The following is a 51308-nucleotide window of genomic DNA, read 5'->3' as shown; positions in this document are numbered from 1 at the left end:
AGCCAAGTGGTAAGGCACGGGTCTGCAAAACCCTCACCCCCGGTTCAAATCCGGGTACTCCCTCCATAGTTGTCCCAGTAGCTCAGCAGGATAGAGCAATGTCTTCTAAGTGTAGGTACTCGTATGGAAACCACCTGCTGGAACATTCTTTTAATGTGTCCTGATAGCTCAGCAGGATAGAGCATGCGCCTTCTAAGCGCACGGTCGGGGGTTCGAATCCCTCTCAGGACGTTAGTTTTAAAGTATTTGAAGTCGCTATAGCTGGCGGCTTTTTTGTTGTATGAAGGTACATAGCTTGGCATGGAGCAAGGCGCTGGCTACAGATCAAGCTCTCATTTCACCGGTAAAAGCAGGAAAATACCACTGGCACATAGCTAGTGGTGTTTTCGAATAAAAAGCAAGTAGGTGGGGACGTACGATGTGCTGCGAGCATTGCCTTGATGGATACATATCTGCCTTTTAGCGCGTGAGTCAACGTTATAGACAGGCGTTATAGCAAGCTTGGCTGCACGCATGAAAAGGAGAGAAACTGCGTATTTCAGTCCAACTGCAGTATGACTCAGCATGGAGGGCGCTGAGCGACTATCCCTTACACTCATACCAGGTTTGGTTTGCGCCGATACGGTCATAGCTGTTTTCTTGCAACGAATATAATCAGTTCATTCTTGCCAGTAAACGGTGATCGATTCCAGTTGCTATATTCACTTTGAATATCAAATCCATGTTCGCTTAACAATTTGCGAATCGATTCAGGCTCAGTAAACAAACATAAAATCTCTGATTCCCGCTCATAGCCTTGGAATTTACGAATCGTCGTCCATTTCATTATATTCGTATCAGGGTTATATTTCTGTTTCCCGCCCACTTCTACAGGATTCCCCTCATAATCCTGAAATGTATGCCAATATTCATAATCACAGTCTGTAAGATCATGGCCACTTGGGTTGCGCGTCTCAAAAATAGATTTCCCGCCTGCCTTGAGTAGCTTGTTCACATTTTCCAGCAGCGAATTTTGAGCGTCACGAGTTAAAAACGCTTGGAACGCATTACCCGTCAAATATACAAAATCATAGGCAATCGCCGAGGGAAAGGTCATGGCATCCCCAACATAAAACCGGGCATTTTCGTTTGTGTTTTTCTGTTTGGCATACTGTATCATATTCGGTAAAATGTCTACCCCGTCAATATGTACACCTCGTTCAGCGAGGTACAACGTCGTTAATCCCGTTCCACAGGCAAGCTCAAGCACATGTTGACACGGCTTTGCTTCCTGCAGAAACAACTCGTATTTCTCCCACTCTTTACCAAATTCAGCGTCGTAGTTTTTCGGATCAACATACTCTTCAGCGTTATGAAATGCCATCTATTTCTCCTCTCATGACGTTACATGTTGACGAATGCAAGATAATGCTTGTCTGATTTGTTCTGAAGGAATAATAAAAATGCATAAGCTGGCGGTCGAGAGTACAATTTCTCCCGAGACGTCACTTATTGAAAATACCTGCTACAGACTCAAACTGATTAGTTAAGTTTGTATGAGGTACTTGTTTGTTCAGCAGATATTTTTGAGCTTCTAAAACTCACGACTGCAAAAACAGGATAGAACAGAACAGCATTCACAGATGCGAAAACGGTTCTAGGTTAGGGAGTAAAAGGCTGTGAAGGGATCGACACCGGCCCGGCAGTGTGTCTTGTGCACCGCATGGATGCGAGAACCGGGGGAGGGCGTTCCTGTTGGTCATGCAGCGTTTATGGCTTTGCAAAGGCTAAGAATGATTGCTTGCAAGTCAAATAAAGTCCTGCTTTTTTACAGCAGAGATCACAGGAGCAGGAAGGGCGTTACAAGAGCAACAAAAACAAGAGCCATTTTATCGACAAAAAATGACTAAAATTGACGTACATATAATAAGGAAGCTTTTCGATAACGAGCATATTCTTTGCAAGGAGTTTCCTGTTAATTTCACTCTCCACTCTATGTAACGTTTAGGGGAGAAAAAAGATACTCATTTTTACAAGAATGTTTTCACGGGATGTTCTTTTCTTGAGGGGCAAATTTGAGGACAGGACAGTTAGCAATGGTTTGTTTGCAAAAAGACAGGTGCGAACACGAGGCTGACGAAAAGGGGCACAGCAGCACGTGGTCAAATAAGATACCTTGCTGCAACGCCGATACGTGATCTATCGGAAGAGAACGCAGGACGAGTACAGAAGAGAGCAGGCAGAGAACGCAGGACAGAGCACAGAAGAGAGCAGGCAGAGAACGCAGGACGAGTACAGAAGAGAGCAGGCAGAGAACGCAGGACAGAGCACAGAAGAGAGCAGGCAGAGAACGCAAGACAGAGGACAGAAAAGAGAGCAGGCAGAGAATGCAGGACAGAGGACAGAAAAGAGAGCAGGCAGAGAACGCCGGACAGAGCACAGAAGAGAGAGCAGGAAGAGAACGCCGGACAGAGTACAGAAGAGAGAGCAGGACGGAGCACAAAAGAGACAGCAGGAAGAGAACGGCTAGAACAGAGAGCAGAAGAAAGAACAGAACAGGGCGCAGAACTGATCAGAGCGCGACACGGAAGACAAAGACGAGCGCAAGCAGAGCACAAACAAAGCACGAAGAAAGGAAGACCACGAACTGCTCGTGGTCAAATAAAAGGATTGTAGTAGTAGAGACCGTGGAAGTAGCGCCGCTCAGCTTTTTCTAATGCAATCGCTTTCTCGTTCTCCAGTGAGGCATGAAGCTTTTCCCAATAGTCTGGGGTGGCATCGCTCAAATCAACTTCCAGCTGCTCGCCAACCAGATTGCGGATCAGCTGCCAATCATCGGGATGCTCGTACTGCTTCATACCGCCACCAATTAGCCGAATATCGTGGAGCAACTGTTTGATATTTTCGGGAATCATCGGTTTCCCCCAATAACGAAAAATTTTTTTGAGAACGATGGGTTTCTACTACTGGTAATAATTTGTCTGATTCGCCATGAAATATGTAAGAAAACCAAAAAATATGGAGTCGCAGTTGATCGGTTATGGTGACGAAACCTTGAAATTTTCCATCAACACGATCGCCGCATTTTCTAGAAGAAGAGACAAAACACGCTTTCAACCGACAATGGCTTAAAGCAGAAACATGCCACAAAAATATTCCAATGATTAGCAACGAAAATAGGCGCTCTGGATGGAGAAAAACGCTATTGACTTCTAAATTTCGATTGTGTATACTCAAAAACATGATTTCGCGGCAGGAATTTTGGCAAGGAAGTCCGCGATTATCAAGGAAACAGGCGGTCGTGGTGGAATTGGCAGACACACCATCTTGAGGGGGTGGCGGGGCGACCCGTGCGAGTTCGAGTCTCGCCGACCGCACCATCGTGATACCAGACTGAGGCTATTTTCGAGCTGAAATGAGCCGTTGCGTTTTCGAAATATATCAAGCCTTTTCGACAAGGGCTTTTTTTTCTGCTCATGTCCAAGGCTTGTCGAATAGAAAGAGAAAAAGGTGGGAAAGGTGATAGCAGTGCCTTCGTTTTTCCCACTTTTGGGTCATTGATCTTGAAACGCTTTTGATGTACACTCCCAATTGGGAGAATTACAATAGAGAAATGTTGGAAAAACAACACTACCTAAATCGGATCAGACCCAATTTGATTTAGGTCGAGGAGAAGAACCCATGAGTGTAATTAGAGAGATCATTGAGGGATTATTCATCGGATTCACTTCAACGGTAGGTGTGATCAGCACGTACCAAACACTGGTTTCTTGCGCAGGTCTGTTCCGCAAAAAGGAGCAGGTGACAAGCGAGCCACAAAAGACTTTTGCTGTACTGGTTGCGGCGCATAACGAAAGTGCCGTAATCGCGCCACTGATTGAAAACCTGAAAAAGCTCGACTACCCGCGTGAAATGTACGACATCTTCGTCATTTGCGACAACTGTTCGGACAACACAGCTGAGATCAGTCGGGCACACGGAGCCATCGCGTGCGAGCGTTTTGACACGTCCAAGCGCGGAAAAGGCTACGGGATTGAGTGGATGCTGGAAAACCTCTGGGCTAGACCGAAGCAGTATGATGCAGTCGTCATGTTTGACGCCGACAACCTGGTTGAAAAGAACTTCCTGCGCGTGATGAACGACCGTCTGGTCAAAGGCGCACGCGTGATCCAGGGCTATCTCGATTCGAAAAACCCGTTTGACTCCTGGATTACCCTGTCTTATGCGGTGACGTACTGGTTTACGAACCGCATGTGGCAACTGGCCCGTCACAACCTCGGTCTGCCAAACACATTGGGCGGAACAGGCTTGTGCATCGAGAGCAACTTGCTCAAAGAAATGGGCTGGGGTGCGACAAGTCTCACGGAAGACCTGGAGTTTGCTACCCGCTGTATTGAACGCGGCATTTATCCAACCTGGGCTCACGACACGAAGGTATGGGATGAAAAACCGATTGATTTGAAAGCTTCCATGCGCCAACGTTTGCGCTGGATGCAAGGTCACTATGATGTAGCAGGGCGTTACATCGGAAGCGTACTGAAGAATGGCTTGAAGTCGAGAAAGCTGGGAATGCTCGACGCAGCGTTCTACCTGTTCCAGCCGATGTACGTGTTGATGGTGACCATGATGTCCTTGCTGTTCCTGGGCAGATTTTTTGACATTGCGGCTCTGACGCCGGCTGCGACGATCCTGCCAACTTGGCTGGTGTACGGCTCTACCGCTGTGTTTTATTTGCTGCCAGTGCTGGCGCTCTATCTGGAAAAGGTGCCGCTCAAAGGATATTTGGGACTGCTGTTGTTGCCGTTCTTTTTCCTGACCTGGCTTCCGATCATGTTTTACGCGTTTTTCACCAAGAAAAATCAAGTGTGGAGCCATACGTCCCACACGCGCGCCATTCGCATCGAGGAGATCCAGCAATAGGATTGTCAAACAAACCACAGGGACATCGGACCTGTGGTTTTCTTATGGGAAAGTAGCGAAAAAGGGCGCTGATCTGGTATAATGACGCGATCACGCGTATGAGAGCAAGAGCCGTGGGAGCAGGGCACAGGGCTTTTGGCTGTGCCACGAGGAGGAAAAGCGGTGATGAAGCTGGCACTACAACCACAACAATGCGAACAAACTACTCCCGTGTTTTGGGGAGATAAGCGTTACCATACATGGAACTATCATTTGCGCTCGACGTTTCACGAAAAGATTTTCAAGGTGCCGCTGGACGGGGGATTCAGTTGTCCAAACCGGGATGGCAAGGTGGCGACAGGCGGCTGTACGTTTTGCAGCGCTCGTGGCTCGGGGGATTTCGCTGGCGATCGGCGGATGGATCTGGAGCGGCAGTTTCACGACGTGAAAGGCCGGATGCACGAAAAGTGGCCGCAGGCAAAATACCTCGGCTTTTTCCAGGCGTACACGAACACGTACGCACCTGTTCACGAGCTGCGCGAGATGTACGAAGTCATTCTCAGGCAGGAAGGCGTAGTCGGCTTGTCCGTCGCCACGCGTCCCGACTGCCTCCCGGACGATGTCGTCGAATACCTGGCTGAGCTGAACGAGCGGACGTACTTGTGGGTCGAGCTTGGGCTGCAAACGGTTCACGAGCATACGGCGCAGCTCATCAACCGGGCGCACGACTACGCCTGCTATGTCGATGCGGTGGAAAGACTGCGCAAGCACAATATTCGCGTCTGTTCTCATATCATTTACGGGTTGCCAGGCGAAACGCACGAGCAGATGATGCAGACGGCCGATGCGGTTGCCCACCTGGATGTGCAGGGGATCAAAATTCACCTGCTGCACCTTTTGCGCAAGACGCCGATGGTCAAACAGTACGAGGCAGGGCTGCTTGAGTTTCTTTCCCTGGAAGAGTACATCAAGCTTGTCGTAGATACGCTGGAAATTTTACCGCCCGAGATGATCGTGCACCGGGTCACCGGAGACGGGCCAAAAGACTTGTTGATCGGGCCGATGTGGAGCCGCAAAAAGTGGGAAGTGCTCAACGGCATCCATGCCGAGTTGCAAAACAGAAACAGCTGGCAAGGGAAGTTTTATGTTCCGCGCGCCTGAAAAGCCGCTCAAACGGCTCGATCAACTGTATAAAAAGAGGGAGCCGGAAAAAGGCTCCCTTTTTGACGTTACGCATCCGCCTCGATGATTTTTCTTGCGCGGCCAGGGTAATTCGTAATGATTCCGTCCACGCCGTATTCGATGGCATTCTGGATTTGCCGACTGCTGTTCACTGTCCAGCCGTAGACGGTCAGATTGCGCTGCTTGGCTTGCCGCACCAGCTCGGGTGTCAGCTGATCGTACGGCACATGCAGCTGCTCGCAGCGATACTGGCTGGCGACTGCCCACGGTTTTGCAATCGGGCCGACATAGAGCAGTCCGGTTGTCTGGGCAGGGTCCAGTTCTTTGATGCGCAGCAAGCTGTCGAAGTTGAAGGTGGAGATGATCGTCCGCTCTGTGAGCTGGTAGCGCCTGATCAGCTCGATGACCTTTTCCTCAAGCTGGGGCTGGGCCAAAAAGAAATTTTTCAACTCGATGATGAAGTGCAACGATGTATCGGAAAAGGTTTGAAATACCTCGCGCAGGACTGGAATCCGGGCTTTGGGAACACGCATGGAGCTGTCCTTGTCGGCGCGCAGCTGACGAAGCTCGCGCATCGTGTAGCCGCGCACCAGACCGGAGCCGTTCGTGGTCCGTTCGAGTCGATGGTCGTGAATGACGACGAGCTTGTCGTCGCGGCTTAGCTGAACGTCCAGCTCGATTCCGTCCGCGCGCTTGCGGACAGCAGCGTGGAACGCTTCCATCGTGTTTTCCGGATGCAGGCCGGAAGCGCCGCGATGCGCGAACACAAGTGTGGACACGGGGGCTTCCTCCCTTCTCAGACGTTACATAGCTTATTACATGCATATGTAAGTGGCCCCTCGATACTGCCTATCAAGAGGGGCACATACGAGTACCTATGAGATGGCGACGAGAACAATCACGAGAAGAACGAACAAAACCAAAACAAGGGCGAAATCGTTGTTTCCGCTGCTGCAGCTCATGAATACCCCCTCCTTCCCAGATGGAGCAACTCCTTCATCTTATGAACGTATAGGGAAAATGGCGCTCATCGAATGCCTACTCGCCTGAGATTTGTGCTTGGCAGCCCACTTTTTATACAGATTGGCAGATGACGGGAAGGTGCATTTTGCTACAATGGAGTCACAAGGCAAACAGGGGAGGGAAGGCTTCATGATACAGATCGAGGAAATGCTCGCCACGGGTGATTTGGTGGACGATCAGCAAAATCGCAGGGTCAAACTGCACGAGTACGATCGGACGCGCATCAGCGAGTATGACGAACTGCTCAAGCAGGTTGGAACAAAGTCTGCGGCGACCAAGCTGATCGTCTATGGAAAAAAGCAGGACGTTGGGGAATGGCTTGCGCGGGGATATCGCCAGGAGGGAATCATCGACGGTTTTTTCCAGGGGCAAAACGCTTACATGCTCACGGCTTATCTCACGGAGGAACGGGCGACATCTGCTGCTCCCGAGCTGGCCGAGGAAATTTTGGCGCTGAGTCTGGCGAAAGCGGGACCAGGCGAAGAAAAGCCGCTCCCGGAAGGATATCGCATGCGCCCGGCAACAGAAGCGGACGCAGAGGAGCTGGCGAAGCTGTACGGCCTCGTTTTCGCGACGTATCCTACGCCGATGGATGATCCCGCGTACATTCAAAAAACGATGCAGGAGGGCACCGTGTACTTCGTAGTCGAGCGGGACGGGCAAATCGCCTGTGCGGCGTCTGCGGAGGTGTCAGAGCGCATGGGATCGGCAGAGATGACCGATTGTGCCACTCATCCGGATCACGCCGGAAAAGGGCTCCTCCAGCCGTTGTTCCACGCGTTGGAACACAAGATGGAGGAAGCAGGGATTTACTATTTGTACACGTTGACGCGGGCCCAATCGGCGGGCATGAACGTAACAGCCGCCAAAATGGGCTACGAATACCGGGGGCGGCTGATCAACAACTGTACGATTTTTTCCGGATTCGAAGACATGAACATCTGGGTGAAGCCACTTCGGCCCACGCGCGATGAATAAGGCTACTCTTGTGAGGAAAGCTGCTGTTGCAGTCGGCGGGCCATAAGTGCCAGCTGAAGCTGCCAGCGCTGATGCGCGTCCTCCAGGCGGTAGCCTGTTTTTTCTTCAATCTGGGTCAAGCGGTATTTCAGCGTATGCCGATGAATATATAACGCTTGGGAGGTTTGCAGGCCGTTTCCGTTTTGGGCCAGGTACACTTCCAATGTTTCGAGCAGCTGTTGATTGTACTTGCTGTCGTAGCGGATCAGCGGTTCCAGAATCGGCTTCCACAATGCCGTCATGCTGTGCTCGTCCCGGTGGTAAGGAAACAGAAACTGATAGCCCTGCATGTCCCGGTAACGCAGCAAATCGGGAGCGGTAGCGAGCAAAGGATACGCTTGCAGCGCGAACATCGCTTCTTCTGCGGCCGAGGAAACATTTGTCAGCAAATCGCGGGGATTGCTGATCGCCACTTGCAGGGTGGTGGCAGAGTGCAGCCCTTCCCACCTGGCTGCAAATTGTTCGAGCAACTGCAAGCTCGTCCGGTCGTCGGGCAAAATGAACAAAAGACAGTGCGGGCGCTCCCGCAAAAGGTACGAACGTTGATGGCGGTCGCACAGTCTGCGCATTAGAGTAATGACGCTTTGATGCAGCTCCGCGAGCCTGTTGTGCTCGACCGTCTCGACTTTGACCGCGACCACGAGGTGCTTGCCGGAGAGCGGATAGCCGAGCATGCGACAGCGGCTTTCCAGGTCTTGCGGACTCATTGGCTTTCCGTTCAGCAGCTCCTCGACGAAATCCCCTTTCAACCGCCACTCCGTCGCTGAAACAGCGCGTTCTTTTACATATTCCAGCGCACACAAGGTGGCTGCGTGCTGGAGCGCTACGTCGTCAAGCTCTTTCCACGATTCCCGCGGCTTGCTCAGGCTGAGCGTGCCAAAATGCTCGCGGCTGGCCCGGATCGGCACCGAATGCACATGCTCCTTGCCTTCTTCCGTGTACGGCTCCGCCTTGCAGCCGTGCTGGGTCACTTCAAACCCGAGGGCGTCGAGAAGCGTCACCGCACCGCCCGTAAGCTCAGCAAGCTCGCCTGCGATCGCTGGCAGCCCGCCTTTGGACAGGGCTGCTTCAATCATCCGGTTGTGAATGGCTTGCGAGTAGGCCAATGTCTCAAACTGCCGATTGACGATCGGCTGCAAAATCGCTTTGGTAATCGTCGAGAAGTTGATTTCGGTCGGGATTTCGATGAGCGGCAACTGATGGCGGTCCGCCAGTTCGAGAAAGCTTCCGGGAATTTCCCGCATGTAAAATCCGGTATGAATAGCGACTCCGCTGAGCTTTTGCCTGGCTAACATCGGGATGAATGAACTGAGCCGCTCGACATTTTCCATCAGCCCAAATCCGGTTGTAATCAAAAATTCCCCTTCTTGCAGACGGCTGGCATCCTCCAGCACTTCCACGATCGTCACCCAGCGGATCGGATTGTCCAGCCCGCCAGCACCTGCGATCAGACGCGTCTGAACCATGTCGGGCAGTTGCAGAGCCTCTCTGATCGTAATTGTCATGAGGTACACCTCCGTGTTGCGAAGTTCTTTATACAAAATGTACAAAAGATTTTGTCTCTTTGCCACGTTTTTTTTGCCAGCGCGTCGGATGGATGAAACGGGCTGGTCAGCTAGGATAGAGGTAGAGAATAAGCGAGGTGGCGACGATTATGAGCAGAAGCTATGTAATTAAACCGGAACTGGGCAAGACATATCCGTTCATTTCTCATGGAAAAGGCATTTATTTATACGATAAAGACGGCAAGCGTTATATCGATGGCTGCGGTGGCGCTGTCACGGCGAGCATCGGTCACGGCGTGGAGGAAATAGCCGACGCGATGTATCAGCAGGCAAAAGAAGTATCTTTTGCGTACCGCTCGCATTTCAGCAGCGATGCCGTAGAGGAGCTGGGAGCCAAGCTGGCTGAGTGGGCGCCTGGTTCGCTGAACTGGACGTTTTTCGTCAGCAGCGGCTCGGAAGCGACCGAAACAGCGCAAAAGATCGCGATCCAGTACTGGCAGGAAAAAGGCAAGCCGACGAAAAATCGGATCATTTCCCGCTGGATGAGCTATCACGGCATCACGATGGGCGCGCTGTCCATGTCGGGTCACGTATTGCGCCGCAAACGTTTTGCCCCGCTTTTGGAGGACTATCCGACGATCACTGGCCCGTATCCGTACCGCAGACCTGAAGGAATGTCGCTTGAGACATACGCCTTGGAATGTGCGAACGAGCTGGAACGCGCCATTTTGCGAATCGGTGCGGAGCAAGTCGCGGCCTTCATCGCTGAGCCAGTCATTGGCGCATCCGGCGGTGCAGTCGTGCCGCCAGATGGCTACTTCCAGCGCATTCGGGAAATTTGCGACAAGTATGAAGTGCTGTTCATCGCCGACGAGGTGATGACGGGAGTAGGGCGCACAGGGAAAGCGTTCGGGATCGATCACTGGGGCGTCGTGCCTGACCTGATGACTTTGGGCAAAGGCATGAGCGCAGGCTACACGCCGATGGCAGCGACGATGGTGTCGGATGAGATCATCGAGACGATTAGCCAAGGAAGCGGTCTGATCATGGCTGGACACACGTACAGTGCAAATCCGCAGTCCGCCGCTGTCTCCCTGGCTGTTTTGCGATATGTCGAAAAAAATCAGTTGTTTGACAAAGCAGCCGAGCAAGGCGCTTACTTGCTGGCACGTCTGCAGGAGTTGGCGGATGAACTGCCGCTGATCGGCGAGGCGCGCGGTCTGGGATTGCTGTGCGGTCTGGAATTTGTCAAAGACAAGCAAACAAAAGAACCGTTCCCGCTCTCCCAAGGGGTGGCAAGCAAGGTAATTGCAAAAGGGTTCGAAAAAGGGCTGCTCATTTATCCGGCCATGGGTGGAATCGACGGGGTGGCAGGTGACTCCATCATTGTCTCTCCTCCACTGACGATTACAAAAGCAGAGATCGACGAACTGATCGGCCTCCTGAAAGAGGCGATTGTCAGCGTATCGCAGGAGCTGAAAGACAAGGCGCTGATCAACTAGAGTGGAGGGGCTATCGATGACGAACCGTTTTGATAAAGTAGTGACCATGCAGGAGGCGCTGTCCCATTTCCGCGACGGGATGACGCTTCTGGCAGGAGGCTTTGGAGGTGTGGGCAATCCGCCCACACTGATCCAGGGCATTTTGGATTTGGGTGTGCGCGATTTGACGCTGATCAGCAACGATACCGCGTTTCCACACATCGGGATCGGCAAGCTCGTGACGGAAAAGCGGGTCAAAAAAGTCATCGCGTCCCACATCGGCTCCAATCCGAACGCAGGGGCGCAAATGACGGCCGGAGAGCTTGAGGTCGAGTTTTGCCCTCAAGGCATTCTCGCGGAGCGTGTACGGGCAGGCGGCGTCGGTTTGGGAGGCATTTTGTCCGACGTTGGCATCGGCACGATTGCAGAAAAAGGCAAGCAAAAGGTCGTGCTCGATGGCAAGGAATTTTTGCTGGAGACGCCTTTGACAGCGGAAGTGGCGATCGTCCATGCCAAAAAAGCGGATCGCTTCGGCAATCTGGTTTACGATACGAGCGCGCGCAACTTCAATCCGCTTGTGGCGATGGCAGGAGACATCACCATTGTCGAAGCGGACGAGATCGTCGAGGTTGGCGAGCTGAACCCGGAAGAAATCGTGACGCCGGGCGTGTTCGTCAATTACATCGTGCAAAGTGAAGGGGTGAACTGGCAATGGGCGTGGGAGAAGTAAAAGAGACCGAGAGCTACCGTGAGCGAATCGCACGCAGGGCGGCCCTGGAAGTCGAGGACGGAATGATTATCAACTTGGGAATCGGCATCCCTACGCTGGTGGCCGATTTCATTCCCGCGGACAAACGGGTGATGTTCCACGCCGAGAACGGCATCCTCGGAACCGGGCCAAGTCCGGCAAAAGGGGAAGAAAACGCGATGCTGTGCAATGCAGGCGGCTTTCCCGTCACCTTGGCGACAGGGGCGTCCTTTTTCGACAGCGCAACGGCATTTGCGATCATCCGCCGGGGCTTGTTGGATATGACCATCCTCGGAGTGCTGGAGGTCAGCCAAAACGGCGATATTGCCAACTGGATTGTGCCGGGCAAGCGCGTGCCGGGTATGGGCGGGGCGATGGAGCTGGCTCAAAAAGCGAAGAAAGTGATGGTCGTGACTACGCATCTCGATAAAAATGGCCGTTCCAAAATCGTCCGAGAATGCTCGCTTCCGCTCACTGCCACTCAGGCGGCAGACTGGATCATCACGGACATGGCTGTCATGGAAGTTACGCCAGATGGCTTGTATTTGCGCGAGGTCATGTATCCGTACAGTGTGGCGGATGTCATCGGCGCCACCGAAGCGGAACTGAAGATAGAGGGCGAAGTAGGCGTATTCCGCTAGGCAATAAGCAAAAGACAAAAGGCAAAGGACGAACCCAAGAAACGGAGGAAGAACATGGCTAACTGGCAAGCGCTGATACGAGAGCAGTTGGAAAAGGATCGGGAAGCTTCTGTCAAGCTGCTGCAAGAGTGGGTGCAAAGCCCGAGCGTGCAAGGAGCAGAGGAAGCGATTCAGAAAAGCATCGCCGATCATTTGGCGGAGATGGGCCTGAGTGTCGACTTGTGGGTCATGGAAGGGGAAGAGCTGGTTTCGCATCCGTACTTCGTCTCCCCCCGGCAAACGTTTGAAGGCAGTCCGAACGTCGTCGGCGTCTGGAAAGGCGCGGGGAATGGCCGCTCGCTCATTTTGAACGGGCACGTCGATGTCGTTCCCGCTGGCGATTACGCCCAGTGGAGCGATGATCCGTTCAGCGGAAAAGTGGAGGACGGCAAACTGTACGGCAGGGGCGCAACCGACATGAAGGGCGGAAACCTGTCGTCGCTCTTGGCTATTTCCGTCCTGCAAAAGCTCGGTGTCAGCCTGAAGGGAGACGTCATTTTCCAAAGCGTGGTGGAGGAAGAAAGCGGCGGAGCCGGAACGCTTGCCACCATCCTGCGCGGCTACAAGGCAGATGCTGCGCTGATCCCTGAGCCGACCAACATGAAAATTTTTCCGAAACAGCAAGGCTCGATGTGGTTCCGTCTGACGGTCAAGGGACGCTCTGCCCATGGCGGCACCCGCTACGAAGGAGTCAGTGCCATCGAGAAAAGCATGCTCGTCGTGCAAGCGATTGGCCGTCTGGAAAAAGAGCGCAACGACCGTCTCGATGATCCGCTGTACGCCAAGCTGCCGATTCCGATACCGATCAACATCGGGGTCATCGAAGGCGGAAAATGGCCGTCGTCTGTCGCGGATCTCGTCAAGCTGGAAGGCAGGATGGGAGTCGCTCCCGGCGAGCAGATGGAGGATGCCAAGGCAGAAATGGAAGCGGCTTTGCAGCGTCTGGCAGAAGTCGATCCGTGGTTTGCGGAGCAGCCAGTCGAGCTGGAATGGTACGGCGCGCGCTGGGTGCCGGGGGATGTCGCACAGGATCATCCGCTCATGGACATTTTGCAGGACAAGTTTGCGGCCGTGACGGGCGAGCGTGCCATTGTGGAAGCATCTCCGTGGGGAACAGACGGCGGCTTGTTGACGGCTTTGGCCGATACGCCTGCTATCGTCGTGGGACCTGGCGTTACACAAGTAGCGCACTATCGGGACGAGTACATCGTTTTGGATGACGTCTTCCGCTGCGCGGAAATTTTTGCTTTGACTCTGCTCGACTGGTGCGGGGTAGCCGAAGGGCCAGCGCAGTAAGGAAGCCGCAGCGTCTTTTTCTAGGGCGCTTTTAAGCTACTTGAGACGGTAATTGTGAAAAAAAGGAAAAAGTTTGAGCGCAGGACAAGGAAGCGCCGTCTGCTCTGGAGAATGATTGGGAGAGGCTTTGAGAGATCCAATCGTGTCAGGGACGGAGGAGACGGCGATGAGAAGAGCGTGTTTTATCGGGGGAAAGTGGATACCTATGGCAGACCATGCCCCGTTGTATTCGCCTTGTACAGGTCAGGTGATCGCACACATTCCCCAGGCGGATGCTGTGGCAGTAGAGCGGGCGATTGCAGCGGCCGAAGAAGCTACAACCCCCATGCGCCGCATGCCAGCTTACCAGCGTGCAGCCATTCTGGAGAAAATCGCCATCCTGTTGGATGAGCGAATGGAGGAAGCTGCCCGGATCGTCGCGCTGGAAGCGGGAAAACCGATTCGGACAGCGCGCGGCGAAATCATCCGCACGGTGCAGACGTACAGGTTTGCAGCGGAAGAAGCCAAGCGGCTGCACGGGGAAACGATTCCGCTGGACGCTGCTATCGGTGGCGAAGGCCGTCTCGCTTACACGGTGCGCGAGCCTTTGGGAGTCGTGGGCGCGATCACGCCGTTTCCTTTTCCGTTCAATTCCATAGCGCACAAGGTCGGGCCTGCGCTCGCTGCTGGCAATACAGTCGTATTGAAGCCAGCTTCGCAGACCCCGATCAGTGCGCTTTTTCTCGCTGAGCTGGCAGAGCAGGCTGGACTCCCGGCAGGAGCGTTAAACGTCGTCACAGGCAGCGCAGAGGTCGTGGGCCACAAGCTGGTTACCGACCCGCGAGTTCGCGCCGTGACCTTTTCCGGAAGCCCTGAAGTGGGAGTCGAGGTGCGCAATCGGGCGGGCTTGAAAAAAGTGATTTTGGAGCTAGGCGCCAATTCTGCGGTCATCGTCGACCGCGATACGCCGCTGGACGAGGTCGTTCTGCGCTGCTTGTTCGGGGCTTTTGCTTATTCCGGTCAAGTGTGTGTGTCTGTGCAACGAATTTATGTCGTGACGGACATCTACGACGAATTTGTCCGCCGCTTTGTGGAACAGACGGTGGCGTTGCGCGGGGGAGATTCGCTGGAAGAAGAAGCAGACTTTTCCGCCATGGTCCATCCGAAGCAGACAGAGCGCGTGCTTGCCTGGATCGGGGAAGCGCTCGACCAAGGGGCGAAGCTCGCCTGCGGCGGCGAACTGATGGGGCGGATGCTTTTGCCGACCGTCCTGACGCATGTGCCGCGGGAGGCAAAGATTGCCCGCGAGGAAGTATTCGGGCCTGTCGTCATGATCAATCCGGTACAGTCGGTCCAGCAGGCGATCAGGCTGGTCAATGATTCGCGGTACGGCTTGCAGGCGGGGGTTTACACGAACAATTTGTCACTGGCGTTGGAAGCGGCGGACGAGCTTAGAGTGGGCGGGGTTATCATCAATGACATCCCGACGTTCCGGGTGGATCACATGCCGTTTGGCGGCGTGAAGGAGAGCGGGCTGGGACGGGAAGGTGTCGCGTGCGCCGTCGAGGAACTGAGCGAGTTGAAGCTCGTCGTCGTCAAGCGGTAAAGCGGTAGGTTCGCTTCTGCCGACGCTTGCAAGCGGTCTTGCAGCTGTGCTATAGTTAAACCAGCTATTGATGCGGAGGGATACCGAAGTGGTCATAACGGGGCGGTCTTGAAAACCGTTAGAGTGCAAGCTCACGCGGGTTCGAATCCTGCTCCCTCCGCCACCATGTTTTCATTACCCGAATAGGACACGAAGATCTCTTTCGTTTAAAGAGGTCTTTTTTATATCAGCAAAATGCAAGCGTGTGCTCCGACGCCGAAGCTGCCCATTCCAGCACACACCGTTTTTTTCCTCAAAATCCAGAAGAACCAATATCGAAGAGCGGCCCGTTTTAAGATATGCTGTACACAAGGACTCGAATGTTTCTTGGGGCCTGCGGCAGCTTCAATAATGCAGAGGGAGCTGCCGTCTTTTTTTGCTATTAAAAGTCAGAAAATAAACATAACACAGAAAATTGAGATATAATAAGGGGGAATACGGTGAGGGAGGGTTTGTGATGATGGAAGCCCAACGAGTAAGAAGAAATACGCTTGGCGATATTTTGCGACGAAGCAGGCTGCGCTACCCCGAGAAGATTGCCTTGCAATTTGAGGAAGAGGTACTTACATACACGAAGTTGGATCAACTTGTCAATCAGGCTGCGCACACCTTCCTCGCCAAAGGATTGCAAAAAGGGGAGCGAGTGGCGGTTCTGTCCAGAAACTCCATGGACTTTGTCATCCTCAACTTTGCGCTGGCCAAAGCGGGGCTGATTATGGTGCCGATCAACTTCATGCTGCATACAAACGATGTGGCTTTTATTTTCGGACATGCAGAGGTGAGCGCCTGCTTTGTGGCTCCGGAATTTCTCACGGTCGCCAAGGAAGCGCTCGAATCGGCAAACTTATCGCCCAAGCTTTTGTCGCTGATCTCCAGGCCAGCGGTGCAGGAAGGAGAGTGGGTGCCGTTTCGCCCGCTGATTGAGGGCGCCAGTACGGAAGAGCCGGAGCTGGAGCTGGCCGACGAGGATGTCGCCCACATTTTGTACACGAGCGGCACGGAATCGAGGCCAAAAGGAGTCATGCTGACGCACAGCAGCATTCTTTCGGAATACGTCAGCACGATTATAGAAGGAAATATGTCGCACGATGATGTAGCTGTGCACGCGCTTCCTTTGTTCCATAGCGCGCAGCTGCACTGCTTCCTCGGGCCGTATGTATATCTGGGTGGCACCGGCATTATTTTGGAGCAAGCGACGCCAGGCTTGATGCTTCAGGTCGTAGAGAGCCACCAGGCGACACAGCTTTTTTGCCCGCCGACTGTTTGGATTGCCTTGCTCCGCTCTCCCGAGTTTTCGTCGCGGAACTTGTCTTCGCTGCAAAAATGTTACTACGGCGCGGCGATCATGCCTGTAGAAGTGTTGAAGGAGCTGGGAACACGTCTGCCCAATGCGCAATTTTACAACTTCTACGGACAGACCGAGGTAGCTCCGCTGGCGACGGTATTGCAGCCGAAGGACCAGATTCGCAAAGCCGGATCGGCTGGCAAACCTGCGCTCAATGTAGAGACAAAAATTGTCGATGACGATGGCGTCGAGGTGCCCAGGGGCTGCGTTGGCGAGATTGTTCATCGAACGAGCCATGCGATGATCGGTTATTTCCGCGACGAAGAAAAGACGCAGGCAGCTTTTCTCGGCGGCTGGTTCCACAGCGGCGACTTGGGGATTATGGATGAAGAAGGCTATATTACTGTCGTCGACCGGAAAAAGGACATGATCAAATCAGGCGGGGAAAACGTAGCGAGCAGGGAAGTCGAGGAGCTGATCTACCAGCACCCGAAAGTATCGGAAGTAGCTGTAATCGGCATTCCCCATCCGTATTGGATCGAGGCTGTGGCGGCAGTCGTGGTGCCAAAGGCAGGCGAGACTGTGTCGGAAGAAGAAATGCTCGCCTTTTGCAAAGAGCGCCTCGCCTCGTTCAAGGCACCGAAGTATGTCTTTATCACGGACACGCTCCCGCGCAACCCGAGCGGGAAAATATTAAAGCGTGAACTGCGTCTGCGCTACGACACGCTGCCGACTTCGTAAGTCGTTTGGGGGCAGTAGGGGCTGGTTCGCCACTGCGGACAAAAGCCCGGCTCGATACATGGCTGGTTCGCCGCTGCGAACAAAAGCCTAGCTCGATGCAAGGGCTAGTCCGCCCCTGTGAACAAAAGCCTAGCTCGATGCAAGGGCTAGTCCCCCCTGCGAACAAAAGCCTAGCTCGATGCAAGGGCTAGTCCGCCCCTGTGGACAAAAGCCTAACTCGATGCAAGGGCTGGTTCGCCCCTGTGAACAAAAGCCTAACTCGATGCATGAGCTGGTCTGGTGCTACAAACAAAAGCCCGTCCCGATGCAAGGGCAGGGGCTGACCCACCCTCCAAACAAAAAACCCGCTCGATCACCGGATGTTTCGGCTGTCGGGCGGGTTTTTTTGCCTGTATCCTATTTCACATGAGACACAGTCGGCTGGTCAGGGTGGATTGCTTCAAAGCGGTAGCCTTTTGCTTTCAAAAAGGCGATTACTTCAGGCAGTGCCTGGGCCGTAGGTGTTTTCGTGCTCGCATCGTGCATGAGCACGACAATTTCTTTTTGGGCCTTTACTTGCGCCTTGACGTTGGCGAGAGCTTGCTGGGCTGTATATTTATTGCTGCGGGCGTCGCCGTTGGTCACATTCCAGTCGATGAACGTATAGCCTCTTTTGTTCGCTTCGGCTTTAATGGCGTTCATGACAGGCGCTTGCTTGCTGTATCGTTTCGTATCCTGGTATTTGAGGCTGACGGTGTTGGTGCTGCCGCCCGGATAGCGGAACAGGACGGGCTTGACTCCCGTTGCTTTTTCGATCAGCTGGTTGCCTTTTTCCAGATCGGCAAAAAAGGCTTCCATGCTTTTGTACACAATCTTGTAGTCATGCGAGTACGTATGACCACCGATAGCATGGCCTTCTGCCACAATTCGTTTCAGAATCGCTTCGTGGCCGGGCACATTTCTTCCGACGATGAAGAAAGTAGCTTTGACCTGATTTTTTTTCAGCGTATCCAAAATTTGCGGTGTTACCGGAGAAGGGCCATCGTCAAAAGTCAAATACGCGATCTTGTCGCCAGGCTTTGGTGCAGGGACTGCTGGCGGCTTCTGCGCTGGTGCAGGCGGCTTGGGAGCCGGAGTGTTCGTACCAGGCGGCTTGGCAGGCTCTGGCGTGCTTGGAGCCGGAGTGTTCGTACCAGGCGGCTTGGCAGGCTCTGGCGTGCTTGGAGCCGGAGTGTTCGTACCAGGTGGCTTGGCAGGCTCTGGAATGCTTGGAGCTGGTGGCGTAACGGTTCCAGGCTTGCCAGCAGGCGGTGCAGGTGGAACAGGTGGTTTGGCCGGGACCGGAGCAGCGTACGGACTATGAATCGCTCCAGACGGCACGAACGGCGTCTCCCCATAGATTAAAAAGCTTTTGCGCAGCTCGACGAATTTGCCCAGCGCTTCTGCATAGGAAGCGACGATTTCTTGCGGGCTTTTGCCTTGGGCAAGCAATTGGGCGATTTTGCTGGTGCCCATGACTTGATCGAACATCGTGATTTCTTTCTCGGTGCTCTGTGGAACCGCAAACGGCTGAAGCTGTCGCGCGTAGGCAAGCGCGTACAGACCTGTGCGAACCGGATTGAAAACGCGCGAATCGTGGATGTGCAGGCGCACGCCGCCAGCGTTTTCCTTCTTCTCAGGGAGAAAAAGCACGCCAGGCAGCAAGCTGCCGTTCAACAAGTCGGCGAACTGGACGGAATCGATGCCTTCCGCGCCGATCCAGGCAAAGTTGTCCGCTTGCTTGACCGGTGTGCCTTCGCCGAGTCCGGTAGCCATGTACCCGTAGACGGACCTCAGGTCAGGAAGGTGCGGGGAGCTTGGCACCCATTTCAGCCCCGTATCGGGGTAGGTCATGCCGCGCGTGTAGCCTTCCATCGGAACGACATACAAATCAGCGCCGATCGAGCGGTTGAAGAACAGGGCAAGCTCGCCGATGGTCATCCCGTGAGCGAGAGGCAGCTCGTCGATGCCGATGAACGATTGATAAGGTTTTTCCAGGACTGGTCCCTCCACGATTGTGCCGCCAAGCGGATTCGGGCGATCGAGCACGACGATTCGTTTGCCTTGTTCCTTCGCCGCAGCCATGGCGTAGTGGAGTGTCGATATGTACGTATACGTTCGGGAGCCTGTATCTTGCAAGTCGACGAGCAAAGTGTCAAAATGCCCCATCATCTCCGGCGTCGGCTGGCGAGTCGAGCCGTACAAGCTGTAGACAGGAATCCCGTAAACCGGATGGGTGTAGCTCTTCGCCTGAGTGCCGACCTGCTCTTTGCCGTCCAGGCCATACTCCGGGGCGAAAAGAGCCGTGAGTTTGACAGAGCGGTCGCGCCGCAACAGGTCGATCGTGCTCGCTCCCTGACTGTTGATTCCGGTTTGATTCGTGATCAGCCCGACGTTTTTCCCCTCAATCAGCTGATGAAAGCGGTCAAACAACAAATCGCTTCCCAGTTGAACCGCAGTCGTATTGGCAGAACTGCCGCCGGGAGGGATCATGGTCAAGATCAATGCGAGGATAAGAAAAGGAATAAACTTTTTCATCATCATTGCCTCTTTCGAAAAAATACTGTCGTTTCTTGCTTCATTGTAACGCGTTTTGGGAGGAATATGGTTGTATTTTTGTAACAATTTGAAATTAGGTCAAAAGATAGAGGAATATCGTCGTTTTTTACCGTTTCCAGCGCTATCCTGCTTGTCCATTCAGTCCCTTCCTTCTACAATTAACAGTACGATCTTGGTGGGCTGATTCGAGGAATGCCTTGAAACGGTTGCTATCCTATAGTAGATTAAGAATCGTGTGAATCTTATTGGAAACGGAGTGGACATTTTGCTGAAAAAAATTACGTCATTCATGTTGGCTGTTGCCCTGGTGCCTATGGCGGCCTTTTCTGCTGCGGCAGCGCCTGCGCAAGCTGCCATCAAAGTCGAGTACAATAAAAAAGAGATTGTATTCCCGGATCAAAAGCCTGTGATCCGTGATAGCCGTACACTTGTACCGATTCGTCCCATTGCAGAGTCCCTCGGATTCAAAGTCGATTGGAATGAAAAAACAAGAACCGTGACCATCGATAAAGGCAACGATAACATTCGCCTCGTCGTAACGCAAAAAATTGCGAAGAAAAATGGACAAACCATCAATCTCGATGTGCCTGCGCAAATTGTCAACCAGCGCACGGTCGTGCCTGTTCGCTTTATCGCTGAAGCGCTGAGCTACAAAGTGGACTGGGACCCGGCTTCCCAAACAGTGCTCATTGCCGATCAGCAAACGACACAGCCAGGCCAGCCGCAAACTCCGCAACCGACAAAACCGACGACTGGCGAAGAGAAAAAGCCTGATCAGGTTGTCTTGATCAACGATGAAAGTGTTGTCGGAAAGACAAGCTCCCTTTTCCAGATCGGTCTGTACCAAGTAACCGGAAAAGTGGACCCGAAATCTGAGGTTATTGTAGTCATCGGCGATGAGTCGTATGAAGCGGAAGTAAAAGCAGATGGCACGTTCGAATTTATTGGCGACGCTGAAGACGGCATCCGTCAATTTACGGTCAAAGCCGAGAAGGACGGCAAGAAAGATACTTATGAAGGGGAATTTGTCTCCGTTGATTAAGGGAGCCACTTCCTGAGTAAGAACACCTCCTGCACACCACACTATGTGCAAGGAGGTGTTTTTTGTTGAAGCGATTTTGTGTAAGCATCTGTGCGTCTCTTCTGATCGCGGGCTTGGTGACAGGATGTTCGCCAAACAAAGAACAAGGCACCGAAGATCGGGGCGGGAATCAGGCAAAATTCGAATCGTATGGCATCAACTATCGCAATGACAACGCAGGGATGGACAAAGGTCCGGCAGCGATGATCAGCCAAAAAATGGTCCATAACCGGGAGCCTCATCTCGTCTCGTATCTGGAGCGGCATGCGGAAAAAATACCGGGAGTCGTCGATATTAAAGTGTTGGCTTACAAAGACAACCTGCTCGTCGGTGTGTTGCCAGTAGATACGCCAAAGCCAGACGAGGTCAACCCGCGTCCGACCATCCCTTATACGCCAGGCAAGATCGTCCGCAACGACAACGGACATACCGATGCGCTGCAAAAGCGGGTAGTGGACCGGATGAGGGGCAGGCTACAGACTGAATCCCGGTTCAATCTGATGTACGTGTCCACCAACCGGGCGATTTACGATCGCATTGCCGATTTGCATGAACGAATCTTGCGCGGCGAGGAAATCAACAATGAAGAATTTCAACTGCTGCTCAATGATATCGGTTATAGCGTCAAAGGTTACAATCTCGTTGACTGACAGAAGAACCACCTGGCTGCCCGGGTGGGCTTTTTGTCGATCGGCGCACGATGGCAGGAGTTTTGCAAGAAATGGGGAAATAGTCTGGAAGAGTAGGAGAACGGCAAGGAGTGCAACGCATGAGTCAATTCCAGGTACCCATTTCCAAAATTACTCTCCCCGGGCAAAAGCCATACGTGCTCAGACGCCCAGCCCTGGCGAGGAAGCTGCGGCTTCTTGCGCATGCGCAGCTCTGTCTGATTCACGCGGGAGCAGGCTACGGCAAAACAACATCGTTCGCCACGTTTTTGCACGATGAGTCCCGCAACGCTTCTTGGTATTTCATCGCAGAAGAGGATACGGCGTTAGCTGACTTTTTGTGGTGTCTGGTGGAAAGTGTCCGGCGGGTCGCACCTGATTTTGGACAGACGCTTCGCGAGTTGCTGGAAAAGGAAAAGGAAGCGAAGTCCGCTGCTGCTTTCGCGAAAGCAGCGCAGGGGGAAAACGGGAAGCGCTTCGCTGATTGGTTTGCCAGGGAATGCGCACGGCTGCCGGATCAGTTTGTGATTGTGCTCGATCGTTACGAGCGAGTGGCTGGCGACAGCGAAATCGACCGTTTCGTGTCTGAGCTGGTTCAGCATGTGCCGCACAAGGTCAAGCTGGCGATTTTGACACGCATCCGCCCTGTGTGGAAAAATTTAGAATTACTCACAGCGCGAGGCGAGTGTCTGGAGCTTACGACCGATGATTTGGCGTTTACGATCGAAGAAAGCGAAGCCTTTTACTCGGATCAGTATGATATCGCACTGACCGAGGACGAATGGCAGCAAGTTGCGGAAGTGACGCGCGGCTGGGTCATGGCGCTTCGGTCCATCGGTGAAAAAATTGCCAGAGGCTTCAAGCTGTCGGATAGCTTGCATGAGCTGTCCCGCCTGCTGCACCTGCTGGAAGCGGATGTCTGGGTCGGGCTGAAAGAAGACATGCAGCATTTCTTGATGGAGGCAGCGGCGCTTGAAACGTTCACCGAGGAAGATGGCAGGCAAGTTTTAGGGGCAAAAGCAGGGGAGATGCTGCAAGAGGCAAAGCGAAGCAATCTCTTTTTGCATGTCGACGAACGGGAACGCTATTTTTTTCATCCGTTATTTCAGCGGCTGTTATCCGGTAAACTCGCTTCGCATCAGGACATTTACACGCGGGTGAATCAGGCGGCAGCCCTCTGGTTTCGGCGAAAAGGCGAGGAAGAACAGGCATTTGAGCGTTTGCGGCTGCTGGAGCGCTGGGACTTGCTCGGCTCTTGGGTTCGCCAGGCCGCAGAGCGGTTTTTGAGCGCGGGTGTGCTGGACGGTTTGTACAAATGGCTGGCTTTATTGCCCGACTCGGTGAAAGCAGAGGAGCATTGGCTCTGGTTTTATCAGGGGGAAGTGGAGCGGTACCGCTGTCTGTACGCCAAGGCGTTTGCCTCGTATGAGCAGTTTCTAGTGTTTTGCGAGCAAAAGCAGGACAGGATCGGGTTATGCCGCGGGCTGGAAGGCAAAGCGAGAGTACACCTGGACAGCGTTCAGGGGGTGCAGGCAGAGGCGCTGCTGATGCGCGCGATCGAACAGTTGCCTGTGCAGGAGCAGGAAAGCGAACTGGCGCCGAGGCTGTACAGGCTGTTGGCAGAAATTTATACGAACAGAGGCGATTCCAGGCAGGCAGCGGCCTGGTATGAAAAGAGCCAGGAGCTGGAGCAGCAGACAGAAGTTGAGCTGGAATCGCGGCTGTTGTTCCGGACGGGGCGGCTGCAATCGTCCATCCAGCTGCTGGAAACGAAGTGGCAGCTGGAGCAGACTAGACACCCGACCTTGACGCGCTCGTACCGGGAGACGTCCTTATTGCTTTCTTTTGTCTACGCGTTGGACGGAGAGTGGGAGCGGGGCTTCGAGGCCGCAGAGACGGCGATCCAGCTCGGACGGGCGGCGCATTCTCCGTTCGTCGAGGCCAACGGCTACGTGAGAAAAGCGCATGCCGCTCTAATCAGTCAAGGACTGCCTGCGGACGAGATTCGCAAGCTGTACGAAAAAGGTTTGCATATGATGGAAGAGTTGCAGTCGACGCGCGGCAAATCGGAGACGCTGCTCGGTCTGACGCTGTATCACGCCAGTCAAAAGGCGCTTGATCAGGCGCTTTTGTACGGCAAGCGCGGGATTGCGGAGACAGAAGCGATGCGTGACGACTGGCTGGGCAGCCTGGTTCGGATGGCGATTGGAATAGCCTACGCCAAATACGGCAAAGATGCAGAAGCATTGGAAACGTTTCGCGATTGTTCCGAGCGGTTGAGCCATTGCGGCGACAGCTATCATGTGGCGATCTGCCAGTTATGGCTCAGCTTTTTGGCATACCGGAGCAAGCGCTGGGAGTTGTTTGTCCCGGCTGTGACGCAGGCGTTGTCGTTGATGCAGACGGGAGAATACGCCTTTTTGCTGCAACGCCCTACCTTGCTCACGCCGTATGATGTGCAGCAGCTGATGCCGATATTGCTGGAAGCGGAGCGGCGCAAAGTATCGCCGGATTACATCTCACAGCTTTTGAACGACCTCGGGCTGCAAAACGTGACGTTCCACCCCGGGTATACGCTGCGCATCCAGACTTTGGGGGCGTTTCGCGTCTGGCTGGGAGAGCGGGAGCTGAGCGAAAAGGCGTGGCAGCGCGGGACGGCCAAGCTGTTGTTTCAGCTTTTGCTGACGAAACGTCACCACTTGTTGGCTCGCGAGGAAATCATGCATCGGCTGTGGCCTGACAGTATCGAGGAAGCGGCGATTCGCGACTTCAAAGTGGCGCTGAATGCGCTGAACAAAGCGTTGGAGCCGGACCGCGCCGCGCGATCGGACACGTTTTTTATCCAGCGTCACGGCAGCTCTTACGGCTTCAACCTCGCTTCCGGCTACCTTTTGGATGTAGAGGAATTTGAAAAGCTGGTCGCGCTCGGGCTGTCCGAGCAGGACGTGCGCCAAGCCACTCTTTTGCTCGAAAAAGGCTTGGGTTACTACCTCGGTGAGTATTTGCCGGAGTGCCGCTACGAGGAATGGTGCGTCGAGGAGCGGGAGCGAGTCCAGGCACTGTTTTTGCGCGGGGCGGAGCGGCTGGCAAAAATCAGGCTGGAACAAGGCCAGCAGGAGCAGGCGATTCGCTGGTGTGAAGCGATCTTGCGCGTGGACGATTGCTGGGAAGAAGCGTATCGGCTGCTGATGACAGCCTATTATGAACAAAACAACCGGACCCAGGCGATCCGCTGGTACAAAAAATGTGTCGCGAAGCTTCAGGAACAGCTCGGCGTTGCTCCGATGCAGGCGACGCAGGAGACGTATTGGCGCATCAGGGAAAAGTGAAAGGCCGCATGCGTGCGGTCTTTTTTGCGTTTGGGCAGGAAACATCTTGCCTGCGCGCCGGGCAAAAGTTTGGCAACGGAATGGAAAAGTGGCCTATTGACAAAACTAGGAGCGTTTCGTAAACTAATTTTTGTACTGACCAGTCAGTTCAAAGACGATAAGGAGGACGGGAGTGATGGCACCTTCGAAAAAGGATCAAATCGCTCAGGGAGCGTTGACAGCATTCGCCCAATTGGGTTACAGCGAAACGACGATGGACGCGATTGCAGAAATGGCGCAGGTGGCGAAAGGAACGCTTTACTACCATTTCTCGACCAAAGAGGAGCTTTTCTTGTACGTGATTGAAAAAGGCGTGAAGATGCTGATTTACCATGTCGATAGTGTGATGCAAAATGAACAGCTGACTTTGGAAGATCGCATGCTGAATGTGTTGGATGAGCATCTTCGCTTCTTTTCCGAAAACCGCGAGCTGTGCTTCCTGCTGCTCAGTGTCTTTACGGGAGATGAGCAGCGCGATTTGACCGTCGCCAAGCTGTTGACGGGATATTTTACGATGATGGAATCTTACATGACCCGATTGCAGGAGCAAGGGTATATACGAGCGGATGTGGAAATCGGGACGCTCGCCTCGGCGTTGTTCGGCATGGTCGGTTTTACCGCCATTCGCAAACAATACCGCAAAGAACCGCTGGACACGCCGGAAAACAAACATACGCTGCGCTGCTTCCTGGCGGGCATGTTGCAGACGAAACAATAACAAACAACAAGCACATAAAGAGACAGAGGAGAAATCGAAAATGAAGAAACGTGCATGGATCGGGGTAGCCGGATTTGTAGCCGGAATTGCAGTATTGGGAACGGTTTTGCTCGGGTCTGGCGGAAGCAGCCTGGCAGGGCAAAAGGCGACACAAGTGACAGGCGTCGTGGAGGGAACGGAAGTCGATCTTTCCTTTAAAATGGGCGGATCGATCGAGCAGATCGCTTTCAAAGAAGGCGATGAAGTAAAGGCAGGCCAACTGGTCGCTACCTTGAACAGTGAAGAGTTGCTGGCGAAAAAGGAACAAGCCGAAGCAGCCTATCGCCTGGCGCAAGTGAAGCTCGATCAAGCGAAAAAAGGTGTTTCCTTGACGGACAGCTCCAGTGACGCTCAGGTCGATCAGGCGCAAGCAGTCGTCAGCTCGGCACAGGCTCAACTGGCGGCAAACAAAAACGGAGCGCGCGCCGAGGAAATTTCCCAGCTGAAAGCCAAGTTGCAGGCAGCCCAAACATCCAATCAGATCGCCGCTTCCAACCTGGAGCGGATGAACAAACTGCTGAAAGAGGGAGCCGTTCCCCAGGTAAAAGTCGAGGAAGCGCAAATGCAGGCAGAAAAAGCAAGCGCAGAACTGAAGGCAGCCGACGAGCAGTTGAAAATGGCTACCACAGGGGCACGCCGCGAGCAAGTAGACGCAGCGCAAGCTCAGCTTGATCAGGCGAAAGCAGCTTACAAGCAAGCCGTAGCCGCACGCGGTCAAGTAGGATTGAAGGAGCTGGACGTGAAATCGGCTGAAGCGGGTGTACTGCAAGCCAAAGGAGCTTTGGCTGAGATTGAAGCGTATTTGAACAACACGAAGCTGGTTGCGCCGATGGACGGAGTCGTCAAATCTGTTGCGGTGCAACAAGGCGAGCTGGTTGTACAAGGCTTTACCGTTTTGACCATTCAGGCAAAATCCGATAACTACGTGAAGCTTTACGTGAACGAATACACGCTGGGGCAAATCAAGACAGGCGATACGGTCAAACTGTACGTGCCAGCCTTGAAACGGGAAGTGGAAGCGAAAATCGCCACGATTGCACCAGCAGCTGATTTTGCGGTGAAAAAGGCGACACAGGAGTTGGGCGATCGCGACATTCGTTCCTTCCAGGTGAAGCTGTTCCTGGCTGATCCAGAGCTGCGGCCAGGTTTGACGGTCGAGTGGAAGATCGAAGGAGCTGTTCATAGTGAGTGATTTCTCCCGGCTCTTTTTAAGCGAATGGAAAAACATGTTTGCGAACAAAACAATCCGCAACGTCATTTTTCTCGTACCGATCATTTACTTGACCCTGTTTGGCTTTTTGTACAGTGAAAAGAAAGTGATGCACATTCCGACCGTCATGGTGGACGCGGATCAGTCAGAGCTGAGCCGCGAGCTGTATCGGGCGTTTGAGGTCGATCAGACGTTTCAGGTTACATCTATCGTAGGCACCGAAGAGGAAGCGATGCGGCTGATTGACAAGGGCGAGGCCAATATTGCCTTGATCATTCCCGCCGAGCTGGAGAAGAACGTCAAGGCTGGACGGTCAGCCGAAGTATTGACGGTCATTGACGGCAGCAACATGATGATTTCCAACACCGCTGTCCGCGCAGCGAGCACGGTCGTCAAGTCGGTGTCCGCAGGCGCCACGCTGAAAAAAATGGAGGCGAAAGGCAGTTGGGGCGAAGAAGGGGTAAATCTTTTCACCGGAATCGACTATCGCTATCGCGTGCTGTACAATCCGACTTTCAGCTACATGTCCTTCATGGTTTTCGGTTTGACAGGAACGGTATTTCAACAGGTGTTGTTTCTCGGCATCGCCCTGTCAGTAGCGCAACAGAAGGAAGAAGGAACGTGGCAGGACACGCTGAGATCCCACAGCTTCTGGGCGATCACGGCAAGCAAGCTGCTGCCTTATTTCCTCGCAGGAACCTTGAACGTATTTTTGGGCTTCGTACTGCTGCTCAAAGGGTTCGAAATCCCGTACTACGGCAGCACCCTTGACTTGATGCTGATCGCAACCGCCTTTAACCTGGCCGTGCTCGCCATCGGGTACGCGATTTCTTTCTTCTCCAAAGACCAGCTGCAAGCGACACAAGTTGCGATGATGATTGCCGTTCCTTCGTTCATGCTGTCCGGCTTTACATGGCCGCTGGCATCAATGCCGACTGCGGTCGCTGCGATTGGTAAATCTTTGCCGCTCACCTACTTTTTGAACGGCGTCAGAGAAATCTTGAGCAAAGGTCACGGGCTGTCCTACGTCACGCACGACCTGGTTGTTTTGGGCTTCATGATCTTGCTCGGTCTGTTCTCGGCCTATTGCATATACTTGTTACAGACAAGGAAAAAAAAGGAAACCATTGCCGAAACGACAACGGTTTAGCGAGATTTGCAGAAAAGAAACCCTTGTGTTGTAAAGAATCTTTCCTATATACTTACTTAAAAAAGGCAGATTCTTCAACGCAAGGGGGACATTATGTCAGCGACTCATCTGAAGCAATTGTGCGAAGAGACGTACACCAAGTTGAAAAAGGTAAGCATGGAACTGGAGCGTTATCTCAATCAGGTTACCTTGTCTAGTCTTGTATCTGCATCGGGGGACCCGGAAGAGTTTGAATCTTACTACAGAACTTATCTGTCCGATTTGCGCCACTTGCTCGTCTACTGTGAAAATGCGTACGACAGGCTGGGAGTATCTTTGCGCCGGGCAAGGTTCAACGAAGACTTTGCCGAAGAAGTGCTGTATCAGGTGTACCACACCTGCATCAATTACTTCTATTATCCAAAAGGCGAAGTGTACGAGGAAGACGGACGCTATGCTTACACAGGCCAGGACTGTATTATCTTCCGCAAGCAGGTCACACCGGAGTTGGAGCAACTGACCTTGTCCTTGTCGAGAGTTTTTGAGCAAATGCGCGATGAACTGCAATATTATGAAAATGACTATATAGCGAAAAAACGATTGGAAAGAGAAAAAGCACAGGCGTAAACCTGTGCTTTTTTGTGCTTTCCCTGCTTTCAAACGCCGACTGGCTGGTGAATCGCCGTGACGATACTCTCGACTTCCGCAAGCATGCCTTGGCGGGCAGCGTCGTCCACGTATGGGACAGCAGCGAAATTGCGGTAAGTGACATCGTAGCCGATCATCGACAAGCTGCCATCGACGATTTGCTTTTTCACTACATCGTCGAAGCCTGTCTTTTTCATTTCCGGCTCGGATTCCCTCGTCGTCGTAATGACGATAGCCTGCTTGTTTTTCAACAGGCCGACAGGGCCGTGGGCCTCGTAACGAAAAGCAAAGCCGTTGGTGAATACCCGGTCGATATAGCCTTTGAGAATGGCGGGAGCCGACCACCACCAGACAGGGTAAATCATCACGAGCAGGTCAGCTTCTGAAATCAGCTCCTGTTCAGTCATGACATCAGCAGATGCAGTGCCGTTCGACACTTTTTGCATGTCAGCCGCCTGAAAAACAGGCTGAAACTTCATTTGATACAAATCGCGCACGTCATAAGCGATGTTTTGCTTCTGCAACGTCTGGGTGACGCGGTCGAGTATGGCATGGCAAAAGCTCTCTTTTCCTTCCTGGGCAAACACGATGCATGCTTTCATACTCCATCCCTCCGTATATATCGGTTAGACTGTCTATTCGAACCCGAAGCGCAGGCGCATGAAAAACTTGTTCAGCAGTCCGCCTACCGTCGTCTGCTTCGTTTCGGCGCGGGCCGGTTTTGCTGGTTTGGCTTGCCGCAGCGTCTGATTGACGTTGATCATCCCGTATCCGTAAAGCTGGTCGTGACCAGGAGCGCCGAGGTCTGTTGCGGACTGGCGAATCAGCTCCATCACATCACGGTTTTTCATATCCGGATGGACAGAACGCACCAGTGAGGCAAGAGCAGCGACATGCGGGCAAGCCATCGAAGTGCCGGAGAGCGAAGCGTAGTCGCTGTAAATGTACGTGCTGGGAATATCGACGCCAGGAGCGGCTACATCCACGTAATCGCCAAAGTTGGAGAAATCGGCGCGTTCTTTGCGGTGATCGACCGCAGCTACGGCGAGCACTTCGTCATAAGCAGCCGGGTAGCTCGGCTGGTTGGTCGCGTCATTGCCGGAAGCAGCTACGAGGATGACATTTTTCTCGAAGGCGTAGCGGCATGCTTCTTTCAAAGCGGCGGAAGAGGTATAGTTGCCGACGCTGAGGTTGATGACATCGGCACCGTGGTCGGTAGCCCAGTAAATGCCCTGGGCGATATCCACGGCTGACCCTGAGCCGTCTGCGCCGATTGCTTTAATCGGCATCAGCTTGCTGTTCCACGACATGCCGGCAATTCCGTCGGCGTTGTTCGTCTTGGCTGCGATGACGCCTGAGACGTGTGTTCCGTGACCGTTGTCGTCTTCCGGCTTGTTGTTGTCGGTGAGCACGTTGTAGCCTTCGACCAGCTTCCCGGCGAACTCGGGATGTTTGAGATCGACGCCTGTATCGACGACGGCCACGATGACGTCGCTGCTGCCTTCGCTCACATCCCAGCTTTGCTCCATGCCGATTAAAGGCAAATTCCACTGGTATTCGGTGTAGTACGTATCATTCGGTTTGCGATTGGGGAGCAGCAAATAGTTCGGTTCGGCAAACACGGAATCAGGGTGCTCGGCGAGCTTTTTCATCAGTTGTTTGGTCGTCAGGCTTTTGGATTTGATGATCAGAAATTGCTCAAAATCGCGCTTGATTTTGGCATCCAGCGACGCAACCAGCTCGTCGATTTTTTTCTGCTCCGGTCGCGGTGAGAAACGGACGACGACTTCATGCTCGACGTAGTGGCTGCGGTCACGCGGGTTGTGATGCAGCGTTTGGATGTGGCTTTTCTTTTCCAGATCTCTGCGAATGTCCTTGACCTGCTCGATATAGTTGATTCGCGGTATGCTCGCCTCGACGGAAGTGACGCGGGGATGAGGTTCGCGCATTTCCTGCTCTGCATTTTGATGATGGCGGTAGGGGATGACGACCAGACCAACCAGGGCTAGGGCGGCGATAATTGGGGGCAAGACGCGCAAAAAAACTCACTCCCTCCAGTGCTGATGACTATAGCGTGCACACGGAGAGAGTGATTATGAAGGAAATAGCTTACATTCGGTTGTCAAAAGGGCGAACGGGCACCGGACGAAGCGAGCGGCGCGGAAGCTTCCAGCCTTGATAGACGGAAACCATTCGGCAAGCAATAATGACGCTGAACAGCGTGTACATCTCGCCGACTGTCGATGCCCACTTCATGCCGACCGCCACTCCGGCAGCCATGGCCCAGACTGCGTAGATTTCTTCCTGGAAAACCAAAGGCTTGCGGCCTGCGAGAACATCGCGGATAATTCCGCCGCCAATTCCAGTCAGTACCGCTGCCACAATCGTGGCGCTAAGCGGATAATTCATTTGTGTCGCATAAAGCGCACCTTGAATGGCAAACGCAGAAAGCCCGACCGCGTCGAAAAACATTCCCCAGCGATTCCACAAGCCAAGGTACTTATGCGGCAGAACAAAGACGATAAGCATGGATATGAGTGCGATCGTAAACAGTGTGCCTTGATTCCAAAAAGCAGTGAGCGGGATTCCGAGCAAAATATTCCGCATGATCCCACCGCCGAATGCGGTTGCCATTCCGAGAACGATTACCCCCAAGATGTCGTACTCTTCCTCCATGGCAATAATAGCGCCGCTGATCACGAACGCTACAGTGCCAACGATGTTAAACCATTCCCAAGACATGTATTCTTCAACGTCCTTCCTAATTGATCAATCCAAGTTGCAACAAGCCGTGTCGGATGCCGTCTTCGTTTACGTGGCGGGTCACCATATTGGCAAAAGGCTTCAGTTCTTCATGCGCATTTCCCATAGCGACACCCATTCCGACGTAAGACAGCATTTCCCTGTCGTTAAGCCCGTCTCCGAATGCGACAGCATCAGCAGGCGTCAGTCCTTCATGCTTCAGGATCGCTTCAATGCCACGCGCTTTCGAACCGCCTTTTGGCAGAATGTCGAGGACGCGATTGTGCCAGCGCACATACGACACTTGCGCAAATTTTTCGGTATAAACCGCTTCTTCTTCTGCTGTGCAGTATAGAAACGCCTGGTAGATCGGAGCGACTTCCCAGTAGCGGTCATGGTGTGCCGGGGCCGGCAAGCGCAGGAAATCAAACGAGTCAATCACGTGCGGATGATCGGCTGCATTCGCATAGCATTGTTCATGGCTCAAAAACACCATAGGGTGCTCGTGCCCATGTGCCAACTGTTCCAGCTCGGCCAAGGTCGAAGTGGCAAAAGGGGTATGGTGAATCACCTTTTGCTCGCTCACCACGTAAGAGCCGTTAAACCCGATGAATGTATCGATGCCAAGCTGTTTGGCGATCGGCATCAGGTGATAGGGGGAGCGGCCAGTGGCAATTGCCACCCGAATCCCGTTTTGCCTCAGTCTGTTTACGGCGTCCACCGTTGATTGCGGGATGGCGTGTTCCGTGTTCAGCAAAGTACCGTCGATGTCAAAAAAGACAATTTTGTACGCCATTTGTTCTCTCCACTCTTTCTCTTTATAATAGCGCCGCGAAAAACGAGCAACATGCACGAAAAACAAGCGGCCATACAGGCGCCGCCTAAGCGTTTGAAACGTTTGAAGACAACAGAAAAAGGAATGTCGGAAAAGACATTCCTTTTCACTTCGCTATTAGAATACAGCCACTTCCGTCTCGCTGTCAAATAGATGACATTTGGAAAGGTCCATGGCGAGTTTGACCGTCATTTTTGGCTTCAGCTCTTCACGGGAATCTACGCGGGCCACCATTTGCGTGTTCCCGATATTATGGAAGTAAACATACAGCTCGGAGCCCATGTTTTCCACTACTTCGACCTGTGCTTCCAGCGTGCTTTCAAACGGATTGGCTTCCATGAACGCAGCATCGCTGTAAATGTCTTCCGGACGAATGCCAAAGATGGCCGGTTTGTTTACATAGCCTTTGTCGCGCAAAATTTTCGCCTTGTCGTCCGGGAAGCGGACGTGGATGTTTTCCGCGTCGAAGTACAGGGCGCCGTCTTTTTCGGAAAGCTGTCCTTTGACGAAGTTCATCGCAGGGGAGCCGATGAAGCTTGCGACGAACAGATTGACCGGATGGTTGTAAATCTCGTTCGGCGTCGCTACTTGCTGGATCAAGCCGTCTTTCATGACGACGATCCGGTCGCCCATCGTCATCGCCTCTGTCTGGTCATGGGTGACGTAAATGATCGTCGTATTCAGGCGTTGGTGCAGCTTCAAGATTTCCGTGCGCATCTGGACGCGCAGCTTGGCGTCGAGGTTGGACAACGGTTCGTCCATCAAAAAGACTTGCGGCTCGCGAACGATGGCGCGACCGAGCGCGACACGCTGTCGTTGACCGCCGGAAAGCGCTTTCGGCTTGCGGTCGAGCAAATGCGAAATATCGAGAATCCGGGCCGCTTCCTGAATGCGCGCATCGATATCGCTCTTGGAAAATTTGCGGAGCTTCAAGCCAAACGCCATGTTTTCGTATACGTTCATGTGCGGATAGAGGGCGTAGCTCTGAAAAACCATCGCGATATCCCGATCTTTCGGAGCGACGTCGTTGACGCGACGATCGCCTATGTACAAGTCACCGTCGGAAATTTCCTCCAGCCCGGCAATCATCCGCAACGTTGTCGACTTTCCGCAGCCCGATGGCCCGACGAGAACGAGAAACTCGCGATCTTGAATCTCCAGATGAAAATCGTCTACCGCTGTTACGTTTCCGGCGTACCGTTTGTATATGTGGTTCAGTGTCACTTTTGCCATGGAAAAGGCACCTCCTATAGTTTTGAAAAAGCGAGAGCGTGGATAACCTTTTTGCAAGAGTAACAATTTTTAGACAGTTGGACTATGGGCGAAATGTACAAAATGTTTTGTTAATGCTGCCGAAAGAGCAAATACAGCTGGAGCAGCACCGCATCGGGAAACTGCCGCGGATCAAGCCCCGTCTGTTCCGTCAGCTTGTCGAGCCTGTATAACAGCGTGTTGCGATGCAAAAAGAGCTGACGTGCCGTTTCGCTGACGTTCAACTGGCGGGCAAACAGCGTTTCCAACGTTTCCAGCTGCTCCGTACTGATCTGCGGAACGGACATGAGACTTGCCAGCTCATTGGCAATGGACTTCGCGGTTTCTTTCGGCAGCGAGGCAGCCCAGCGCTCCAGCGGATACATCCAGTCGCCAGCGACCATGACGTGCGGGCGATAATGCTGGAGAGTGCGAGACAGCAGCAACTGCCCGTAAACCGTTTTTTCCAGAGCGGAAGGGCGATGCACAGGGGCGCTGACAACAATGCGGACAGGCTCCATCCACTCCGTAGAAATCAGATCGTGCAGCCCGGATGCCCATTCCAGCAAATCGGCTTGCTCCTCGGAGCCTTCCAGGATAGAAACAGGCAGCAACAGGACAGAATAAGCATGACTTAATGGAAAGAAAGCGAGACTGGACGAACCTGGCGTGTAAGCCGTCGTCTCCCGGAAAAAGGGGTGCAGACAGCTTTGCAGCGATTCCCAGGTACCCGTGCCTTCTGTGCGGCTGCGCTCGAGCAAAAAGGAGAGCCGCGCTTCTTTCCACGGCCAAACAAGGTCAAGACGCTCAGGCGGAGCCAGTCGGCTTCCGGTCACAAACGATTGCAACCACGCGGCAATCTGCTCGTGAAGAGTCAGAGGCGCGTTTTCTTTCGTGCGGGAAAAAAACAGACTCAACAAAGAACGGGACGTAGCGGGCCACTGTGTCGATTCAATCAGAACGAGATAGGCCATCTCGTGTTCTGACCCAAGCGAAACAAGCTCCCAGCCTTTTTGCTCCCACTCTTGTTGAGTCTGGCTGATTTCGGCTTCCAAAACTTTGACACAAATGATCGGCAAATTCGTCACTTGCTTGATTTGCTCGATTTCTCTCATCCATTTCTCCACAAGACGACCTCCGTCACAAACAACTGGCGTACGTCTATTATACCGTACTCTAGGCGAGTGTGGCGGCGGTTTCCTGCAAGCTTGCGGTTTGCACAGGCGTGCCCACAAACGGTTCCTGGGGGACGCCACCCATCGTATGCAGCGTGATTTCCGGGCGGGAACGCAGGCGGATGTTCAGTCCCGTCTGGCCGAGTCCTTCACTTATATAGAAAGGGCGCCCGTCAAACTCGTGCAGACCTTTGACCATATTCAGCCGCACGAGCTTGCCCATTTTCACCAGATGGTACGGGCGCGGCCAATGAATTTGTCCGCCGTGGAAATGTCCCGCCAGCAAATAGTCGTAGGCGTAGTCTTTCATTTGCAGGACGAGGTTCGGATCATGGGTGAGCACGAGGCGCGCCCCCGTTTTCGGAACGGATTGAAAAGCTTTTTCCAGTTGGCTTCGGCGTGTGCTGAAATCATCGACGCCGATCACATGCAGCAGTTGACCGTGATGCTCGACCGTGATGTGCTGGTTGACGAGGACCTGACAGCCGATCCGTTCCAGCTCCGACTTGAGTTGAGCGAGCTTGAGCGGCGACAGCACGTAGTCGTGATTGCCAAAAACGACGAATGTGCCGAGCGCAGGCTGCAATTGCATCAGCTTTTCTACGTAGGCGACTGCTTTCGGGATGTTTTTGTGGCGATCCAGCAAATCTCCGGTAATCGCGAGCAGATCGACGGATTGCCCGGAAAAATCGCGGACGATTCGCATCGGGTCAATCGACAAATTTTCCATATGCAAATCGGACAAATGCAAAATGTTGAGCGGTTCGAAATCTTGCGGATCACGCAAATGCGGCGACGAGGCGAGCGGTATGGTCACATGATTGGTATGGACGTCAAATGTATTGCGGTACGCTTTTATGAAGAGCAAGGCGAGAGCGGCAACTAGCAAAAACCATAGCATCTCTTCCGGCCATCTCCTTTATCTCTAAGGTAGTGTCATTATACTCGATTTCTTCGCTTTTCGAATAAGTAGGTTCTGGCAGAAGGAATTTATCGAAAAGTGCAGAAATATTATGAATGTTGCGTAGTGAAGAATTCTATTTGGGGTTTAGGAGAGTGAGAGTATGAATGTAGAAAAAATTCCGGCGACAGAAGGCCGATTCAACCTGGAGAACTACGACGAGACGTACGCCCAATTTGACTGGAAGGAAGTCGAGAAGCAATTTTCCTGGTATGAGACGGGAAAAGTAAACATGGCGTATGAAGCGATTGACCGCCATCTTTCTACGGAGCGCAAGGACAAGATCGCGCTTATGTACAGCGATTTGACCAGAGAAGAGACCTACACCTTTGCACAGTTGAGCGAATTGTCCAATAAATTCGGGAATGTTTTGCGCAATCTGGGGATTGTAAAAGGCGACCGCGTATTCGTCTTCATGCCGCGTACGCCAGAGCTTTATGTAAGCGTTTTAGGAACGCTCAAAGTGGGCGCGATTGTCGGCCCGTTGTTCGAGGCATTCATGGAAGCTGCCGTGCGCGACCGTCTGGAAAACAGCGAAGCGACCGCGATCGTGACGACGCCGGCTCTCTTGCCGCGCATCCCTGTATCCGAGCTGCCAGCACTGAAGCACGTCATTGTCGTGGGGGCAAAAGAGGAACTGAAGGAAGGACAAATCAGCTTCGAAAAAGCGATGGCAGAGGCGTCCTCTGAGCTGGAAATCGAGTGGGTGGATCGCGAGGACGGCATGATTTTGCACTATACGTCCGGATCGACTGGCAAGCCAAAAGGCGTGCTGCACGTCCACAACGCGATGATCCAGCATTACCAGACCGGAAAATGGGTGCTCGACCTGCAAGAGGATGACGTTTACTGGTGTACAGCTGATCCGGGCTGGGTGACAGGAACTTCTTACGGAATTTTCGCACCGTGGCTGAACGGCGTGACAAACGTGATCCGCGGCGGCCGCTTCACACCGGAAGACTGGTACAAAACGATCGAAAAAAATAAGGTGACCGTCTGGTACAGCGCACCGACCGCGTTCCGCATGCTGATGGGAGCGGGCGACGAAGTGGTGAAGCGCTTCGATCTGTCCAGTCTGCGCCACGTTTTGAGCGTGGGCGAGCCACTCAACCCGGAAGTCGTGTATTGGGGACTTCGCGTGTTCAACCACCGTATTCACGACAACTGGTGGATGACGGAAACAGGCGGACAGCTGATTTCCAACTACCGCAGCATGGCGATCAAGCCAGGCTCGATGGGCAAGCCTTTCCCTGGCGTATACGCGGCGATTATCGACGATCAGGGCAACGAGCTGCCGCCAAACCGGATGGGCAACCTGGCGATCCGCGTCGGCTGGCCGTCCATGATGAGACAAATTTGGAACAACCCTGCCAAATACCAAGAGTATTTCAGCATCCCAGGCTGGTATGTATCTGGCGACTCCGCCTACAAGGACGAGGAAGGCTACTTCTGGTTCCAGGGGCGCATTGACGATGTGATCAATACTTCCGGCGAGCGCGTTGGCCCGTTTGAGGTCGAGAGCAAGCTGGTCGAGCATCCGGCTGTTGCGGAAGCAGGCGTAATCGGCAAGCCTGATCCGCTGCGCGGCGAAATCATCAAGGCGTTCATCTCCTTGCGCGCGGGTTACGAGCCAAGCGAAGCCTTGATGGATGACATCCGCAAGTTCGTGAAGGAAGGACTCGCTGCTCACGCTGCACCGCGTGAAATCGAGTTTCGCGACAAACTGCCAAAAACACGCTCCGGAAAAATTATGCGCCGTGTCCTGAAGGCGTGGGAACTGGGCTTGCCGACAGGCGACCTGTCCACGATGGAAGACTAATCCGAGCGGATAAAAATGAAGAACCATCTCTAGCGCATGAGCGGGAGATGGTTCTTTTTTTTGTTAGTGGGGAATGGGGCGGTGCGGGTGGTTATGGTCGTGTGAGTGCTCGTGTCGTGTTGATGATCGTGCGGGTACCTGTGGTTGTGCAGCTGGCTATAATCGTGCGACTGGCTGCGAGCGTGGCAGGTGGTCATAGGCGTTTGATTTAGTTGCGGTTATGCGAATGCCCTTGGTTATGCGAGTGCTCGTGGTCGTGCGAATGCTTTTGGTCATGCGTATGGTCGTGGTTATGCGAGTGCTCGCGGTCGTGCGAATGCCCGTGGTCATGGGAGTGCTCGGAGTCGTGCGAATGCTCTTGGTTATGCGAATGCCCGTGGTCATGGGAGTGCTCATGATCATGCGAATGCTCCCCCGTACCACCCTGACAATGCAACTCTCCATGCGAGATGGAAGAGTTCTCGATTTGGATCGTCGCATGGGTGATGCCAAACTCTTTTTGCAACAGCGCCAAAGCGGCATCGAGAATCGGGTAGCTCGGCAAATCGTCCTCGACAATCAGATGGCACGTCAAGGAGTCGAAGCCTGAAGTGACGGTCCAAACATGCAAATCGTGAACTTTTACCACGCCGTCAAGCTGTCCGAGCCGCGTTTCTACTTTTGTCGTATCGATACGGGAAGGCGCTCCTTCCAGCAAAATGTTGACCGACTCCTTCGTCACGCGCCATGCGCTCAGCATGATCAAAAAGGCGACGACGATGCTGATAATCGGGTCGGCGATGTACCAGCCAAAGGCGAGCATGAGCACACCGCCGAGGATTGCCCCTACGGAGCCGAGCATATCGCCCAGCACGTGCAGGTAGGCGCTGCGCACGTTTACGTTGTCCTTGTAATCGCCGCGCATGAGGACGAAGGCTGCGGCGATATTGGCGAGCAAGCCGACGGAAGCGATGATGATCATTTTGCCGCTCGCGACTTCAGGCGGCTGGAGCAGACGTTGGAATCCTTCCCAAAAGATGAATAGGGAAATCAGGACGAGCGTGACGCCATTGGTCAAAGCGGCGAGAATCTCGAAGCGCTTCATGCCGAATGTTTTTTGGGCAGAGGGCGGCCGGGCCGCAAAATGGAGCGCGACCAGACTTAGCAGCAGTGCCAAGGCATCGCTCAGCATATGTCCAGCGTCGGACAAAAGCGCGAGACTGTTGGTCAAAAAACCTCCGATCGTCTCGACGATCAAAAATACAGTGATGATCAGAAAAGAGGTGAACAGCGCTTTTTTGCTGGCGCCTTTTCCGTGGTGATGGTGGTCGTGCCCATGCCCATCTCCGTGATCGTGATGATGCAAGCCCATAATGATTCCTCCTCGATAGGATCGTTTAGCGAACGAGTCGATCTGCCAGAAAAAGGGCGTCTTTGCCTACGCCGCCCATGAGTGCGGAAGCGCGGGAATGCTGCCAGGGAAGCCCGAGAAAATACAGGCCGGACACCTCGGTTACGCCTCGCTCGTGCCGTGGCCAGCCGTTTGGATCGCGTACGTCCGGGATCGCAAGCCAGCTATAGTCAGGGCGAAATCCGGTGGCCCATAAAATGTTTGGAAAGCTCGCCTGCTCGCCGCCTGCGAAATAGGCGGTGCGATCCGCAATGCGAACGGTGCGTTCCGTCAGGCGCAAGGCTCCGGTTTTCGTCAGAGCTTTCATTTCCTTGCGGTAGCCAAAAATCGGATCAGGTCGTTTCATCAATTGCTTTCCAGCCCATGAGGAGCGGGGAGCATCAAGCAAGCCGAACCGTTGCATGTAGTCAAAAATAGTTTTGCCCAAAACATACAAAGGCAAATGAAGCCGGGTCTGCCCGCTGGAAAAGATGACAGGGCGATGTCTGGCGAGTTCCACAGCAAGCTGCGCACCGGAGTTGCCTGCTCCGACTACGAGGACAGGCCCGTCCCGGAACGAATGCTCGTTTTGGTAGTCCGCCGTATGCAGCGACACGACATCGGGGGCCAATCGCTCGACAATCGGCGGGATGTACGGTATTTGAAAAGGGCCTGTCGCCACGACGACGTTTTTGGCGCGCGATGTTCCTGCTTCTGTCTGCACCAGAAAGCCGGATGCTGTACGTTCTACCCGCTGGACAGCTGTATTCAGGCGCACAGGCAGCTGGAAATGCGCAGCGTACTGTTCCAGGTAGTCTGCTGCCTCATCTTTGGTGGGAACCGTCTGCGGCTCTCCGGGAAAGGGCAGGCCGGGAAGCCCGTTGTTTTGCCGAGCGGTAAACAGCACGAGCGAATCATAACGTTTTCGCCAGCTGTCTCCCAAGCGCCCGTTTTTTTCGAAAATGACAAAGCGAGCTTTCCGTTGCTGGAGCAGAGCACCAAGCGCGAGGCCGGATTGGCCGCCACCGATGATGATGACTTCGTAATCGTGCATGGGTGAAACCTTCTTTCAAGCGGGAATTTACCTAAATCATACCACATTCAATCTTATATTCAAGCAATCATTTGAATGTATTTTCGCAAACGAACAAAAAAAGGCCGCCACAAACGTGACGACCTTCCAAAAGTTCCGTTCAACTACGGGTTGTTTTTTTCGATTGCTTCAACTCGGACGCGTGCTCAATCCCGCACATGATCAAATGACGCACATGGTCGTCGTCCAGCGCGTAGTAGACGAGCTTTCCATCTTTGCGATGACGGGCCAGCCCCATATTTCGCAGCAGGCGAAGATGGTGGGACGTATTGGCGATCGAGCTGTTGATCGTCGCGGCGACATCGCACACGCACAGTTCGCCTTCCAGAGCCAGGGCGTAAATGATTTTTGCCCGGGTATCGTCAGCCAGTGCCTTGAACAGAGGAGCGACTCCTTCTGTTTCGCTCATTTTCGGCCGCAGTCTGTTTACTTTCGCTTCGTCCACGGTTTGGATTTCACAAACGTCTGCTTCATCCGTCGTACGCTGATATTCCAGCTCCATGTTCTTCACCCCGCACAATTGGTTGTATCTATTATAAAACGGAATGATTCAGAAAAAAAGACGGGAAGCAGCAGGAAAGTGCCTAATCCGTGTCTAATTAGGAATGATGACGATTTGCAAAAAGGAGTGGACATCACAGGTGGTTGCTAAAATCCGTCATTTTCTCTTTGAGATTGTGGGGGCGCTTATACTTGGACTTGGAGTTGTATGGCTTACGGTCGGCGGAGAAGGCAACTGGTTTTCCGGTTTGGGCATAGAATGGTCTCCCCGTTGGCTGGATGTCAAAACGTTTTTTCTGAGCATCGTGCTGGAAGCGATCCCGTTTGTTTTGCTCGGCGTGTTTTTTTCCGCGTTCATTCAGACGTTTGTCTCCGAGGAGCAAGTCAGACGCTGGACGCCGAAGCATCCGCTCGTTGCGCTGCCGTTTGCCGGGCTGCTTGGCTTTTTGTTTCCCGTGTGCGAGTGCGCGATTATCCCGGTCGTTCGCCGTCTGATTCAAAAAGGAATGCCCGTGTCCGTGGGCGTGGTGTTTTTATTGGCAGGACCGATTGTCAATCCGGTGGTGCTGTCTTCCACGTACATTGCCTTTGCGCGGCAGCCGGACATGGCGCTCTACAGAGGAATCGCCGGGTTTCTCGTAGCGCTGATCGCCGGGTTTCTCGTTCTGTTGTTTGTGAAAAAGAATCCGCTGCGACATGGGGTAGAAGCGGAAATCCGCCACGAAACCGCTCATGCAGAAGCGATGCGCGGCAAGCTGTCTGCGACATTTGCCCACGCCGTCGACGAGTTTTTTGACATGGGGAAATTTTTGTTGTTTGGAGCGCTGATCAGCAGCGTCCTGCAAGTGTTCATCAGCCGTGACACGCTGGTGGCCGTCGGACAAACTCCGCTTACTTCTCATCTGGTGATGATGGGCATGGCGTATTTGTTTTCGCTCTGCTCGGAAGCCGACGCCTTTATTGCGGCTTCGTTCTCCGGGACATTCCAGAGCAGCTCGCTTTTGGCTTTTCTCGTCTTTGGTCCGATGCTTGATTTCAAGACGACCTTGATGCTGCTCGGGACGTTCCGCTTGGGCTTTGTCCTCAAGCTGATTGCTGTCATTACCATACTGGTGCTCGTCATTACGCTGTTGATGCCAATTTAGAGGAGGGAAAAGTATGCAAAAGTCGAACAGGTCCGGGCACGACTGGATGCGCAGCCTGATTTTAGCCGGATTCACCGGGCTGCTGTCTTACCTGATCTGGACGGATAAGCTGGGGCATTACCTCGCACCGAAGCTGCACATGCTCAGCTATGTCACTTTGGGCATTCTCGTGATTTTGACGTTCGTAAGCGTGCGTCAACTGGTGGCTGGCAGGCACCACGCTTACGATTGTGACTGCGAAGACGCGCATCACGTGCCACGTACGCGCTGGGGCTCGGTGCTGATATACGGCTTGTTTCTGTTGCCGATTTTCATGGGCTTTTTCATGCCGGACAAAATATTGGGAAGTGCCATCGCGGAAAAGCGCGGGGTGACGCTGCTGAGCAATGACGTGCGCAAATTGTCCGAGGTGGCGAGCGGCGAGCAGGCGCAAAAAGCAAAACAGGCTACGTCATCCCAAGGGGAGGAAGGGCAAGCCGTTGCTCCTGCGTCGTCAGCACCCGGGGAGGAAGGGCAAGCCGCTGCTCCTGCATCGTCAGCACCCGCGGAGGAAGGGCAAGCCGCTGCTTCTGCATCGCCAGCAGCCGGGGAGGAAGGGCAAGCCGTTGCTCCTGCATCGTCAGCACCCGCGGAGGAAGGGCAAGCCGCTGCTTCTGCATCGCCAGCAGCCGGGGAGGAAGGGCAAGCTGCTGCTTCTGCATCGCCAGCAGCCGGGCAAGAAGGGCAAGCCGCTGCTTCTGCATCGACAGCCACCGGGCAGGAAACACAAGCCCCTGCATCTACCCCGATCAAACCGGGGATGAGCGATGCCGAATTGAAAAATCATTTTTCCAATGGCGGCTTCGGTGACTTTTACACCGATATCGCTACGTCGATGTACAAACAGCCAGTCATCAAACTGAACGACAAAATATTCCTGGACGGCCTGACGACGTTGGAGCTGTACGCCCAGGATTTTGCGGGAAAAGAGCTGGAGACGCTCGGCTTTGTCTACAAAGAGCCGGGGTTCGCCAGCAACCAGTTCGTCGTCGCCCGTTTCTCGGTCACTTGCTGCACGGCCGACGCCAGCGTCTTCGGCGTGTTGGTCGAGAGCGAGAGCGCAAGCAAATGGGCGAAGGACAGCTGGGTTCAAGTGCGCGGGAAGCTGGAGTTGCGCAAGGTAGACGGATTTGACATGCTCGTCTTGAAGGCAGCGCACATCCAGCCCGTCCAGGCCCCGAAAGACCCGTATGTGTATTACAGCTACGAAGCGCCGAGCAACTAAAGCAGCATCGGACAACGACGCCTTTATCGCATGGATTACATGCGTGAAGGCGTTTTCTGTTGTTGGAAAAAGAATTGGCAAATCGCTAAAAGACGTGGCCACCTCGATTGTCGAGCAGCGCAAGCTTGATCTCGACTTTGTCAGTTGAGACAGTTGAAAACGAAAAGCAAAAAGGCAGGTGAGCGCTCACCTGCCTTGTCGTGCTGCTTGCCTATTCCTTTTGCTCGCCGGACTGCTCTTCTTCGTAAAACCAGAGCGGATCGTCACAGTCTTCATCGCCGTTGTAGTTGATCAAAATTTCTTCGCCTGCCTGAATGTCGCGGTACGCGTAGAAATCGAACGTGTGGTTGTCGAAGTTGATGCTGTACGTGGCGTTTGGCGTGTAGGAATGATTGAACAACATGCCGTATCCGAGTAACAATGCGGTATGGTTCGCACCGTATTCAAATGCGTAGTCAGCCAAGAGCGTTTTCTCGATGTGCTCGTGTTCTTCATTCAAATAGGGAAGAACCGGAGCTTCATGGAGCAATTCGCCTTTTGTGAAATCGCGCAGGGCGAAAACGCCTCTGTTTAATTCTCCGTTGCTGAGCTTGGAGGTTTTGACTTCGAGCATGTGGTTCACCTGCCATTCTGGTATCTTGTATCGTAAAACAAGTCTTTCTAAGGATGACAGTGGTTGGCTTGGAAAGCAACTGTTTTCGAATGGGAGACTACTTTTTCATGATCAGATGATGGCGGACGGCGTAAGCGGCAAGCTGGACGCGATTCGCCAGTTGCAGCTTTTCCAAAATGTTTTTCAGATGGTTTTTGACCGTGTTTTCAGCGATGATCAACGCTTCGCTGATTTCCCGGTTTGTTTTGCCCGCCCCCACGTACATGACGATTTCCCGCTCGCGGGGAGTGAGCACATCCGGCACGAGATCGTCCACGTGCTCCTCCTGCCGGAAGCGGTACATCAGTCTCGTTGCCATCTCACGCGTCAGCTCGCTGTCTTCGCCCAGCAAGGCGTGCAAGTAGTTGATCCAGTCGTCCGGCTCCAAATTTTTCAAAAGGTAGCCTTGAGCGCCAAACTGGATGGCGGTAATCAGGTCGGCAACATCGTCCGAGACGCTTAAAATGACGACCTTGATATGCGGGTACGCTTTTTTCACTTCGCGAGTCGCTTCCAGACCGCTCCATTTCGGCATGTTGATGTCCATCAGCACCAGGTCGGGCTGGAGCTTTCCACATTGGATGAAAGCTTCCTCGCCATTGTCAGCCTCTCCGATTACTTCAAACGAAGGATCGGGGTCAAGCAGCGAGCGAATCGCCATGCGAGCCATCGGGTGGTCGTCGGCGATCAGGACACGGTATGCATTCATTGCGAAAAACCTCCAGCATGAGCGGTCAGGCGGATGATCGTGCCGCCATCAGCCCGTTTTTGAATATCAATCGCGGCGTTCAGCTGTCTGGCCCGCTCGCGCATCATGGACAAGCCGTATTTTTTCGTATCCGGGTTGGTCTGGGCGATGCCCACGCCATCGTCTTCCATCACGAGCTGCCAGCTGCGCGGCTCGCCTGTGGTCAGTCGAATCCAGGAATGCTTGGCCTGCGCATGCTTGCGAATATTGGCGAACGCCTCCTGAATGATTCCGAATAGCTGCACTTCCTCGGCAGGAGTGAAAAAGCTTTCTTTCACGCGCAAATCCCAGACGACATCGACGCCGGACAAAGCGCTCCACTGGGTCAGCCATTTTTCCAGCCGCTGGTCGAAGCTGCCTTCCTCAGGCAACGATCGCAAGTTGAAAATGGCTTGGCGGACGTGATTGTCGATTGCGGAAACCGCCACGCGGGCTTCGTCCAGGTGACCTTGCTTCAGCTTGACATTGAGAAAAAACAAAGATTGTGCGATGCCGTCGTGCAGCTCCCGCGCCAGACGCTCGCGCTCCTCGTAAACGGCGCGCCGGGCTTGTTCTTCCACGATCCGCGCGTTCATTTGCTTGATCGTGCGAAACATCCACGTCGCGAACAAATAAGACAGCACCAGTGTCATCAAGGTGATGTACACATTTCCCGTTTCCATCGACATGTAGGGCAGCAAAAAATCGTGGCGGACAAATTCGAAGCCGCCGATGATAATCGTCGGGATCAGGACGGTCAGCCAGTAAAACAAGCGATAAGACATGAGAAAATCCCTTCTTTGCGGTTGGTGATCACTCCTTAGTATACCGAATGGGACATGCGGATGATATACTCGTAGGAGAAAAGGTGGTTGAGCAGGAGGGAAATTCATGAGTACGATTGCGAGAGCATTGACGATAGCAGGATCAGACAGCGGGGGAGGGGCAGGCATCCAGGCCGATCTGAAAACGTTTCACCAGCTCGGCGTCTACGGGATGAGCGCGATTACCGCTATCACTGCACAAAATACGTTGGGAGTAGCGGGAGTATACCCGTTGCCGACAGAGGCGGTGGCGCAGCAAATGCGCGAGGTGCTTCGCGATCTCGGCGCCGATGCGGCGAAGACAGGCATGCTGTTTGACGCCCAGATTATCCGTGCGGTGTCGGCAGAAGTTCGCGACGCAGGCTTGCAAAAGCTCGTCGTAGACCCGGTGATGATCGCCAAAGGCGGAGCGAAGCTGCTGCTGGACGAAGCGATTGACGCTCTGAAAACAGAGCTGCTCCCGCTCGCCGAAGTGGTGACGCCAAACTTGCCCGAAGCCGAGTGCCTGACAGGCTTGTCCATTCATACCCCGGAAGAGATGCGGGAGGCTGCCCGCGTCATTCATGCGCTGGGAGCGCGCAATGTGTTGATGAAAGGTGGCCACCTGGAAGGGGATACCGTCGTCGATATTTTGTTTGATGGCCGCGACTTTATGGAGCTGTCGCACGAACGCATCCCAACCAGACATACTCATGGGACAGGCTGCACCTTTTCCGCTGCCCTTACCGCCGAGCTGGCGAAAAAGACGCCGCTTCACGTTGCGGTAGAAAAGGCGAACCGTTTTATTTTCGAGGCGATCAAAACGGCTCCGCAATTGGGCGGCGGCCATGGCCCGACCAACCATTGGGCAGTTGTCGATTAATGTATGGTACAAAAGGAAGGCCCCGCAGAAGAAGCACATCCTTCGCAGGGCCTTTGCTTGCTCATTTGACTTGTACCGTAATCTCGCCTTGCAGACGTGTCGGATAGTCTGTCAAGGTGAGGGAGTAATCGTCGATAGTTCCTTTGTTCGTCAATCGTTTGAAGAGCAATCCTTGTTTTTGCGTGCGCCCATCCGGCGAAGCGATTGTCGAGGTGGTTCCTTGGACATACTCATATTTGTTTTCCCGATTGTCCGTAATATCGTTGCCAAAATAGGTGAAAAGGTGGCGATCGGACTCTTCCTCCACCCGCAGTTCCAGGTCGAGCCCGACCACATCGTCAACTTGTCGCAGCGCGGCCAGCTTGAGTTTGTCGTCAGGTGCTTTGACCAGCGTCTGCTTTTTCGCATCAATAACGACTTGCAGCTTGTCGCGATCAAGTGCCCGTATCCCGCTTGCTTTCAAAAACAGCTGCTGCGGTTCCAGAAAATAAATGCTTTCCAGATTGAACACCTTGCCGTTGTCTCCGTTGTTCCGAACCGGAACGCCATTACCCCAAAAAGCGTACGTCTGCCCCTTTTCGTCGACCAGCTTCAAGTCATCGAACCCGAAAATGTGCTTTTTGTTTGCCGGATCAAAGCGGATGCTCACCTCTGTTTGCGTCGGGAAGACCGTAATTTGTTCGATGGTCAGTGATTGTCCGTCTACCGTGATTTGCTTGTCGACAGGGTACACTTTTTTCTCAAAAGCGCTGTATTTGCTGCGGTCGATCGGGAACGTCACCGAGAGCGACGAATCTTGCTTGACGTCATCAATTTCAAACGTCACCTCGGCTGTCAAAGACTCGGGGATGACGCTGGCTTCCGGGACATAAACATCGATCCGGTCTTTATGTTCCACGTTTGCTGCTACTCCCATACTGCCCCAGTTCGCCCCATGTTCCCATTCCTTGCCAGATGCGTCCAAAAGTTTCACGCCGCGCAAGGCAACTTTTTGCCCTGTATGCTCGTGCTTGAGTGTGTAAAAAAGCAGCATGCGCTTCTGGTCGGTCAGCACCTGGTCAATGGTGAAGGTGATGCCGGACAAGGAAGCTTTTGTGCCAATATCCTGAACCATTTTGTGCTCCACGGCGCGTTGCAGCCCTCTGTCATCGCGGATCAGCTCCACGATCTTATCCATCCCGGGCAGCTCGCTGACATAAGCGGCGACGGCAGGGGAGATGCGCACGGACAGCACGAAGGCAAAAAGAATGCAGCACGCCGCAAGTCCTGAGTAGAGGCGTATCAGCCGATTGCGTCGCCGCATGCGTTTTTGCTCTTTGGCTTGCGCGATGCCGCGGCGAATGTACGGTTCCATGTCAGGGAGCGGCTGTGATTTTGTTTTTTCCATATCCGTATCCAAATCCATAACGTTCGATTCACCAGCCTTTCCCGAGATCTTTTCGCAAGGCGCCTAACGCTTTGTGCAGCCAAGTCTTGACGGTTCCTTCCGGATAGCCGAGTCTCGAAGCGATTTCCCGAATGGTCAGGTCTTCAAAATATTTCATGAGAATGATGCTGCGATACATCGGCGTCAGCTTGGCCAATGCTTCCTCAATGACCAGTTTTTCCGCCGTCTGCTCCATCTGGCTGCCAAACGGAATAGCAAGGCTTTCTCCGGCATGCCAGTCGGAGGCGAACCGTTTTTTGCGTTTCAGCTCGTCCAGACAGACATGAATCAGGATGCGCGTCAGCCATGTGCGAAAATGCGCGGGTTCTTTCAAGAGGGACAAGCGCAGATAGGAGCGGCAGGTGGCCTCCTGTATGGCCTCCAGCGTGTCTGCCTCGTTGCGCAAAAAGGCGTAAGCCACGCTGTACAGCTGTTTTTGCTGCTGGCAAATCAGCTGGTAAAAGGCTTCGTCGTCCCCTTGCCTGGCTTGCCTGACAAGTTGTTCGAGATTCACAATCTTCCCCTCCTACTAAACATTAGACGCCGCAAGAGCCAAAACGGTTTTGGGAAAATAGGCAATCTTGCTTTTTTGGCGAACCAATAGCCTTCTTGATGCTTACAGTAAAGGAGGAAGAAGCAACGAGGGTGAGAAGGCATGTGGACCAAGTGGGTAACGATTCATGAGTCGTACGGGCTCCCCAGGGTGGCGAGCGAGTGTCGCATCTATTTGGAGATGAAAGGCATCCGGGTCAGACTGTTGTCCAGGGAGACGAAAAAGGGCGGGCATGTGTACACGCTGCAAGTGCCCATCAGCCAGGCGGCGGAAGCGAGGGAGCGGTTGCGCGAGTTCAAAAGCGGACTGTAGCGAGAGCAGGCCAAAAGCCAGCGTTCTCCTTGAGGCGAGCAGGGCGCTGTGGGTCATACTAGGCACGGGGAGGGATCTGTGCCTATGGCGACTACACTCTTGGAAGCGCCCGCGAAAACAGGGCGAAAAGATTCCGGTTTGTTTGTGCCCGACTACGTGTTCGTCGAGCCGAATGCCCTGGACTATCCGCTCGGACAAGAGCTGTACCAGCGGTTCAAAGAGCAAGGGATTCCGCTGCAAATGACAACCAGTCACAACCAGGTTCGCGGCATTCCCGGAGAAACGGATGTTGAAAAATATCGCAATGCCAAACGGACACTCGTCATCGGCGTGCGCAAAACGATGAAGTTCGAGCCTTCCAAGCCGTCTGCCGAGTACGCGATTCCGCTGGCGACAGGGTGCGCCGCTCATTGCCACTACTGTTACTTGAATACGAATGTCGGGTCGAAGCCGTACATTCGCGTCTACGTCAATACCGACGAAATTTTTGCCCAGGCCAAAAAATATATCGAGGAACGTCCGGGGGAGATCACCAGGTTTGAGGCAGCCTGTACGTCCGATCCGGTCAGCATCGAGCATTTGACTGGCAACCTCAAACGCGCGATCGAGTTTATGGGCAAAGAAGAGTTCGGGCGACTGCGGTTTGTCACCAAATTTCACCATGTCGATTCATTGCTGGACGCGCAGCACAACAAGCACACCCGTTTTCGCTTCAGCATGAATGCCGATTTTGTGATCAAAAATTTTGAGCCGGGTACTTCCAGCTTCGCACAGCGTATTGAAGCGGCAGGCAAAGTGGCGCGAGCCGGATATCCGCTCGGCTTTATTTTGGCTCCTTTGTACTGGTTTGACGGATGGGAAGAGGGGTACACCGATTTGCTCGAACGGCTGAGCAGCCAGCTCGTCCCGGAAGCGATGACCGATCTGACCTTTGAGCTGATTCAGCATCGCTTCACGAAAATCGCCAAAAGCTTGATCCTCGCGCGCTATCCGAAGACCAAGCTGGTGATGAACGAAGAAGAACGCAAATATAAATGGGGCAAGTACGGCAAGGGCAAATACGTCTACCCGGATGTTCAGGCAAAAGCTTTGCAGGCGCATCTGGAAAAAGAAATTGCCCGGCTGTTTCCCCAGGCGAAAGTGGAGTATTTTACGTAGAAAGTCCAGACTGCCCAGCCAGCGGGGGCAGTTTTTTTGCTGGCAAAAGATGGCTAGCGACATAATGCGAATGGTTTCGACAAATACAAGGACGCGTGCTAAAATATGGAGTGCTCTCATTTTTCGGAAAGGAACAGACGCTTATATGAAGTCCATATTGATAACCGTTGAGGGACCGATCGGAATAGGAAAAACCTCCCTGGCGCGGGAACTGCACCAAACATGCGGCGTGCAATTGCTGGAAGAGATCGTCTATGAGAATCCATTTTTAGGAAAATTTTACGAAAACATCGAAGAGTGGAGCTTCCAACTGGAGATGTTCTTCCTGTGCAACCGCTACAAGCAGTTGCAAGATATTCACTCCCATTACCTCAACCAGGGCATTTCTGTCGTTTCCGATTATAATATTTTTAAAAATACGATTTTTGCCAAACGCACCCTGTCAGACAACAATCTTCCTAAGTATCTTAAAATTTATGATATCCTGACAGAAGATTTGCCGCAGGCTCATCTGGTCATTTACTTGACGGCTTCCATCGATACGGTCATGAAGCGGATTGCCATTCGCGATCGCGAAGTGGAACGGACGATGGATGTGGGTTATATGGAAAATTTGATCGCCGATTACAACGAGTTCATGGACGAGTTTGAGAAGCACCACCCGGATGTGCCTGTCATTAAATTCAACTGTGACGAGCTGGATTTCGTGCATCGCCCGGAGGATCGGCAATGGATGATGGAGCAGATTTTGCCGCGCATTGAGGAGTTGCGAAAGAAATAGAGGTTACGAATGCCGCGTGATTGGCAAGTATTTCAATAAGGAGTTGCGTACATGTCTAGGTTTCAAAACAGCCACCTTCGTGAAAAATACGGGATACCGGGCAATGCAGTGATTACCATCGGCGGAACGGTAGGTGTCGGAAAATCGACGTTTACCCATGCGCTTGCCGATCAGCTTGGTTTCCGCGTGTCTGTGGAAAAGGTGGACAACAACCCTTACCTTGGCCGTTATTATAACGATTTGTCCCGTTGGGGCTTTCATCTGCAAATCTTCTTTCTCGCGGAGCGTTTCAAGGAGCAGAAGCGGATGTTCGACTATGGCGGCGGTTTCGTCCAGGATCGCTCGATTTACGAGGACACCGGGATTTTTGCCCGCATGCTGTACGAGCAAGGCAACATGACAGAAGAAGATTACAAAACATATACCGAGCTGTTCGAAGCGATGGTCATGACCCCGTACTTCCCGCATCCCGACCTGCTGATTTACTTGGAAGGAAGCTTCGACGATATTATCGGCCGCGTTCAGGAACGTGGACGTCCGATGGAGCAGCAGACGCCGATCGATTACTGGCGCGATTTGTTCGACCGTTACGAAGGCTGGATTCATTCCTTTACATCCTGTCCGGTTCTGCGAGTAAACATCAACGAATACGATGTGGTCGATGACCCTGCTTCTGTCGAGAGCATCATTGCGCGAGCGGCGGAAAAAATTCGCCTGGGACGGGCAACGCGGTTGACTTAAGTTGACCAAACAATTCGCCCAATAACATAACCCCCTATCCATACTGCCTGGCAAATGCGCCGCGAGCAGCATAGGCAGGGGGTTTTTCGTCTGGCTATTTATTTGACCCGATAGCCTTCAAGCATCAGCGTCATGGCCCTGGCCATCTGTTCCAGAGAGTGCGCCTGGTCAGGCATTTGGGCAATCCAGAGCGCAGCTTCGTTCATTGCGCCAGAGAGC

46 protein-coding genes, 4 tRNA genes and 1 pseudogene (2 of these 51 cut by a window edge) are annotated in these 51308 nt (G+C 53.4%); 29 read left to right on the top strand and 22 right to left on the bottom strand.

The window, feature by feature from the left end; translation table 11 throughout:
• Positions 1 to 66, top strand: a tRNA-Cys gene (locus tag IRJ17_RS22250); it begins 8 nt to the left of the window's first position.
• 91 nt (positions 67 to 157) lie between these two features.
• Positions 158 to 231 (top strand) — tRNA-Arg (locus IRJ17_RS22245).
• Between the two features lie 394 nt (positions 232 to 625).
• Here IRJ17_RS22245 and IRJ17_RS22240 read toward each other — a convergent pair.
• Positions 626 to 1363 carry a class I SAM-dependent methyltransferase gene (locus IRJ17_RS22240; protein WP_242771948.1) on the bottom strand — a complete coding sequence of 246 codons (738 nt, stop codon included), beginning with the start codon at positions 1361 to 1363 and terminating at the stop codon, positions 626 to 628.
• An 810-nt stretch (positions 1364 to 2173) separates the two neighbouring features.
• On the opposite strand from IRJ17_RS22240, the gene IRJ17_RS22235 reads away from it, so the two are divergent.
• Positions 2174 to 2509 (top strand): hypothetical protein, encoded by a 336-nt coding sequence (locus IRJ17_RS22235; protein ID WP_242771947.1) that lies wholly within the window; start codon positions 2174 to 2176, stop codon positions 2507 to 2509.
• 127 nt (positions 2510 to 2636) lie between these two features.
• On the opposite strand, the gene IRJ17_RS22230 is transcribed toward IRJ17_RS22235, so the two are convergent.
• Entirely contained in the window at positions 2637 to 2894 is a 258-nt protein-coding gene (locus IRJ17_RS22230; protein WP_122965629.1) for a hypothetical protein, read from the bottom strand.
• 380 nt (positions 2895 to 3274) lie between these two features.
• Here IRJ17_RS22230 and IRJ17_RS22225 point away from each other — a divergent pair.
• The 3 genes from IRJ17_RS22225 to mnmL all read left to right on the top strand — a co-directional run bounded on the left by IRJ17_RS22225 (position 3275) and on the right by mnmL (position 6039).
• Positions 3275 to 3359: transfer RNA gene (locus IRJ17_RS22225), tRNA-Leu, on the top strand.
• Between the two features lie 301 nt (positions 3360 to 3660).
• Entirely contained in the window at positions 3661 to 4899 is a 1239-nt protein-coding gene (locus IRJ17_RS22220; RefSeq protein WP_122965630.1) for a glycosyltransferase family 2 protein, read from the top strand.
• Between the two features lie 165 nt (positions 4900 to 5064).
• The gene (gene mnmL, locus IRJ17_RS22215; protein ID WP_122965631.1) at positions 5065 to 6039 is read left to right on the top strand and encodes a tRNA modification radical SAM protein MnmL/YtqA; all 975 of its coding nucleotides are present in this window, start codon (positions 5065 to 5067) and stop codon (positions 6037 to 6039) included.
• A gap of 68 nt (positions 6040 to 6107) precedes the next feature.
• On the opposite strand, the gene IRJ17_RS22210 is transcribed toward mnmL, so the two are convergent.
• Together IRJ17_RS22210 and IRJ17_RS28365 are read right to left on the bottom strand one after the other, a co-directional pair.
• Positions 6108 to 6839, bottom strand: coding sequence for a glycerophosphodiester phosphodiesterase (locus IRJ17_RS22210; protein WP_122965632.1), 732 nt, complete (start codon positions 6837 to 6839; stop codon positions 6108 to 6110).
• 96 nt (positions 6840 to 6935) lie between these two features.
• The gene (locus tag IRJ17_RS28365; RefSeq protein ID WP_122965633.1) at positions 6936 to 7022 is read right to left on the bottom strand and encodes a YjcZ family sporulation protein; all 87 of its coding nucleotides are present in this window, start codon (positions 7020 to 7022) and stop codon (positions 6936 to 6938) included.
• A gap of 190 nt (positions 7023 to 7212) precedes the next feature.
• On the opposite strand from IRJ17_RS28365, the gene ablB reads away from it, so the two are divergent.
• A complete protein-coding gene (gene ablB, locus IRJ17_RS22205; RefSeq protein WP_242771946.1) occupies positions 7213 to 8061 on the top strand; it encodes a putative beta-lysine N-acetyltransferase in 849 nt (282 codons plus the stop codon).
• Positions 8062 to 8063: 2 nt separating this feature from the next.
• Here the strand turns inward: ablB and IRJ17_RS22200 are convergent, their stop codons facing one another.
• Positions 8064 to 9605, bottom strand: coding sequence for a PucR family transcriptional regulator (locus IRJ17_RS22200; RefSeq protein ID WP_242771945.1), 1542 nt, complete (start codon positions 9603 to 9605; stop codon positions 8064 to 8066).
• 149 nt (positions 9606 to 9754) lie between these two features.
• On the opposite strand from IRJ17_RS22200, the gene IRJ17_RS22195 reads away from it, so the two are divergent.
• From IRJ17_RS22195 to IRJ17_RS22165, 7 genes are all read left to right on the top strand, one after another.
• Positions 9755 to 11107 carry an aspartate aminotransferase family protein gene (locus IRJ17_RS22195; RefSeq protein WP_242771944.1) on the top strand — a complete coding sequence of 451 codons (1353 nt, stop codon included), beginning with the start codon at positions 9755 to 9757 and terminating at the stop codon, positions 11105 to 11107.
• Between the two features lie 16 nt (positions 11108 to 11123).
• The gene (locus IRJ17_RS22190) at positions 11124 to 11816 is read left to right on the top strand and encodes a 3-oxoacid CoA-transferase subunit A (RefSeq protein ID WP_063227722.1); all 693 of its coding nucleotides are present in this window, start codon (positions 11124 to 11126) and stop codon (positions 11814 to 11816) included.
• On the top strand, positions 11798 to 12475 hold the full coding sequence (locus tag IRJ17_RS22185; protein WP_122965636.1) for a 3-oxoacid CoA-transferase subunit B: 678 nt from the start codon (positions 11798 to 11800) through the stop codon (positions 12473 to 12475). The genes IRJ17_RS22190 and IRJ17_RS22185 overlap by 19 nt, the downstream gene beginning before the upstream one ends.
• Positions 12476 to 12529: 54 nt before the next feature.
• A complete protein-coding gene (locus tag IRJ17_RS22180; protein WP_242771941.1) occupies positions 12530 to 13810 on the top strand; it encodes a peptidase in 1281 nt (426 codons plus the stop codon).
• A 166-nt stretch (positions 13811 to 13976) separates the two neighbouring features.
• The gene (locus tag IRJ17_RS22175) at positions 13977 to 15395 is read left to right on the top strand and encodes an aldehyde dehydrogenase family protein (RefSeq protein ID WP_173595582.1); all 1419 of its coding nucleotides are present in this window, start codon (positions 13977 to 13979) and stop codon (positions 15393 to 15395) included.
• Between the two features lie 74 nt (positions 15396 to 15469).
• Positions 15470 to 15558 (top strand) — tRNA-Ser (locus IRJ17_RS22170).
• A gap of 333 nt (positions 15559 to 15891) precedes the next feature.
• Positions 15892 to 17460 carry an acyl-CoA synthetase gene (locus IRJ17_RS22165; protein ID WP_173595583.1) on the top strand — a complete coding sequence of 523 codons (1569 nt, stop codon included), beginning with the start codon at positions 15892 to 15894 and terminating at the stop codon, positions 17458 to 17460.
• Positions 17461 to 17856: 396 nt separating this feature from the next.
• Here IRJ17_RS22165 and IRJ17_RS22160 read toward each other — a convergent pair whose 3' ends face one another.
• Complete coding sequence (locus IRJ17_RS22160) at positions 17857 to 20016, bottom strand: exo-beta-N-acetylmuramidase NamZ domain-containing protein (protein WP_242771939.1); 2160 nt, start codon at positions 20014 to 20016, stop codon at positions 17857 to 17859.
• Between the two features lie 256 nt (positions 20017 to 20272).
• On the opposite strand from IRJ17_RS22160, the gene IRJ17_RS22155 reads away from it, so the two are divergent.
• The 7 genes from IRJ17_RS22155 to IRJ17_RS22125 all read left to right on the top strand — a co-directional run bounded on the left by IRJ17_RS22155 (position 20273) and on the right by IRJ17_RS22125 (position 28877).
• Positions 20273 to 21079, top strand: coding sequence for a copper amine oxidase N-terminal domain-containing protein (locus IRJ17_RS22155; RefSeq protein WP_173599755.1), 807 nt, complete (start codon positions 20273 to 20275; stop codon positions 21077 to 21079).
• A 65-nt stretch (positions 21080 to 21144) separates the two neighbouring features.
• Positions 21145 to 21768 (top strand): sporulation protein, encoded by a 624-nt coding sequence (locus tag IRJ17_RS22150; protein WP_122965886.1) that lies wholly within the window; start codon positions 21145 to 21147, stop codon positions 21766 to 21768.
• Positions 21769 to 21887: 119 nt separating this feature from the next.
• Positions 21888 to 25115, top strand: a complete 3228-nt coding sequence (locus IRJ17_RS22145; protein WP_173595586.1) for an AfsR/SARP family transcriptional regulator — start codon at positions 21888 to 21890, stop codon at positions 25113 to 25115.
• A 175-nt stretch (positions 25116 to 25290) separates the two neighbouring features.
• Positions 25291 to 25872 (top strand): TetR/AcrR family transcriptional regulator, encoded by a 582-nt coding sequence (locus IRJ17_RS22140; RefSeq protein ID WP_122965644.1) that lies wholly within the window; start codon positions 25291 to 25293, stop codon positions 25870 to 25872.
• A gap of 40 nt (positions 25873 to 25912) precedes the next feature.
• Complete coding sequence (locus IRJ17_RS22135; protein ID WP_242771936.1) at positions 25913 to 27103, top strand: HlyD family secretion protein; 1191 nt, start codon at positions 25913 to 25915, stop codon at positions 27101 to 27103.
• A complete protein-coding gene (locus IRJ17_RS22130) occupies positions 27093 to 28271 on the top strand; it encodes an ABC transporter permease (RefSeq protein ID WP_173595976.1) in 1179 nt (392 codons plus the stop codon). Before IRJ17_RS22135 ends, IRJ17_RS22130 begins: the two co-directional genes overlap by 11 nt.
• A gap of 93 nt (positions 28272 to 28364) precedes the next feature.
• On the top strand, positions 28365 to 28877 hold the full coding sequence (locus tag IRJ17_RS22125; RefSeq protein WP_063227734.1) for a DUF3907 family protein: 513 nt from the start codon (positions 28365 to 28367) through the stop codon (positions 28875 to 28877).
• A gap of 29 nt (positions 28878 to 28906) precedes the next feature.
• Here the strand turns inward: IRJ17_RS22125 and IRJ17_RS22120 are convergent, their stop codons facing one another.
• From IRJ17_RS22120 to IRJ17_RS22090, 7 genes are all read right to left on the bottom strand, one after another.
• The gene (locus tag IRJ17_RS22120; RefSeq protein WP_122965647.1) at positions 28907 to 29500 is read right to left on the bottom strand and encodes an NAD(P)H-dependent oxidoreductase; all 594 of its coding nucleotides are present in this window, start codon (positions 29498 to 29500) and stop codon (positions 28907 to 28909) included.
• 33 nt (positions 29501 to 29533) lie between these two features.
• Positions 29534 to 30937, bottom strand: coding sequence for a S8 family peptidase (locus IRJ17_RS22115; protein ID WP_122965648.1), 1404 nt, complete (start codon positions 30935 to 30937; stop codon positions 29534 to 29536).
• Between the two features lie 70 nt (positions 30938 to 31007).
• On the bottom strand, positions 31008 to 31640 hold the full coding sequence (locus IRJ17_RS22110; protein ID WP_122965649.1) for a trimeric intracellular cation channel family protein: 633 nt from the start codon (positions 31638 to 31640) through the stop codon (positions 31008 to 31010).
• Positions 31641 to 31659: 19 nt separating this feature from the next.
• Positions 31660 to 32436: a Cof-type HAD-IIB family hydrolase gene (locus IRJ17_RS22105; RefSeq protein ID WP_122965650.1), complete on the bottom strand. Its 777-nt coding sequence runs from the start codon at positions 32434 to 32436 to the stop codon at positions 31660 to 31662.
• A gap of 156 nt (positions 32437 to 32592) precedes the next feature.
• A complete protein-coding gene (locus IRJ17_RS22100; protein ID WP_063227739.1) occupies positions 32593 to 33708 on the bottom strand; it encodes an ABC transporter ATP-binding protein in 1116 nt (371 codons plus the stop codon).
• Between the two features lie 110 nt (positions 33709 to 33818).
• The gene (locus IRJ17_RS22095) at positions 33819 to 34853 is read right to left on the bottom strand and encodes a PucR family transcriptional regulator (RefSeq protein ID WP_122965651.1); all 1035 of its coding nucleotides are present in this window, start codon (positions 34851 to 34853) and stop codon (positions 33819 to 33821) included.
• A gap of 49 nt (positions 34854 to 34902) precedes the next feature.
• Positions 34903 to 35802 carry a metallophosphoesterase gene (locus IRJ17_RS22090; RefSeq protein ID WP_242771933.1) on the bottom strand — a complete coding sequence of 300 codons (900 nt, stop codon included), beginning with the start codon at positions 35800 to 35802 and terminating at the stop codon, positions 34903 to 34905.
• Between the two features lie 163 nt (positions 35803 to 35965).
• Here IRJ17_RS22090 and acsA point away from each other — a divergent pair, with 163 nt between their 5' ends.
• Entirely contained in the window at positions 35966 to 37681 is a 1716-nt protein-coding gene (gene acsA / locus IRJ17_RS22085) for an acetate--CoA ligase (RefSeq protein WP_122965653.1), read from the top strand.
• A 364-nt stretch (positions 37682 to 38045) separates the two neighbouring features.
• Here the strand turns inward: acsA and IRJ17_RS22080 are convergent.
• The 3 genes and pseudogenes from IRJ17_RS22080 to IRJ17_RS22070 form a co-directional block, all read right to left on the bottom strand.
• Positions 38046 to 39032, bottom strand: a pseudogene (locus IRJ17_RS22080) (cation diffusion facilitator family transporter); the annotation flags it as partial.
• Positions 39033 to 39057: 25 nt separating this feature from the next.
• Positions 39058 to 40104: a flavin-containing monooxygenase gene (locus tag IRJ17_RS22075; protein ID WP_242771930.1), complete on the bottom strand. Its 1047-nt coding sequence runs from the start codon at positions 40102 to 40104 to the stop codon at positions 39058 to 39060.
• 139 nt (positions 40105 to 40243) lie between these two features.
• Positions 40244 to 40645 (bottom strand): ArsR/SmtB family transcription factor, encoded by a 402-nt coding sequence (locus IRJ17_RS22070; protein ID WP_063227745.1) that lies wholly within the window; start codon positions 40643 to 40645, stop codon positions 40244 to 40246.
• A 139-nt stretch (positions 40646 to 40784) separates the two neighbouring features.
• On the opposite strand from IRJ17_RS22070, the gene IRJ17_RS22065 reads away from it, so the two are divergent.
• Positions 40785 to 41789, top strand: coding sequence for a permease (locus IRJ17_RS22065; RefSeq protein WP_242771927.1), 1005 nt, complete (start codon positions 40785 to 40787; stop codon positions 41787 to 41789).
• Between the two features lie 13 nt (positions 41790 to 41802).
• A complete protein-coding gene (locus IRJ17_RS22060; RefSeq protein WP_242771924.1) occupies positions 41803 to 43053 on the top strand; it encodes a TIGR03943 family putative permease subunit in 1251 nt (416 codons plus the stop codon).
• A gap of 211 nt (positions 43054 to 43264) precedes the next feature.
• Here IRJ17_RS22060 and IRJ17_RS22055 read toward each other — a convergent pair whose 3' ends face one another.
• From IRJ17_RS22055 to IRJ17_RS22045, 3 genes are all read right to left on the bottom strand, one after another.
• Positions 43265 to 43666 (bottom strand): SET domain-containing protein, encoded by a 402-nt coding sequence (locus tag IRJ17_RS22055; RefSeq protein WP_122965658.1) that lies wholly within the window; start codon positions 43664 to 43666, stop codon positions 43265 to 43267.
• A 97-nt stretch (positions 43667 to 43763) separates the two neighbouring features.
• Positions 43764 to 44414 carry a response regulator gene (locus tag IRJ17_RS22050; RefSeq protein ID WP_063227749.1) on the bottom strand — a complete coding sequence of 217 codons (651 nt, stop codon included), beginning with the start codon at positions 44412 to 44414 and terminating at the stop codon, positions 43764 to 43766.
• The gene (locus IRJ17_RS22045; protein WP_122965659.1) at positions 44411 to 45217 is read right to left on the bottom strand and encodes a sensor histidine kinase; all 807 of its coding nucleotides are present in this window, start codon (positions 45215 to 45217) and stop codon (positions 44411 to 44413) included. The genes IRJ17_RS22050 and IRJ17_RS22045 overlap by 4 nt, the downstream gene beginning before the upstream one ends.
• 106 nt (positions 45218 to 45323) lie before the next feature.
• Here IRJ17_RS22045 and thiD point away from each other — a divergent pair, with 106 nt between their 5' ends.
• Positions 45324 to 46118: a bifunctional hydroxymethylpyrimidine kinase/phosphomethylpyrimidine kinase gene (gene thiD, locus IRJ17_RS22040; RefSeq protein ID WP_242771921.1), complete on the top strand. Its 795-nt coding sequence runs from the start codon at positions 45324 to 45326 to the stop codon at positions 46116 to 46118.
• 61 nt (positions 46119 to 46179) lie between these two features.
• On the opposite strand, the gene IRJ17_RS22035 is transcribed toward thiD, so the two are convergent.
• Together IRJ17_RS22035 and IRJ17_RS22030 are read right to left on the bottom strand one after the other, a co-directional pair.
• A complete protein-coding gene (locus IRJ17_RS22035; protein ID WP_242771919.1) occupies positions 46180 to 47523 on the bottom strand; it encodes a DUF4179 domain-containing protein in 1344 nt (447 codons plus the stop codon).
• Between the two features lie 10 nt (positions 47524 to 47533).
• On the bottom strand, positions 47534 to 48058 hold the full coding sequence (locus tag IRJ17_RS22030; protein ID WP_242771916.1) for a sigma-70 family RNA polymerase sigma factor: 525 nt from the start codon (positions 48056 to 48058) through the stop codon (positions 47534 to 47536).
• 141 nt (positions 48059 to 48199) lie between these two features.
• Here IRJ17_RS22030 and IRJ17_RS22025 point away from each other — a divergent pair, with 141 nt between their 5' ends.
• From IRJ17_RS22025 to IRJ17_RS22010, 4 genes are all read left to right on the top strand, one after another.
• Positions 48200 to 48409 carry a hypothetical protein gene (locus IRJ17_RS22025; RefSeq protein ID WP_122965663.1) on the top strand — a complete coding sequence of 70 codons (210 nt, stop codon included), beginning with the start codon at positions 48200 to 48202 and terminating at the stop codon, positions 48407 to 48409.
• An 84-nt stretch (positions 48410 to 48493) separates the two neighbouring features.
• The gene (splB, locus tag IRJ17_RS22020; protein ID WP_173595596.1) at positions 48494 to 49567 is read left to right on the top strand and encodes a spore photoproduct lyase; all 1074 of its coding nucleotides are present in this window, start codon (positions 48494 to 48496) and stop codon (positions 49565 to 49567) included.
• 145 nt (positions 49568 to 49712) lie between these two features.
• Entirely contained in the window at positions 49713 to 50348 is a 636-nt protein-coding gene (locus IRJ17_RS22015; RefSeq protein ID WP_122965665.1) for a deoxynucleoside kinase, read from the top strand.
• Positions 50349 to 50399: 51 nt separating this feature from the next.
• Positions 50400 to 51089, top strand: a complete 690-nt coding sequence (locus tag IRJ17_RS22010; RefSeq protein ID WP_122965666.1) for a deoxynucleoside kinase — start codon at positions 50400 to 50402, stop codon at positions 51087 to 51089.
• A gap of 98 nt (positions 51090 to 51187) precedes the next feature.
• Here IRJ17_RS22010 and IRJ17_RS22005 read toward each other — a convergent pair whose 3' ends face one another.
• Positions 51188 to 51308 carry the end of a TetR/AcrR family transcriptional regulator gene (locus tag IRJ17_RS22005; RefSeq protein ID WP_173595597.1) on the bottom strand. Its footprint extends 470 nt past the window's final position, so 121 of the gene's 591 nt are visible here — the last part of the coding sequence; its start codon lies beyond the right edge, outside the window — the gene reads right to left on this strand; its stop codon occupies positions 51188 to 51190.

The organism is Brevibacillus parabrevis, assembly GCF_022701015.1.
Taxonomy (GTDB): domain Bacteria; phylum Bacillota; class Bacilli; order Brevibacillales; family Brevibacillaceae; genus Brevibacillus; species Brevibacillus parabrevis.
This window is presented reverse-complemented; position numbering and strand designations above follow the sequence as displayed.

Bases quoted from the DNA above. Each gene is read 5' to 3' on its own strand.
- IRJ17_RS22240 (WP_242771948.1), bottom strand. From the start codon at position 1,363: ATGGCATTTCATAACGCTGAAGAGTATGTTGATCCGAAAAACTACGAC.
- IRJ17_RS22230 (WP_122965629.1), bottom strand. From the start codon at position 2,894: ATGATTCCCGAAAATATCAAACAGTTGCTCCACGATATTCGGCTAATT.
- IRJ17_RS22220 (WP_122965630.1), top strand. From the start codon at position 3,661: ATGAGTGTAATTAGAGAGATCATTGAGGGATTATTCATCGGATTCACT.
- mnmL (WP_122965631.1), top strand. From the start codon at position 5,065: ATGAAGCTGGCACTACAACCACAACAATGCGAACAAACTACTCCCGTG.
- IRJ17_RS28365 (WP_122965633.1), bottom strand. From the start codon at position 7,022: ATGAGCTGCAGCAGCGGAAACAACGATTTCGCCCTTGTTTTGGTTTTG.
- ablB (WP_242771946.1), top strand. From the start codon at position 7,213: ATGATACAGATCGAGGAAATGCTCGCCACGGGTGATTTGGTGGACGAT.
- IRJ17_RS22200 (WP_242771945.1), bottom strand. From the start codon at position 9,605: ATGACAATTACGATCAGAGAGGCTCTGCAACTGCCCGACATGGTTCAG.
- IRJ17_RS22195 (WP_242771944.1), top strand. From the start codon at position 9,755: ATGAGCAGAAGCTATGTAATTAAACCGGAACTGGGCAAGACATATCCG.
- IRJ17_RS22190 (WP_063227722.1), top strand. From the start codon at position 11,124: ATGACGAACCGTTTTGATAAAGTAGTGACCATGCAGGAGGCGCTGTCC.
- IRJ17_RS22185 (WP_122965636.1), top strand. From the start codon at position 11,798: ATGGGCGTGGGAGAAGTAAAAGAGACCGAGAGCTACCGTGAGCGAATC.
- IRJ17_RS22180 (WP_242771941.1), top strand. From the start codon at position 12,530: ATGGCTAACTGGCAAGCGCTGATACGAGAGCAGTTGGAAAAGGATCGG.
- IRJ17_RS22175 (WP_173595582.1), top strand. From the start codon at position 13,977: ATGAGAAGAGCGTGTTTTATCGGGGGAAAGTGGATACCTATGGCAGAC.
- IRJ17_RS22165 (WP_173595583.1), top strand. From the start codon at position 15,892: ATGATGGAAGCCCAACGAGTAAGAAGAAATACGCTTGGCGATATTTTG.
- IRJ17_RS22160 (WP_242771939.1), bottom strand. From the start codon at position 20,016: ATGAAAAAGTTTATTCCTTTTCTTATCCTCGCATTGATCTTGACCATG.
- IRJ17_RS22145 (WP_173595586.1), top strand. From the start codon at position 21,888: ATGAGTCAATTCCAGGTACCCATTTCCAAAATTACTCTCCCCGGGCAA.
- IRJ17_RS22140 (WP_122965644.1), top strand. From the start codon at position 25,291: ATGGCACCTTCGAAAAAGGATCAAATCGCTCAGGGAGCGTTGACAGCA.
- IRJ17_RS22135 (WP_242771936.1), top strand. From the start codon at position 25,913: ATGAAGAAACGTGCATGGATCGGGGTAGCCGGATTTGTAGCCGGAATT.
- IRJ17_RS22125 (WP_063227734.1), top strand. From the start codon at position 28,365: ATGTCAGCGACTCATCTGAAGCAATTGTGCGAAGAGACGTACACCAAG.
- IRJ17_RS22120 (WP_122965647.1), bottom strand. From the start codon at position 29,500: ATGAAAGCATGCATCGTGTTTGCCCAGGAAGGAAAAGAGAGCTTTTGC.
- IRJ17_RS22110 (WP_122965649.1), bottom strand. From the start codon at position 31,640: ATGTCTTGGGAATGGTTTAACATCGTTGGCACTGTAGCGTTCGTGATC.
- IRJ17_RS22105 (WP_122965650.1), bottom strand. From the start codon at position 32,436: ATGGCGTACAAAATTGTCTTTTTTGACATCGACGGTACTTTGCTGAAC.
- IRJ17_RS22100 (WP_063227739.1), bottom strand. From the start codon at position 33,708: ATGGCAAAAGTGACACTGAACCACATATACAAACGGTACGCCGGAAAC.
- IRJ17_RS22090 (WP_242771933.1), bottom strand. From the start codon at position 35,802: ATGCTATGGTTTTTGCTAGTTGCCGCTCTCGCCTTGCTCTTCATAAAA.
- acsA (WP_122965653.1), top strand. From the start codon at position 35,966: ATGAATGTAGAAAAAATTCCGGCGACAGAAGGCCGATTCAACCTGGAG.
- IRJ17_RS22075 (WP_242771930.1), bottom strand. From the start codon at position 40,104: ATGCACGATTACGAAGTCATCATCATCGGTGGCGGCCAATCCGGCCTC.
- IRJ17_RS22070 (WP_063227745.1), bottom strand. From the start codon at position 40,645: ATGGAGCTGGAATATCAGCGTACGACGGATGAAGCAGACGTTTGTGAA.
- IRJ17_RS22060 (WP_242771924.1), top strand. From the start codon at position 41,803: ATGCAAAAGTCGAACAGGTCCGGGCACGACTGGATGCGCAGCCTGATT.
- IRJ17_RS22055 (WP_122965658.1), bottom strand. From the start codon at position 43,666: ATGCTCGAAGTCAAAACCTCCAAGCTCAGCAACGGAGAATTAAACAGA.
- IRJ17_RS22050 (WP_063227749.1), bottom strand. From the start codon at position 44,414: ATGAATGCATACCGTGTCCTGATCGCCGACGACCACCCGATGGCTCGC.
- IRJ17_RS22045 (WP_122965659.1), bottom strand. From the start codon at position 45,217: ATGTCTTATCGCTTGTTTTACTGGCTGACCGTCCTGATCCCGACGATT.
- thiD (WP_242771921.1), top strand. From the start codon at position 45,324: ATGAGTACGATTGCGAGAGCATTGACGATAGCAGGATCAGACAGCGGG.
- IRJ17_RS22035 (WP_242771919.1), bottom strand. From the start codon at position 47,523: ATGGATTTGGATACGGATATGGAAAAAACAAAATCACAGCCGCTCCCT.
- IRJ17_RS22025 (WP_122965663.1), top strand. From the start codon at position 48,200: ATGTGGACCAAGTGGGTAACGATTCATGAGTCGTACGGGCTCCCCAGG.
- splB (WP_173595596.1), top strand. From the start codon at position 48,494: ATGGCGACTACACTCTTGGAAGCGCCCGCGAAAACAGGGCGAAAAGAT.
- IRJ17_RS22015 (WP_122965665.1), top strand. From the start codon at position 49,713: ATGAAGTCCATATTGATAACCGTTGAGGGACCGATCGGAATAGGAAAA.
- IRJ17_RS22010 (WP_122965666.1), top strand. From the start codon at position 50,400: ATGTCTAGGTTTCAAAACAGCCACCTTCGTGAAAAATACGGGATACCG.